The sequence below is a fragment of the Psychrobacter sp. DAB_AL62B genome (assembly GCF_028895345.1).
Classification (GTDB): Bacteria; Pseudomonadota; Gammaproteobacteria; order Pseudomonadales; family Moraxellaceae; genus Psychrobacter.
Genome location: NZ_SAXC01000004.1, coordinates 57672 through 115342 on the forward strand (window position 1 = coordinate 57672; position 57671 = coordinate 115342).

General features: G+C 40.5%; 49 protein-coding genes. 6 read left to right on the forward strand and 43 right to left on the reverse strand.

The genetic code is table 11. The annotated features are described in order from the left end of the window. Window positions 1–188: 188 nt before the first annotated feature. The 4 genes from EPB74_RS07465 to EPB74_RS07480 all read right to left on the reverse strand — a co-directional run bounded on the left by EPB74_RS07465 (window position 189) and on the right by EPB74_RS07480 (window position 5076). Entirely contained in the window at window positions 189–827 is a 639-nt protein-coding gene (locus EPB74_RS07465; RefSeq protein ID WP_079691152.1) for a peroxiredoxin, read from the reverse strand. A 303-nt stretch (window positions 828–1130) separates the two neighbouring features. Beyond that, window positions 1131–2396, reverse strand: a complete 1266-nt coding sequence (locus EPB74_RS07470; protein ID WP_274903627.1) for a TerD family protein — start codon at window positions 2394–2396, stop codon at window positions 1131–1133. 27 nt (window positions 2397–2423) lie between these two features. Beyond that, window positions 2424–3194, reverse strand: a complete 771-nt coding sequence (locus tag EPB74_RS07475; RefSeq protein ID WP_274903628.1) for a phospholipase D family protein — start codon at window positions 3192–3194, stop codon at window positions 2424–2426. A gap of 142 nt (window positions 3195–3336) precedes the next feature. Further along, window positions 3337–5076, reverse strand: a complete 1740-nt coding sequence (locus tag EPB74_RS07480; RefSeq protein ID WP_274903629.1) for a glutamine--tRNA ligase/YqeY domain fusion protein — start codon at window positions 5074–5076, stop codon at window positions 3337–3339. Window positions 5077–5463: 387 nt separating this feature from the next. Between EPB74_RS07480 and EPB74_RS07485 the strand changes: the two genes are divergently transcribed. Both EPB74_RS07485 and EPB74_RS07490 read left to right on the forward strand, forming a co-directional pair. After that, the gene (locus tag EPB74_RS07485) at window positions 5464–5979 is read left to right on the forward strand and encodes a peptidylprolyl isomerase (RefSeq protein WP_079693025.1); all 516 of its coding nucleotides are present in this window, start codon (window positions 5464–5466) and stop codon (window positions 5977–5979) included. A 35-nt stretch (window positions 5980–6014) separates the two neighbouring features. After that, on the forward strand, window positions 6015–6863 hold the full coding sequence (locus EPB74_RS07490) for a UDP-2,3-diacylglucosamine diphosphatase (RefSeq protein ID WP_274903630.1): 849 nt from the start codon (window positions 6015–6017) through the stop codon (window positions 6861–6863). Between the two features lie 129 nt (window positions 6864–6992). Here the strand turns inward: EPB74_RS07490 and EPB74_RS07495 are convergent, their stop codons facing one another. From EPB74_RS07495 to surE, 3 genes are all read right to left on the reverse strand, one after another. Further along, the gene (locus EPB74_RS07495; RefSeq protein WP_274903631.1) at window positions 6993–8297 is read right to left on the reverse strand and encodes a lytic murein transglycosylase; all 1305 of its coding nucleotides are present in this window, start codon (window positions 8295–8297) and stop codon (window positions 6993–6995) included. Window positions 8298–8351: 54 nt separating this feature from the next. Further along, complete coding sequence (locus tag EPB74_RS07500; RefSeq protein ID WP_079691147.1) at window positions 8352–9164, reverse strand: LysM peptidoglycan-binding domain-containing M23 family metallopeptidase; 813 nt, start codon at window positions 9162–9164, stop codon at window positions 8352–8354. A gap of 187 nt (window positions 9165–9351) precedes the next feature. Next, window positions 9352–10164, reverse strand: a complete 813-nt coding sequence (gene surE / locus EPB74_RS07505; protein ID WP_274903632.1) for a 5'/3'-nucleotidase SurE — start codon at window positions 10162–10164, stop codon at window positions 9352–9354. Window positions 10165–10769: 605 nt separating this feature from the next. Between surE and EPB74_RS07510 the strand changes: the two genes are divergently transcribed. Beyond that, window positions 10770–11114 (forward strand): MCR_0457 family protein, encoded by a 345-nt coding sequence (locus EPB74_RS07510; RefSeq protein ID WP_227516735.1) that lies wholly within the window; start codon window positions 10770–10772, stop codon window positions 11112–11114. 566 nt (window positions 11115–11680) lie between these two features. Beyond that, entirely contained in the window at window positions 11681–12847 is a 1167-nt protein-coding gene (locus tag EPB74_RS07515; RefSeq protein ID WP_079691144.1) for a D-alanyl-D-alanine carboxypeptidase family protein, read from the forward strand. A 129-nt stretch (window positions 12848–12976) separates the two neighbouring features. On the opposite strand, the gene EPB74_RS07520 is transcribed toward EPB74_RS07515, so the two are convergent. From EPB74_RS07520 to EPB74_RS07580, 13 genes are all read right to left on the reverse strand, one after another. Next, window positions 12977–14941: a sensor histidine kinase gene (locus EPB74_RS07520; protein ID WP_274903633.1), complete on the reverse strand. Its 1965-nt coding sequence runs from the start codon at window positions 14939–14941 to the stop codon at window positions 12977–12979. Window positions 14942–15148: 207 nt separating this feature from the next. Beyond that, complete coding sequence (gene der, locus EPB74_RS07525; protein ID WP_079691142.1) at window positions 15149–16570, reverse strand: ribosome biogenesis GTPase Der; 1422 nt, start codon at window positions 16568–16570, stop codon at window positions 15149–15151. 390 nt (window positions 16571–16960) lie between these two features. Beyond that, window positions 16961–18169, reverse strand: coding sequence for an outer membrane protein assembly factor BamB (gene bamB / locus EPB74_RS07530; protein WP_079691141.1), 1209 nt, complete (start codon window positions 18167–18169; stop codon window positions 16961–16963). A gap of 187 nt (window positions 18170–18356) precedes the next feature. Beyond that, the gene (locus EPB74_RS07535) at window positions 18357–19151 is read right to left on the reverse strand and encodes a YfgM family protein (RefSeq protein WP_274903634.1); all 795 of its coding nucleotides are present in this window, start codon (window positions 19149–19151) and stop codon (window positions 18357–18359) included. 129 nt (window positions 19152–19280) lie between these two features. Further along, the gene (gene hisS / locus EPB74_RS07540) at window positions 19281–20594 is read right to left on the reverse strand and encodes a histidine--tRNA ligase (protein WP_274903635.1); all 1314 of its coding nucleotides are present in this window, start codon (window positions 20592–20594) and stop codon (window positions 19281–19283) included. Between the two features lie 122 nt (window positions 20595–20716). After that, window positions 20717–21832, reverse strand: a complete 1116-nt coding sequence (ispG, locus tag EPB74_RS07545) for a flavodoxin-dependent (E)-4-hydroxy-3-methylbut-2-enyl-diphosphate synthase (RefSeq protein ID WP_079691138.1) — start codon at window positions 21830–21832, stop codon at window positions 20717–20719. 170 nt (window positions 21833–22002) lie between these two features. Beyond that, window positions 22003–22821, reverse strand: coding sequence for a helix-turn-helix domain-containing protein (locus tag EPB74_RS07550; RefSeq protein WP_274903636.1), 819 nt, complete (start codon window positions 22819–22821; stop codon window positions 22003–22005). Then, window positions 22818–23753, reverse strand: coding sequence for a type IV pilus biogenesis/stability protein PilW (gene pilW / locus EPB74_RS07555; protein ID WP_274903637.1), 936 nt, complete (start codon window positions 23751–23753; stop codon window positions 22818–22820). The genes EPB74_RS07550 and pilW overlap by 4 nt, the downstream gene beginning before the upstream one ends. 223 nt (window positions 23754–23976) lie before the next feature. After that, window positions 23977–25206: a 23S rRNA (adenine(2503)-C(2))-methyltransferase RlmN gene (rlmN, locus tag EPB74_RS07560; RefSeq protein ID WP_274903638.1), complete on the reverse strand. Its 1230-nt coding sequence runs from the start codon at window positions 25204–25206 to the stop codon at window positions 23977–23979. 318 nt (window positions 25207–25524) lie between these two features. Beyond that, a complete protein-coding gene (ndk, locus tag EPB74_RS07565) occupies window positions 25525–25956 on the reverse strand; it encodes a nucleoside-diphosphate kinase (protein WP_089555544.1) in 432 nt (143 codons plus the stop codon). Window positions 25957–26348: 392 nt separating this feature from the next. Further along, window positions 26349–26813 carry a lysozyme inhibitor LprI family protein gene (locus tag EPB74_RS07570; protein ID WP_274903639.1) on the reverse strand — a complete coding sequence of 155 codons (465 nt, stop codon included), beginning with the start codon at window positions 26811–26813 and terminating at the stop codon, window positions 26349–26351. 269 nt (window positions 26814–27082) lie between these two features. Further along, a complete protein-coding gene (locus EPB74_RS07575) occupies window positions 27083–28372 on the reverse strand; it encodes an adenylosuccinate synthase (protein ID WP_274903640.1) in 1290 nt (429 codons plus the stop codon). A 189-nt stretch (window positions 28373–28561) separates the two neighbouring features. Further along, on the reverse strand, window positions 28562–29869 hold the full coding sequence (locus EPB74_RS07580) for an ATP phosphoribosyltransferase regulatory subunit (RefSeq protein WP_274903641.1): 1308 nt from the start codon (window positions 29867–29869) through the stop codon (window positions 28562–28564). A 519-nt stretch (window positions 29870–30388) separates the two neighbouring features. Between EPB74_RS07580 and EPB74_RS07585 the strand changes: the two genes are divergently transcribed. Continuing rightward, the gene (locus tag EPB74_RS07585; RefSeq protein WP_274903642.1) at window positions 30389–30778 is read left to right on the forward strand and encodes a DUF2237 family protein; all 390 of its coding nucleotides are present in this window, start codon (window positions 30389–30391) and stop codon (window positions 30776–30778) included. A 63-nt stretch (window positions 30779–30841) separates the two neighbouring features. After that, the gene (corA, locus tag EPB74_RS07590; protein ID WP_079691130.1) at window positions 30842–32056 is read left to right on the forward strand and encodes a magnesium/cobalt transporter CorA; all 1215 of its coding nucleotides are present in this window, start codon (window positions 30842–30844) and stop codon (window positions 32054–32056) included. A gap of 255 nt (window positions 32057–32311) precedes the next feature. Here the strand turns inward: corA and EPB74_RS07595 are convergent, their stop codons facing one another. The 23 genes from EPB74_RS07595 to EPB74_RS07705 form a co-directional block, all read right to left on the reverse strand. Next, complete coding sequence (locus EPB74_RS07595; RefSeq protein ID WP_446740031.1) at window positions 32312–32797, reverse strand: phosphate-starvation-inducible protein PsiE; 486 nt, start codon at window positions 32795–32797, stop codon at window positions 32312–32314. A gap of 59 nt (window positions 32798–32856) precedes the next feature. Continuing rightward, window positions 32857–33753 (reverse strand): bifunctional methylenetetrahydrofolate dehydrogenase/methenyltetrahydrofolate cyclohydrolase FolD, encoded by an 897-nt coding sequence (folD, locus tag EPB74_RS07600; protein ID WP_274903646.1) that lies wholly within the window; start codon window positions 33751–33753, stop codon window positions 32857–32859. A 311-nt stretch (window positions 33754–34064) separates the two neighbouring features. Next, complete coding sequence (locus EPB74_RS07605; protein ID WP_274903647.1) at window positions 34065–34754, reverse strand: sugar transferase; 690 nt, start codon at window positions 34752–34754, stop codon at window positions 34065–34067. 186 nt (window positions 34755–34940) lie between these two features. Next, window positions 34941–36095, reverse strand: coding sequence for a glycosyltransferase family 4 protein (locus EPB74_RS07610; RefSeq protein WP_274903648.1), 1155 nt, complete (start codon window positions 36093–36095; stop codon window positions 34941–34943). A 200-nt stretch (window positions 36096–36295) separates the two neighbouring features. Next, complete coding sequence (locus EPB74_RS07615; protein WP_254423158.1) at window positions 36296–37279, reverse strand: hypothetical protein; 984 nt, start codon at window positions 37277–37279, stop codon at window positions 36296–36298. 412 nt (window positions 37280–37691) lie between these two features. Next, a complete protein-coding gene (gene asnB, locus EPB74_RS07620) occupies window positions 37692–39650 on the reverse strand; it encodes an asparagine synthase (glutamine-hydrolyzing) (protein ID WP_274903650.1) in 1959 nt (652 codons plus the stop codon). Between the two features lie 10 nt (window positions 39651–39660). Then, window positions 39661–40425, reverse strand: a complete 765-nt coding sequence (locus EPB74_RS07625) for a hypothetical protein (protein ID WP_274903652.1) — start codon at window positions 40423–40425, stop codon at window positions 39661–39663. Then, entirely contained in the window at window positions 40422–41105 is a 684-nt protein-coding gene (locus EPB74_RS07630; protein WP_274903653.1) for a haloacid dehalogenase-like hydrolase, read from the reverse strand. Before EPB74_RS07630 ends, EPB74_RS07625 begins: the two co-directional genes overlap by 4 nt. Next, on the reverse strand, window positions 41102–42334 hold the full coding sequence (locus tag EPB74_RS07635; protein ID WP_274903654.1) for a glycosyltransferase: 1233 nt from the start codon (window positions 42332–42334) through the stop codon (window positions 41102–41104). The genes EPB74_RS07630 and EPB74_RS07635 overlap by 4 nt, the downstream gene beginning before the upstream one ends. Window positions 42335–42410: 76 nt before the next feature. Further along, a complete protein-coding gene (locus EPB74_RS07640; protein ID WP_274903656.1) occupies window positions 42411–43364 on the reverse strand; it encodes a polysaccharide deacetylase family protein in 954 nt (317 codons plus the stop codon). 153 nt (window positions 43365–43517) lie between these two features. After that, on the reverse strand, window positions 43518–45389 hold the full coding sequence (gene asnB / locus EPB74_RS07645; RefSeq protein ID WP_274903658.1) for an asparagine synthase (glutamine-hydrolyzing): 1872 nt from the start codon (window positions 45387–45389) through the stop codon (window positions 43518–43520). Next, window positions 45389–46474 (reverse strand): glycosyltransferase, encoded by a 1086-nt coding sequence (locus EPB74_RS07650; protein ID WP_274903660.1) that lies wholly within the window; start codon window positions 46472–46474, stop codon window positions 45389–45391. The genes asnB (EPB74_RS07645) and EPB74_RS07650 overlap by 1 nt, the downstream gene beginning before the upstream one ends. A gap of 144 nt (window positions 46475–46618) precedes the next feature. Further along, on the reverse strand, window positions 46619–47518 hold the full coding sequence (locus EPB74_RS07655) for a glycosyltransferase family 52 (RefSeq protein WP_274903662.1): 900 nt from the start codon (window positions 47516–47518) through the stop codon (window positions 46619–46621). 183 nt (window positions 47519–47701) lie between these two features. Further along, window positions 47702–48763: a pseudaminic acid synthase gene (pseI, locus tag EPB74_RS07660; RefSeq protein WP_274903664.1), complete on the reverse strand. Its 1062-nt coding sequence runs from the start codon at window positions 48761–48763 to the stop codon at window positions 47702–47704. Next, on the reverse strand, window positions 48753–49400 hold the full coding sequence (locus EPB74_RS07665) for a formyltransferase family protein (RefSeq protein WP_274903665.1): 648 nt from the start codon (window positions 49398–49400) through the stop codon (window positions 48753–48755). The genes pseI and EPB74_RS07665 overlap by 11 nt, the downstream gene beginning before the upstream one ends. Before the next feature lie 16 nt (window positions 49401–49416). Beyond that, window positions 49417–50520, reverse strand: coding sequence for a UDP-2,4-diacetamido-2,4,6-trideoxy-beta-L-altropyranose hydrolase (pseG, locus tag EPB74_RS07670; protein WP_274903667.1), 1104 nt, complete (start codon window positions 50518–50520; stop codon window positions 49417–49419). Then, on the reverse strand, window positions 50517–51221 hold the full coding sequence (locus EPB74_RS07675) for an acylneuraminate cytidylyltransferase family protein (RefSeq protein ID WP_274903668.1): 705 nt from the start codon (window positions 51219–51221) through the stop codon (window positions 50517–50519). Before EPB74_RS07675 ends, pseG begins: the two co-directional genes overlap by 4 nt. Then, the gene (locus EPB74_RS07680) at window positions 51215–51970 is read right to left on the reverse strand and encodes an SDR family oxidoreductase (protein ID WP_274903669.1); all 756 of its coding nucleotides are present in this window, start codon (window positions 51968–51970) and stop codon (window positions 51215–51217) included. Before EPB74_RS07680 ends, EPB74_RS07675 begins: the two co-directional genes overlap by 7 nt. Beyond that, on the reverse strand, window positions 51967–52866 hold the full coding sequence (locus EPB74_RS07685) for a Gfo/Idh/MocA family oxidoreductase (protein ID WP_274903670.1): 900 nt from the start codon (window positions 52864–52866) through the stop codon (window positions 51967–51969). Before EPB74_RS07685 ends, EPB74_RS07680 begins: the two co-directional genes overlap by 4 nt. Then, window positions 52863–53747, reverse strand: a complete 885-nt coding sequence (locus EPB74_RS07690; protein WP_274903671.1) for an aldo/keto reductase — start codon at window positions 53745–53747, stop codon at window positions 52863–52865. The genes EPB74_RS07685 and EPB74_RS07690 overlap by 4 nt, the downstream gene beginning before the upstream one ends. Next, window positions 53744–54910 carry a UDP-4-amino-4,6-dideoxy-N-acetyl-beta-L-altrosamine transaminase gene (gene pseC, locus EPB74_RS07695; protein WP_274903672.1) on the reverse strand — a complete coding sequence of 389 codons (1167 nt, stop codon included), beginning with the start codon at window positions 54908–54910 and terminating at the stop codon, window positions 53744–53746. The genes EPB74_RS07690 and pseC overlap by 4 nt, the downstream gene beginning before the upstream one ends. After that, window positions 54911–55909: a UDP-N-acetylglucosamine 4,6-dehydratase (inverting) gene (gene pseB / locus EPB74_RS07700; protein ID WP_274903673.1), complete on the reverse strand. Its 999-nt coding sequence runs from the start codon at window positions 55907–55909 to the stop codon at window positions 54911–54913. A gap of 355 nt (window positions 55910–56264) precedes the next feature. Further along, window positions 56265–57602, reverse strand: a complete 1338-nt coding sequence (locus EPB74_RS07705; RefSeq protein WP_274903674.1) for a DUF4910 domain-containing protein — start codon at window positions 57600–57602, stop codon at window positions 56265–56267. Window positions 57603–57671: the final 69 nt, after the last annotated feature.

Sequence of the window (57671 nt, forward strand, 5' to 3'; positions counted from 1 at the left end):
TTGCACTATCGAGTACAGAAGATAACTATCGATACTCTATATATAAGTTATAGCTTACTCTCCTCATCATAGCAAAGCCTTATTCAGCTTGCCGCTCTGATACTAAACTAAATAGCAAAAAGCCCCACAGCGTGATGTTATGGGGCTTTCTTAATCATATTTTAATCAAAATCATGTAGTCAAGCTCATTATTTATTAGGTGCTGGCGTAGTACGTAGATACGGCTTGATTTCTGTATGACCTTTAGGATAATTTGCAGCGATATCTTCATTTTTGACACTTGGTGGAATGATCACGTCATCACCATCTTTCCAATCTACTGGCGTTGCGATGTTGTACTCATCAGACAGTTGAATAGCGTCAATCACGCGGATGATTTCATCGAAGTTACGACCACAGCTGGCTGGATACGTCAGAATTAAGCGCACTTTCTTCTTAGGGTCAATAATAAAGACACTTCTCACCGTCGCAGTGGTGCTTGCATTAGGGTGCAGCATGTCATAAAGATTTGCCACCTCTTTATTAGGGTCAGCGATGATTGGGAAGTTCAACTCAGTACCTTGAGTTTCACCGATGTCTTTTGCCCACGCATGGTGATCATCGATACCATCAACAGAGATACAAATTGGCTTCACGCCACGCTTTTGAAACTCGCCATTTAGTGCAGCAGCACGACCAAGCTCAGTGGTACATACTGGGGTAAAATCTGCTGGATGCGAGAAGAAAACCACCCAATTGTCACCTGCCCATTCGTAGAAATTGATATCACCATCAGTGGTGGTTGCATCAAAATTTGGTGCGGTATCGCCTAAACGTAAATGTGCCATGCTTGATTCCTTATTTATGGTTGTAATGAGCGCTATGATCTAAAAGTATCCATGCGCTCTATTATTATTGAACGTGCTCAGTCAATACTACACAATAACTCCAAGCACGTCAGCAAAAATCCTATTCTATCTTAGCAAACTGGTTATGAATGTCTTGTGATGGATTGTAATTCGGTTATTCCTTTTTGGCTTAAGAAGACTAAGTGTAATAATTAAGTAAGAAGTAAATAACTAGCTTATGTTATGACTATATTAACAGTCTACAGCATGGATCAATACATACACTTTAATCAGCAACTTATATTAGCTCAGCTTAAACATGGCTGCACCATCAATTTTTAACCCCACTTTATCCCCTTTCCATGTCAGCTTAGGTGTCGCTTCACTACCACGTTTGCTCGTCTCTCCTGAATGCTGCAAAGTAATACCATCCTCATCTATAATTGCGATACCGATCACATAGGTATAAACAAAACTGCTTTTCGCTTTGGGAGATGCCTTAATATTAAAAACACATTCTATCACTTGATCCTGATACTTCATGCGCATTTTAGGCTGTAGTGAGGCAATAGAAACCGCACCGTTTGATACCGCAGAATAGACGGAGAACACCAGTGCAACTTTACCACCATAATGCTTAGCAATGTCAGGATTGACCAAAACCGTCTCTTTCCCAGGCTCATTGATACTGGCAACCTTTATATCACCCTGATGTTGTAGGTAAGGCATGGCCGTTAAACTACCAATCTGCTCTGGCGCATGAATATAGCTCATCTCTTTGCCGTTCTGCGCGAGTATGCCAACGCGTAAATCCAAATCATCATTATTAGCACTGGCATCGCCGTTGTCTGTCCATATGGCTTCCACTACTAGGTGATCGTTACCACCTTTAGTAAGATTGATTCGATGTTCGCTACCCGGTTTATCAAGCGTTACTTTTTTTAGATTAAAAGGTTGAGATTTTGATGGACTAATTGGATTATGGTCAAAGCTATTCTGTGCTTGAGTCACTTTATTTTCTTCTAGCGATTTGTCTGCTGCCTCATCGTCAGCCACTTCACCGCCAAAATGAGTGACCAAAGCACTCAAACCACCATTAAAACCTTGGCCAATGGCATTAATACGCCAGACTTCATTTTTACGATAAACTTGTAATAGCATAATGGCGCGCTCACTATCAAATGCACTGCCGTCAAATGTATAGGTTGCGAGTATCTGTTCTGCTTGCTCCAACATGACATGACTAGTGCCAAGCTCTCGCATGGTCGATTGACCATCGATTGTTGCCGTCAATACCAAATAATCTACGGAATCCGGTAACTTACTGAGATCAATATCAAAGCGCTGCTGACTCGCGGTTAATTGCCAACTGATAGCACCACAAGGCGTTTTTGGCTGATTATAAAATACCATATAATCATCGCTTACCAGCTTTTGCTGTCCATCTAGCCCAAAGCACGCAACATCTATCACGGTAGCGCCTGCTGTTAGCTCTGCAATCAAGGTAAACTGCTGCGCAATACCAATATCCGTGAACTTGGCTTTTTGCCCCGCGATCATATTTAACATTATTATTATCCCAGTGATGACTTAATATCAATTTATACAATGATTAAACGACCATTCCTGAATCCCACAGACAAAACTCACCAATTTACCTCGTTTACTGGTACCACCTGCGGCACGCCCAGCGTCTGTTAATAGCAACTCCCCTTCTTGCTCTTGCAAATATCCCGCTGCCAGTAATTTATCATTTAATTCCTGCGTCTTAAAGCCCAGTTCTTTAGCAAGCTTCGCCGTCGTTAGCTTAGAATAATTAGGCGTTGCTGCCTCTGTAGGATTAGCAGCGTTACTTACAGGATTAGTTTGAGAGGGAGAATTAGACTGAGTCTTGCTATCAGCATTACTATCAGAGTCGGTTACTTTTTCAAGTGACATTCTGACTTCATCACTGATACGAATAATGCGTTGGGCTTCCTCATAAGTGTCGGCATAGAGCTTAGCATCTTCATTACGATAAATCAGCACGCCCATTTCATTATTATTCACTTGGCTAAATTCATAAAGGTTTAAACTGGTAATGATACATTCATTTTCGTTCAGGTAGCACTTCGCATGGAGATTTTTGCAAAAGCTGGTACGAATAAAGGTTAGATTTTTAAGCCAGTTGATTTCTTCTGGGTGCAAATCATTTTTACCGTAAACGATACGGATATCAATTTTAAGACGATTACGGTCTTCTAACAGCTCTTTAATACGCTCATTAAGCTTTAAATAGGGGCTAATAATAATCAGCCTATCAGACGCATTTTTAATCAGTTCTTCTAAATGATAAGTAGTACCGCTACTGTTCAAAAATTTTGCCATGATTGCACCCTCAAATCTTACGATTAAAATATACTTATTCATAAAAAAGCCCATCCCTAGCGTACTAGAAATGGGCAAGCTTGCAAACCACTATTGTTCAGTAATAGCTTAAATAAACATTAGCGCCGACAATTTTTATCAATTAAGCGGGTTTGTAGCTGTCACGTAGGCTAACAATTTGGTTAAAGACTGGCTTATCACTGCTGTGATCTTCACTATCAGAGATAAAATAGCCTTCTCGCTCAAACTGAAAACGCGTGCCAGCTTCAGCATTAGCAAGCGAAGGCTCAACCACAGCATTCAGCTCAGTCAATGAGTTGGGATTTAGCGCTTGATGGACGTCAGCGACGCTACTTGGGTCTTCAGCGCTAAATAACTGCTCATACATGCGTACCGTCGCTGGCACGCCTTGGCTGGCTGATACCCAATGAATGACGCCTTTAACTTTACGACCTTCAGGGTTGTTGCCAAGTGTCGCAGAATCAATTGTTGCTTTTAGCTCAACAACATTACCAGCGTCATCTAAAATATGCTCAGTCACTGCCAATACATAGGTATTACGCAGACGAATCTCATTTTTTTCTGGTGATAAACGCTTATAACCTGCTGGCGGCTCAATTTCGTAATCGTCTTGGTCGATATACAAGGTTTCAGTGAAAGGAATCTCACGCTCGCCCATATCGACATTCGGATGGTTTGGCTGTGTCAGCCATAGCGTTTGAGTGGCATCATCAAAACGCGCATGAACGCTATCTGCCTTTTCAGTCTCCCAACTGCTAACGGCATCTGTAAAGTTGGTAATCGTCACTTTTAATGGCTTAAGTACTGCCATGCCACGCGCCGTCGTCGTCTCTAGTGACTGACGAATACTAAACTCTAATAAACGAAAGTCAACGACGCTATCTACTTTGGTCACACCTACGCGCTCACAAAAATCGCGTAAGCCTTCTGGCGTATAACCACGGCGACGCATGCCAGCAATCGTCGGCATACGCGGATCATCCCAACCGCTGACGATATCTTCATCAACCAGCTGCTTTAATTTGCGCTTACTGGTCATGGTATGGTCAACATTTAGACGCGAGAACTCATACTGATGCGGCGGTTGCTCAAAGCCAACTTTTTCTACTGCCCAATCATAAAATGGACGATGGTCTTCAAACTCTAACGTACACAATGAATGGGTAATTCCTTCGAGCGCATCAGAGAGCGGATGGGCAAAATCATACATAGGATAAATGCACCATTTATCACCCGTTTGATGATGCGCTTGATGCATAACGCGGTAGATAACTGGGTCGCGCATGTTCATGTTTGGGCTTGCCATATCAATCTTGGCGCGCAATATCGCTTTACCCTCAGCGTATTTACCATTTTTCATATCATCAAAAAGCTGTAGGTTTTCTTCAACACTGGCATCACGATGTGGTGACGCTGTGCCTGCTTCATTGAATGAACCACGACTCTCTTTAATCTGTTCAGGCGATTGCAAATCCACATAAGCATCGCCTTGTTTGATAAGCTGAATCGCCCAAGCATGCAGTTGGTCGAAATACCCTGACGCATGGTACGCTTCTCCTGCCCACTCAAAGCCCAACCATTTCACATCATTTTTGATATTATCAATATAATCTTGCTTTTCTGCCGTTGGGTTGGTGTCATCAAAGCGCAGGTTACAAATACCACCAAACTCTTCAGCCACACCAAAGTTTAAGCAGATAGATTTGACATGACCCAAATGCAAGTAGCCGTTTGGCTCAGGCGGAAAACGCGTGACAATTTGCTGGTATTTTTGTGCGCTGACATCTTCACGAATCATATTACGAATAAAATCATTCTTTTGTTCGTCTTTTTGTACAGGGTTGTTTGAGTGCTCACTCATCGGGCATTGCTCCTAACGCAAATGGTCAATTCATGCGGCGTGCCATCACGCCTCACGGAAAATTCAAAGTATTTAATCGGATAAAACAATATCGCAAAACAAGCCTCAGCCATTAAATTTAAGCTGGCTTACAAAAACTTGGATCATAGAAAATTGAGTCATAAAAATAGTGGCTTATAAACGCCAAGTTATGATGGCTTTTTGTCAAAATCGTTTAGAAATGGGTAAAGTTGCGTTATTCTATCAGCTTTTGCAAAGGCATTAACAGCCTGATACATGACACAGGATAAAAAAGCCGTTAGACTAGCCATAACTTTTTATCCACCAACTTTTTATCCACCACTTAACAGCGTCATTTTAGGCGCTGCAATCAAGAAGGAATATCCCATGGTAGACATGCCACCAGTAGTAGAACTTGACACCAGTATGGGTGCAATCACCATCGAACTCAACGAAGAAAAAGCACCAAAAACCGTTGAAAACTTTTTAAACTATGTAAAATCCGGTCATTATGACAGCACGATTTTCCATCGCATCATTGATGGCTTTATGATTCAAGGCGGCGGAATGGATGCTGACATGAATGAAAAAGCAACCAATAAGCCAGTAGAAAACGAAGCTGACAACGGTCTGAAAAATGACGCTGGTACGATTGCGATGGCACGTACACAAGATCCGCATTCAGCGACTAGCCAGTTCTTTGTAAACGTAAAAGACAATGACTTCTTAAACCATTCTGGCAAAAACATGCAAGGTTGGGGCTATACTGTATTTGGTAAAGTGACAAGCGGTATGGACGTGATCGAAAAAATGAAAGGCGTTCCAACCGGTCGTTTTGGTATGCATGCAGATGTACCAACAGAACCAGTTATTATCAAATCAGCGACTATTATTTCTGAATAATCGTTACTCACTGTAAGTGATGAGGATAAAGATAAATGCAAAGTTTTAATCATTTAATAACGACCCGCCCTCATGAGGTACGGCAAGTTTTGATTAGCGATTTGCATTTATCGCCTGAAGAGCCTGCCTTAGTGCAGGCTTTTTTGGCGCTGCTCGATGATTGCCTTGCCTTGCCTGCGCTCAAGCGTCTATTTATCTTAGGCGACTGGTTTGAAGTCTGGCTTGGTGACGATGTTTATCTGTCACTATCAGAAGATGAGCGGAAGAAACATTGGCTCACACCGCTTATTGTTAAGTTGAAAAAACTACGTGTCGCTGGCTGCGAGATTTTAGTCATGCATGGCAATCGTGATTTTTTGTTGGGTCAACCGTTTTGCAATCTATTCGGTGGCGAGCTTATTTATGAGCCGTACACTTTGGCTGTTGGACAGCTGACTTATCGCTTAGAACATGGTGATGCCTTATGTACTGATGATAAAAAATATCAGTTTTTTCGCAAAATCATGCGTCATAGTATAACGCAGTGGTATTTGCTCAATAAGTCGTTAGAAAAACGCTTGGCTATCGCCGATAACATGCGGCAAAAAAGTCAGCAGAATAACGCCAATAAAGCGGCACATATCATGGATGTTAATGAAGCAGCAGTGAACAAAGCTATTTATCACTTTGACGCCCTGCTACATGGTCACACCCATCGTCCTGAAATCCACCAAAGTAATGAGGGTAAAACTCGCTATGTCCTTGGTGATTGGCGATTACTCGATAACGAAACACGCCAACCCAAAGCGAGCGCTGTTATTGGTGCGATTACAGCAAACGTAGATGAAGATATTGTTGCTGATAGTGCAGAGTTTGAATTGTTTGAATTTAACATTACTGTTTAAACTGCTACCGTCATTCTCATATAATAAAAAACTCCGTTATAGAACGGAGTTTTTTTATGCATTAGTATCGTTATTTTTAAACAACCACCGCAAATAGCGATTGTCCAAAAATAGTGACTTTACTCTATCTCACCATGACGCCAGCGAAGATGCGCTACGCTGGGTGATAAAGCCATCTGGCGTCTGACCGTTGTCTGCTTGCCAGCGTTGGAACGCATTGCGAGTATTGGTACCTACGATACCGTCTGTGCCCTTTGTATCATAGCCTGAACTGGTCAAACGCTGCTGTAAATTGCGTACTTGAGACGTCGATAATGGACGCTCATAGCGCGGCCATGACTTTTGCAAGCCACCTTGTCCGACAAGCGCTTTACCTAATAAGCTGACCCCAAGCGCGTAGCTTGATGAATTGTTATAAACTTTGATCACATCAAAATTTGGACTGAGTAGTAGTACTGGACCGTCTTTACCCGCTGGTAACCATAGCTCCATTTGAGTATTACCATCTAAGGACACGTCGGCTATCGTATCGACACCCATCGCCGCCCATCTAGCAGCAGTTTGCTTGGTACCAACGGTCGAATAATCAAATGACGATGGAATAGTTGCTTCATAAAAAGGTGCCAAACCACGTACCCAACCTGAATTGCTCAGATAATTGGCAGTAGACGCCAAAGCATCACCCGTTGCCCATGGGTTACGATGTCCATTACCATCACCATCAACCCCATGCTTAAGCCACGTATCAGGGATAAACTGAGTCTGCCCCATGCCACCTGCCCAAGAGCCATCAAGCTGTGACCAAGACACATCACCACGCTGCAATAGCGTCGCTAATGATAATAACTGAGTTTCAGCAAACTCTTGGCGGCGACCATCATAAGCAAGGCTCGCAAGTGAGCTTGGTATACTGCTATTGCCAGTCACCACGCCATATGACGATTCCATGCCCCAAATCGCAGCGATTATTTCTGCATTGACACCATACTGTGATTCTAACTGCGATAGAAATGACCGTTGCTCAGCAAATTTACGCTTACCAGTACTTACGCGCCCATCTGATACGGCAGAATCCACATATTCCCATGGCATTTTAGAAAACTCTGGCTGTCCTGAGTCAAGCGAGATGACTTGCTGATTTAAATAAGCAGAATCGAGCAGACGGCGAACCGTCGAAGCATCATGACCTGATGAAATAGCCCGCATAGAGAAATCAGATTTCCAATCAGAAAAGCTATTATAGCTTGGCTTTGCGACTGGCTTTGGTTTAATGACCGGCACTGGGGTCGGCTTCACTTGAATGGTTTGGGTTTGAGTAATTTGAACATTACCTTGACGAACAGGCTTGTTAGGCTGCTGCATCGCCTGCTGACTCGTACACCCGACCATGACCAAGGCTGGAAAAAAAGCAAGGTATTGTTTTTTTAATAACATAAGAGATCTCAAGTATGAATAAGTAAAATAGCCAAGCAACTAGAAAAATTAAATCTAACGCCCTAGTACCGCACGAGGATCGATAGGATTGCCATTTAAGCGCACTTGAAATTCTAAGCCCACTTGATTGGTTTGACCACTGCTACCCATATTTGCAATACGCTGACCTCGTTGAACACTATCGCCTTCTTTGACGAGCAACTGGCTGTTATGAGCGTAGGCAGTGATATAGTTATCGCTATGACGAATCATAATGAGCTCGCCGTATTCTGGTAGACCATTACCGGAGTAAAGCACCGTACCTGATTGACTGGCAAGTACCGGATCGCCCGCTGTGCCAGCGAACCACATACCCATCGTGCCAGCTGCCGCATCAAAGTTACGGGTTATTTGGTTGCGAGTTGGATATTCATAACCAGAGGTTGCATTAGCGGTTACTTCATAGACGGGGTTCTGTGAATAATTGGGTGCGCTCGTCACTGGCGGCGTGTAGGTTGGTTGTGCAGGCGCAGAGGTATTGTTTGAAGCATTGTAGCGATTATTATTGGTAGCACGTACCGGCTCACCTTGCCATAACTTGAGCCATTGACCACTATAAATTGTATATTTACTGTCTAAACCATTGAGCGCCCCGATTTGACGGTAACTGATACGATAGCGCTCGGCGATTTGACTGACTGTATCGCCGCGCTGTACGCGATGATAGTTAGGGACACCTTGGCCATTGGTAATAATTTTAGGTCCAGCTTGGTTAGCCGATTGGTAAGTAGGCTTCGTTGCACAGCCCACCATCGTTAATGTGGCTACCGTTATAGTGCCAACCAATGCCACTGTTGCAAAACGCGATCCAGCAATAAGCTTATTCATACAAGATTTCCTATTCTTTATGTTACTCACAAACCCCTTGTGTTACTCACAAGCATTTTGCTAACTTTTATACCATTTAGTTTTTGGCAAATACCATCATAACTAACTCGATAGTAACTATTTTCTCTCATCTTTTGCGACTAATAATTCAAACTATTTTTTATGCATGACCTGCATACAAGATAACTTATGAAATTAGTGCGGAGAGGCTATCCAGTGTGTCTGTTGGCGTATGATGTAATCGTACTGGTGATAGACTAATATAACCTGCGGCAACCGCTTGCTCATCCGTCAGGTTTATTGCAGATGATTGAACGTCTTCATTTTCTGCTGCCAGCTCATTCTGACGCTTGCGTAGAGATAACCAGTATGCATCTCGTCCGCGTGGGTCGACCATATTGTGGACAGGACGTGCAATCTGACTGTGAGCCAAAGCCGTTATTTTGCGACCTTTAATATCATCGGCACTACCAACATCAGGAATATTAACGTTTAATACGTGATAGGGCAAATTTTTGCAAGCATCTAATATGGGTGTGTCTATTAATAATTTAACAATCTCATCTGCTGCCATCTGATAATGACTGGCATGCTCTTGGCCTTCACCTTTTACCCCGCCGCCTACTAAGGACGTCGCGATAGCTGGTATGCCAAAAAGCTGCGCAGTCAATGCCGCCCCAAAGGTACCAGAAAATAAAACATCCTGACCGAGGTTGGCACCTGAATTAATACCGGTAATTACGCAGTCGAAGCGTGTATGGCGATATAACTCATGTAACGCCAGATAAATACAATCAGCAGGCGTGCCATTAACGGCAATAAAACCAGAGTTTAATTGATGAGTATATAAAGGCGTTGTGATACTCAATGCGCTCGCGCAGCCACTTTGCTCGTTATTTGGCGCAACCACCATAACTTCTCCAATACTGGATAATGCCTGATATAGTGCCAGCAAGCCTGGAGCATGAACCCCATCATCATTACTAATTAAAAAATTCATTTTTGCTCAATATACTTATAAATGACCGTCTGTCTACTTATCTGCTTTATTATCGTAAAATTGCTATAATCAACGACTCTATTGGCTTTTTATGTTGGCTGGTTTTTTATACTTTTGCTTAAGCCTAGCCACCATACTCGTTTAAATGTTTGCTCAAATATCTAATAGGTACGACTATATTTTGGGCGATTATACCCTATTAGTCCATAGACACGAACCCAGTCTTTATACAGAATTTGCTTGATAGTCGGTTTTATTGCTGCCTTTATCATTAAAAATACCGTCATTTTTTGGCGTAAAAATCTCTGATGAGGTTACAGTAGGCAACAACCCACAACAATATTAACTTATACTTTTATGTTGACGTAACTTAGCCATTTATACTACTGATATGTTGCTGTAGACCCTGTTTGGCTCACAATATATCTACACATAAAGCAATATTTTATGTGACTTTTGTTTTTTTACCCATTAACATAGCATCATTAAATAAAGATAAGCGAGTGTAATACTGAATGAATAATCAATCGATATTATCTATAGTTTCTGTAATAGCAAAGACTGCCTCAAAAGTTGGGCTCGCTGGACTGATAACGTCTGTTGCTATGCTGTCTCAAGCGACCAATGCCGCCACTAATACTGCGACAACCATACCTCTAGATCTATCTGGCATTAATATCACTAAGCACGAAATTGCGGTGATGCAAGTGCTATCAGAGATATGCCCATCGATGCTAAATGGTAAGCAAAAACAGCGCTTTTATAAATCTTATAACGTGCAGCTCCACGAGTTGATGCCATCGTTAGAAGATCCAAAAGCTGCTATTCAATACCTGTCTACACAGCAGGATTACCGCCAGATATTACAAGGTATCCGTAGTTGGACGATGGGGTTCTCTAAGCAAGAAAATAAAGCCTTATGCGAAGATTTAGCAGATGCTGAATATTAGTAGTAACATCTTATGAATAAGCTACTTTAACTAACTGATGCTAAATAGATAAAAACCGTAATAATTAACGACAATAACTCAACGGCACTATCTATCTATTCATAAACTCTATGTTGAAATACTGGATCAGCCTTGTGGAAAAGTCTCTTTGTAAGCTTAGTCATTGAGGTCACTTGCTAAAAAAGCTTGCTGCCATCCCGTTAACATAACGGGATGGCAGCAAGCTTTTTTGTGGTGAGTAAAAAAATATTCGTTAATATTAATATATATACGCTTTAAGTATATAAGTGCTTTATAAACTCATTTCTTTATAAGCCCATATTTTATAAACATAAATTCTCTGTTTTTAATCGCGTCCTATTTTATTATATTTATCGTTTCCCCATCGGTCGGCATTTTGCTAAGATAAGGCGTTAATTTTATGTCCGTTGCTTAGTCTCCTCTGCTCTCAAAAAAATCCATGGTTTAACTTGAGATTTAACATAGTCTGCCAAAGATTGTGTAAAGATATGGTGTTAGGTATAAGCGACAGATACATTTGGTTTTATGATGCGGTGTAACAATCTATGACAGTAAAGCATGTGAAAAAACAGCTGGTGCAGCTGGTAATGGGTGTCAGTATTTCTATGAGTGCAATGATGGCGAACGCAGCCATACAACCACCAGAGATGGAAAATACGGCCTATGTATTAATGGATTATAATACTGGTGAAATATTGGCACAAAAAAACGCCAATCAAGCACTCCCGCCAGCGTCCTTGACTAAAATGATGACCAGTTACATCATTGAGCAGCGCTTAGCATCAGGCGACCTCAAAGAAGATGAACAAGTACTGATGAGTCCAAATGCTTGGTGCCGCGGTAGTAGCAGCCAATCTTGCATGTATGTACCGGTGAATAAAACCGCTAGTGTCATCGATATGCTGCGCGGTATTATCATTCAATCAGGCAACGATGCATCAAAAGCGATGGCTGAACATATCGCAGGTAGCGAAGCTTCATTTGCTATTTTGATGAATGAGCAAGCGCAAAAGCTTGGTATGGAAAATACCCATTTTGTTAACGCGACCGGTATGCCTGATGAAGGTCACCAAGCCTCGGCTTTAGATTTGGCAAAACTGTCACGCGCTATCATAAAAAACAGCGGCGACTACTATGGTCTTTATGCTGAAAAAGAGTTTACCTACAATGGTATCACTCAAGGTAACCGTAATGCCCTACTCGCGACCGACCCTACGGTTGATGGTCTAAAGACAGGACATACCGATGCTGCTGGCTATTGCTTGGCGGCTTCTAGTAATCGTGATGGTATGCGCCTCATTTCTGTCATCATGGGTACAGACAGTCAGCAGGCACGTGCTGATCAGTCACGTGAATTACTTAATTGGGGTTTTGGTCATTTCACAACCGTTACCAAAGCACCTGCTGGGCAGTTTGTCAGCAAAGTACCGGTATGGTTTGGGGAGTCAGATGAAATAGAAGTTGCCACTGGTGATAACTTGCAAATTCTGACCAGTAAAACGCAAAAGAACAAAATCACTACTGTGGTCGATATTCCTGAAAGCTTAGAAGCCCCTATCAAGAAAGGTCAAGAAATTGGCAAAATGATGGCGGTCATTGATGGCAAAGCAGTCGCATCGGTGCCTATTATTGCCACTAGCGATATTGAGCAATCAGGTTTTATGAGCCGTATATGGCAACGTTTTACTCGTTGGGCGCAAAACTTGTTTTAACCCTTCATTTAAAATATAGCCTCTAAACAATAGCGCTTATATCAGTAATTTTAATATTAAAAAAGACGCCTTTATATTGGGCGTCTTTTTATATCTACTTTTATATCCGTTTTTATATCTATTTTATGATCATGCTAGCCAGCTTTTTAATAAATCACTCAGTGCTTTATCTTTATAAGTGGCAATCTCACAATAATCTATACCCGCTGCTTTTAATCCAAACTCAAAACTGTCCAAATATCGTGCCTGCTGCTGTGGATACCAAAACACTAATAACGCACGATAATCGGTCTCAGACGCACGAACACGCCTAGCTAATGACTCCGCTGTTCTTGGGAATACATCTTCTGCAAACATGAGCATGTCGACTTTTTTTGTCATCATCTCATCAATAACAAGCTGTTCATGGTGATAGCAGATGACAGACGCGCCCAAACGTTCTAATTCATCCGCTAGTGACCCTTTCTCATGATAATAGTAATATACCACTGTCAATCCACTCAGCAGCAGCTGCTGTCGAGGTTGACGTTGGTTAGACAGGGGAATGGTAAGCGTAAAGTCCGTACCCACACCTAGCGCACTGTCAACTTCAATACTGGCACTCATTAGCTGAGCCATCTGTTTAACCACTGGCAGACCTATGCCCGACCCTTCATACTGACGAGTTTGCGACGAATCTACCTGAAAGAATGGGTTGAAAATATCCTCTATAAAATTACTATCAATACCAATACCGCTATCTTTGACGTTAATCTGCCAGCGATTACTGTTATCAAAGTGGGTCAATTGCGACGTAATAGTCACTTGTCCTATAGGGGTAAACTTAATCGCATTGTTGACGAGTATCGCTAATATCTGCTGTATTTTTTCGACATCGCCCTCAAGGGTATAATCTATATGATGGATATGGCTGATTAATTCTAAGCCTTTTTGTTTGGCAGCAGGCTCAAAATCCGCCAAAAGGTCAGCGATGAGTTGCAGCGGGTTAAATTCACGCGACTGCAGACTGACTTGACCTTTTTGTATCTGATTCAACTGAATAATTTGATCCAGTGTCAAGACCAATTTGTCACTACCACTTCGAATAATATCGACCGCGTCTTTTTGCTCATGGCTTAAGTGCTCATCATCCAATAGCTGCAAACCACCGACAATTGCATTCAATGAGGTTTTTAGCTCATGGGTAATCATACTTTGAAAATTGTGCAGCTGCACATCAAGCGATAAGTCTTTGTGATGCAATTGTTGCTCAAAAACGGCAAGCGCCTGATAGTCTTGCTTTGCTACTTGTAAACGATTGAACAGAGTAATAAACGCCTGCTTAATCTGCACCAATTCTTGAAAGCTAAAACGCTGATGAATCATGGGCAATTGCTCAAGTTCTGGATTTTTTATCACGATATCGCACACTTCAGTGAGAGCCGCAATATCTTTGGATGGCCAGTTAAGCTTGCGCAGAATAAACAACGCCCAAATAATAGCCATCGCTGTAATTATGAGCCAAAGCAATAGATTGTTTTTAACCCAATTTGCACGCAGCGTTGCTACATCTACAGTAATATTAATATGGCCAATCAAGGCATTGTCAGTCGTTGACTCATCAGAAGCGTTAGAAGCGTTAGAGACAAGCGTATTGTGCGGCAAGCTTATAGCGGGTCGCTCACTGGTACTTGTTTGATTGGTATTGGTATTATCAATATCTATAGATGAGGCAACCTTATTGGTATGATCACCGACTACTGGATAATTGAAGCTGACAGTATTGGCAAATAAAGCATTTTTCCAATCATTTCTTAATTGACTGTCATCAACAATAGGCTGAGAGGTAGTATAAAATAAGATACTTTTAACACCCAGCTCACCTTCCAACAAAAAACGTACTTGCTCATTAACCACGTCGTTCGAATTTGCCGTCGAAGCACTAATGCTCAGTAAGGTAGCGAGCTGCTGAATATGCTGACGCGTCTCTTTATAATGCTGCACGAAGCCATATACAAAAGATAATAACAGACCTGCCAATACAGCCAAAATCATGGTCTGCATGATAGACTGCCAAATGAGCATAGGAAGCGTTTGAGACGGCCGGTTGTTCATATCACTCAACTGAGTTAAGACAACTTTCGATTATATTACCGCTATTTTAAAAGCGTGATAAGTGAAACATGAGATTTTAATACAAATTTTTGATACGAGGTGTTAATACGGCTTTGTCATGACAACTAAGACAGTCATCATAACAAAGCCGTATAGAACGTACTTTATCTGCTAGAAGAGTATAAAGACGATGGTAGTTTGGTAAAATTAACGCGGCTTTTTATCTTTAGTGGTAAATTTCTGCGCCCGATTGCGTTCACGTTGACGCAGCTGCTGTGCTTTAGCTTTGGTTGGCGTGTCGCTTTTATTAGCGTATGGATTGTCATTTTGTTTAAAGATAACATTGAGCGGTGTACCTTCAAGCTTAAACACCTGACGGAATTGGTTTTCAAGGTAGCGCTGATAGCTCTTCGGTAGTGATGCGGTTTGGTTACCATGAATGACAATTACTGGTGGATTATGACCACCAATATGCGCATAGCGTAGCTTGATACGGCGACCGGCAACCGTTGGTGGTGGGTTGGCGGTGACCGCGTCTTGTAAAATTTGCGTCAAGCGATTGGTTGAGACCTCAAACATTGACGATTGATAAGCGCGCAAAATAGAAGGATATAAATTACCCACATTCGTACCGTGCAAAGCCGATATCTGATGCACTTTTACATACGGGATAAAGTTAAAACGGCGATCCATTTCTATCTTAATATAGTTTTTTTGATCAGCAGTTAGACCATCCCACTTGTTAATCGCCACGACTAAAGCGCGACCCGCATCAAGCGCATAGCCAATCATATGCAGATCTTGATCGACGATACCTTCTTGCGCATCAATAACAATAACCGTTACGTTTGAGTCTTCAATCGCTTGCAGCGTTTTGATAACAGAAAACTTTTCTACCTTATCATCAATCTTGCCACGGCGACGTACACCAGCCGTATCAATTAATACATAATCTTTGCCATCGCGTTTATAAGGGATATAAATACTGTCACGGGTAGTGCCAGGCATATCAAAAACTACTACGCGGTCTTCACCCAATAAACGGTTAACGAGGGTCGATTTACCGACGTTTGGACGACCGATAATAGCAAGCTTTAAACCTCTCGGCTCCACCATGTTTTCTTGATCAGGCATATCAGCTGTCAGAATCTCTAACAGGTTGCCCACACCGCGACCGTGACTGGCTGCCATCGGATATGGTTCGCCCAAACCCAATGCATAAAATTCAGCAGGCGCCGAGTCATGCACGCCATCGACTTTATTGGCAACCACATAGACAGGCTTACCAAGGGTATGCAAAAACTTACCAATCTCGGCATCGGCACCAATCATACCTGCGCGCGCATCAACCACAAAAACAATAATATCGGCTTCATGAATGGCCGTATACGACTGCTCAGACATATAATCATCGATATCGCCTCTGCCATCGTCCGCTTCACCGATACCACCGGTATCTACGACGATAAATGCTTTACCTTCATATTCGGCATCACCATATTGACGGTCACGAGTCAGCCCTGATAAATCGGCAACTAATGCTTGACGACTTTTAGTGAACTGGTTAAATAAGGTGGATTTACCGACGTTTGGACGACCAATTAAGGCGACCACAGGCTTGATACTCATGGGTTACTCTCAGTGAAGGGCACAATGACGGACCATACGGTTATTCTTATAAAATAGTAGCGAATAGCTGCACGTGACCGTAAATTTAAATGAATAATAAAAAATAAAATGATAGCGAAAAACAATAATTGGTTATTTTACGATTACTAGTTATGCTGGTTAAATCATATCTAGGTATTATTTATAAGGATTGGGTATAGCTATTATATATAGATAACGCCGATAATGCACCGGTCGCATAGAGTACGCGAAAGCCCCTATTTAAACAAGCCATTTCACAAGGCACGAAACGCTGACAAAGCAGCGTTTTTTCTTAACCTAATTATCAGCCTGCCTATTTAATGAGTGATAGGAAAAAACACTCATTAAATAGACAGAAACTCATAAGAATTAGCGTGCCAACTGCCAAATAGCCACTTGCCCTGAAGTACTTTGGGTCATCAAGCGGCTACCTTGTACTTGCAAATTGGTCAACGCCCCTTTGGTTTGTACACGGCTGACGATCTTGCCACTGGCTGGGTCAAATAAATGCACCACCCCATCAAAATCACCTACTGCGATATAGTTGCCAATCATCACAGGATTGGTTAAGTGACGATAAGCCAACTCTTCGCTTTCCCACAAAACCTCACCGTTACTGCGGTTGTAAGCAACAACTTTACCATCTAAGCTAGTGGCAATAACTTGCTGGTTGTTTACTGCAAGCGCTTTTAAGCTGGCAAGCTCATTGACGAACATGACTTGCCGTGAGGCTAAATCGATGCCTAATAACTGACCACTATAACTGATGGCAAATAATTGATTGTTATCTACCGTCGGCGTTCCATCGACATCGCTCATGCGCTCAACTTCACTGCTGCCTGTACCAACACCAACGCGTCTTGACCATAATGGCAAACCATTATCCGCCGTAACCGCATGTAAACGTCCATCAGCCGTGGCCAACAATGCAGTCTTAGCATCTAATAAAGTCGGCGCTGCACTACCGCGCACACTAATAGCAGGCACTTGAGTAGCAAACTGCCAGACTGATTGACCAGTCTGTAGCGATAAGCCATGTAAAAAGCCATCATTAGCCGATAGGATAACGCGATTATTGGTAATGAGCGCTGCCGTCAACACTGAACCGGTTAATTGTTGCTGCCAGCGTTTTGCGCCAGTTGCACTGTCAAATGCCATTATTTGACCGCCACGGGTACTAATAATAGCCGTTTGGCTCAATGCATCTAGTGCGACACCGCCTGTGATTTGGTCGCCGACATCTACTGACCATAAACGCTGACCCGCCTGATCAAAACCTATCAAGTCACCACCGCGTGATGCCGTGACGATTTGCGAGTTAGCATAGCCAACTTGTAAATCAAGGGGATCTTTTTTGCTGACTTTTTTATTGCCGACGTCCGTACTAAAAACAGGCTGCAACACACTAATCGGTTGCGCAATTTGCACCAATTTTACGGGGTCATTAACGACTGGCTTAATACCTCGGTTACAGCCAACGACCGCAGTTGCCATCACTGCAATTACTGCTACGTGCATGACCGTCGACCTCATGGTCTTGGCTTTTATAGTTTTGTTAGAGCGAATAGCTAGGGTCATTATAAGGTCTCACTACAAATAAATTAATCATTAATAAATAAGCGATCAGCAAGCACGTGGTGAATAATAATACCGTACTTTGAATGAGTACTGATTATTCATATTATTCTACTAGCTTACTGCGCTACTTCGTTTGTAGAACAGTTTGAAGTATTGCTATATTGGTTAACAGATTCGAGCTGAGCAATTATGCGCCAGCGCCTGTAGCATCCTCTGTCGAGTCTTCAATCACTAACGGTTGCGTTGTTGCAGTAGACTCTTGGATAAGACCGGTTTGTTCTTCGATAGGCTCAGGTACGATACCCAGACTTTCCATTTTCAACGCTAATACTGCACGTGTTTCTTTACGATTACGTAACAATTCCCAAGCATTATTGTAAGATTTGATCGCTGAGTCTTTATTGTCTTGTGCCAAGTAAATATCACCTAGCAATTCTTGTTGGCTGGCTTCAAACGAGCTTGGCATATCATTATTGGCTTCGGTTAATGCTGCCTTTGCATCCCCTGCTGCCAACAGTGTTGTCGCATAGCGCAGACGAGTGATTGCTTCTAAGCCTGGATCACCTAAATCAATGGCTAAGGCTTTTTTAAAGGTTTCACTAGCAGCAGCAAAATCATCACTATCGACTTGCTGACGTGCTTTAATCATCAGTGCCTGCCAAGCATAGACAGATTGACCATGTGTGTTCACCAAAGCATCAATATCTTTATTTAGCTGGGTACGGCTCTCAGCCAATGACGCTTGTGCTTCAGCTTCTAGATCTGGGTTTTGCGCTGCTAAGCTGACTTCTTCATTCAAACGCTGAATATCAGCATAACGATCCGCCGCAACCGTATCTACTCGCGCATGATTGTTCTGCCAATAAGTCCAGCCAAAATAGGCGGCTAATGCTAGCAAAATCGCAGTGACGATATAGCTGCCATATTGCTTTAACGCTTGCATTGAGTTGTCTGCATTCGGCGAATTAGGGGTCAGAGCCATATACTTTTACCTGATAAAATTTATATTAAATTGCTAAAGCTAAGCGCATTGGCATATAAGAACAATACCATTAACGACAATGCCATGTTAACTCAAATAATTAGCTAACCAGTTTAATGCGAGCAAAGATTAATGGCGAGCAAAATTCTCTTTATTCGACAACCACTCTTGCGCGGCCGTGCGTTGTTCACCGGTCTGCATATCTTTGATGCTGATCGTTTTATCATCAAGCTCTTGCTGGGCGATAATAACGGTCAATGCAGCGCCTGATTTATCGGCCTTTTTCATTTGTGCTTTCAGGCTGGTAGCACTTGCCATTTTTACTCGCAAATCTGGACGGCTATAACGCAAGTCTTGAGCATAACCAATACCGGCACTATAAACCTCCGGATGGGCAACCACAAAGATATCGCAAGCTGGCAGATCAGCTATTGGGGCGACGGCTTCAATCAGCAACAATAAACGCTCAAGCCCCATTGCAAAACCAACCGCTGGTTCAGATTTTACCGGCTTGCTATTCTCTTTATTATTCTCTTTGCTATCACGCGTATCCATAGACTTTAGCTGTCCGACCAGGCCATCATAGCGACCACCGGCACATACGGTCGCTTGACTACCAAGCTTGTCAGTTACCCACTCAAACACCGTTTTATTATAATAATCAAGACCGCGCACTAAGTGCGGATTGATCTCAAAATTGATGCCAAGTTCAGTTAAATAGGTTTGAACTTGCTCAAAATGCGCCACACTTTCCGCGCCCAAAAAGTCAGCAAGCTTTGGTGCATCTACTAATAGCGCTTGGGTACTGGCTTCTTTACTATCTAGAATACGTAGCGGATTGGTCGTCAAACGACGTTTGCTATCGTCATCGAGCTGCTCTTGCTTATCAGTCAAATAAGTCACCAGTGCTTCGCGATAAGCGTGACGCTCATCAATCTCACCCAAGCTATTTAACTGTAAACGCATCTCGTCTTTTAGACCCAATGCTTGCCACATCAGATGCGTCATCGCAATCAACTCTGCATCCGCATCCGGTAACGCACTACCAAAACTCTCGACACCCAGTTGATGAAACTGACGATAACGGCCTTTTTGCGGACGCTCATAACGGAACATCGGACCAATATACCAAAGCTTAGGTGTATCACCACGTAAAAGATTATGCTCGATGACTGCTCGTACCGCCCCTGCCGTCCCTTCAGGACGTAACGCTAATGGCGTTGGCGGATCAGACTTATCAGTAAAGCTATACATCTCTTTTTCGACAATATCAGTTGCGCCACCAATCGCACGGGCAAATAAATCGGTTTGCTCAACGATAGGCAGGCGAATATGCTCATAACCGTACCTGCCCAGCACGTCAGCCAATATCGACTCTAAGTGCAGCCATTTTGCAGACTGTGCAGGCAAAATATCATTAAACCCTTTAATAGCTTTAATCATGGTACGGTCGTGTCCTTAAAATTTTTAACAAGTATCTTTATTATTTTTTACTCATTATTGAGCGTTATTTTAATGGCTAACTTGCACTTGAATGATTTGTACTTATAAACCAAAACTGTCAATTATCTTACGCGAATGATTTCATTTTCACGTTTTTTTGCCAAGTCTTCTGCATGGGCACGCACCATGCTTTCTATCTCATCGACTAAGTTATCCGTATCAATCAGATGGCTTTTTTCGCCCATACGGTATACCAGCGACTTTGGTGCCGCACCAACAATACCGATATCGGCTTCTTTAGCTTCGCCCGGACCGTTCACTTTACAGCCAATCACTGACAAATTCATTGGCTCACGAATGTCTTCTAAACGTGATTCTAACGCCGTCATTACTCTAATCACATCAAACTCTTGACGTGAGCAGCTTGGGCAAGCAATAAAGTTAACGCCATTAGAGCGAATATTCAGCGACTTTAAGATATCAAAGCCGATTTTGATTTCTTCTTCCGGCTCTGCGGCCAATGAGATACGAATAGTATCACCGATACCGTCTAATAATAAACCACCAAGAGCGATGGCAGATTTGACTGCACCGGTACGATAGACACCGGCTTCGGTCACGCCTAAATGTAGCGGATTATCAATCTGTGCAGATATAAGGCGATAAGCATCCAAGGTCAAAAATACATTACTGGCTTTGACGGACACTTTATATTGATCAAAATTGAGACGCTCTAATATATCGATATGACGCATCGCTGACTCAAGCATCGCCGCGCCGGTTGGCTCAGTATATTTGCGCTGAATATCTTTTTCTAAAGAGCCGGCGTTAACGCCAATACGAATGGGGATATTATAATGCTTAGCACAGGCAACCACTTCGCGTACTTTGGCATCGCTACCGATGTTACCAGGATTGATACGTAAACAATCGGCACCGGCTTCAGCAACCGCTAAAGCAATTTTATGGTCAAAATGCACATCGGCAATTAAAGGTACGCTGACCAACTTACGAATTTCACCAAACGCTCTTACCGTATCCATCGTCGGGGTCGAAACCCGCATTAAATCCGCCCCTGCTTCTACGCAGCGCTCAATCTGTGCAACGGTTGCTGCCACATCACAAGTGTCGGTATTGGTCATGCTTTGCACACTAATCGGTGCATCGCCACCGATCGCAACATCACCGACATATATTTTCTTGGTAAGACGACGGTTAATAGGCGCTGACGTTGACATAAACAAACCCTTTCATTGGAACGAGAAGAACGGAAAATAAACGTAATTATAATCGTTTTAAAACAGCCATTCTTAGATAGTTGCTTTTAAACAGTTGCTTATAAAATTCACAGTAACTTAAAAACTGGTCACTTAAGAACTCATCACTTAAAAACTAACCGCTTAATACCTTAAGGGGCTAACTCAAAGCTGGCTTGACTACCAGTCGCATAGCTATTTAAAGCGATCGATTTTTGATTAAGCATTAAGCTGACATTATTGATATTATCAATCTGCACATTAAATGGTGGCATGCCTGAAAGTTGATAATCACCAGCCGCCTGAGAACCATTTATCAAGCTACTACCAGAGGCATCTGTGATACTAACGACAGCGGCATCCGTCAGCTTAACATCTAAAGTAGCAGGCGCTGTACTTGGATCGCCACCTAGATTTAGCGCCGAACCCGAAGCACCAACGCCTGTGGCATCCGTATTAATGGCCGCCCCTTGCGCTTGTTCTACCGCTGATATATCCTCGCCTGTCGATACTGGCTGTTCAGTGTTTTCTTTGCTCGCATTACTCACCATACGAAATAAAAAAATCGCTAAAATAATGACTCCGATGACCGCGATGATAAGTAACGGATTAAAGCGAATACGGTTATGCGTATCACGTTGCAAAGTACCCATAGGACGCAGTGGCGACTGAATATTACTAGGCGAACGCGACTTTAGCTCATTAGGGTAAGCGGCATCAAAGCTACTCGCTATTCTGACTGGGTCTAGACCCAAAAATTTGGCATAGTTAATCGCAAAACCACGGGCAAATGCTGCTTGTGGTAGCACAGCAAAATCTTCATTTTCTAATGCTTGCAAATGACGTTTTAAAATAAATAACTCAGCGGCCGCGTCCTCTAAGCTTACTTGCTTAGTTTTACGGGCTTGCTGCAACATGGCACCAAATGATCCCTGAGCGTTAGATTGAGTGTTTGATGATGGGTTGGTCATTTCCATGGTGCCTCTGGATTATTAAGCCAAGTCTTAAGTTGTTTTGCTTCATCGCTTAGCGGATAAGCGGATAAAAGTTGCTGTGCCAATTGCTGGCGCGTTGCTATGTTATTCTGCGCGGCGGCAAGTTTGATGCCTTGTAAGAGTAAACGTGGACTAATAACAACCCCCTTCACCAATATCAATGTCTCATCATAAAGCCTTTGTGCTTGCTGCACACGTTGCTGCTCGAGTAATAAATCAACCAACTCAATGTGAGCAATAATACTATTACGATTGCCCTCTAAGGCACGCAAAAAAGCTTTGGCCGCGGCTGGGTGATCGTTTAGCTGAAGGTAAGTACGACCTAAATTCTCTAACGCACCAATACGACCTTCATAGCCTAGCGCGGCGCCTGCAATCTCAAGCTGTGCTGCCGCCTCTTTGTAGCGCTTCATCTGCGACAAATAAACGCCATAATTATTATTTGCTTGATAAAACTCTTTATCAAAGGCAATGGCTTTTTTAAAGTACTGATCGGCTTTTTCAAGATTAAGGCGGCTGCCCTCTTGCTGCATCAAAACGCCCATCATATCATAGGCTGGCGCATAACGGCTATCGGCAGCCAAGGCTTTTTCGAGTTGACGCTGTGCTGCATCAAGCTCGTTTTTGCGAATATATTGTGCAGCAAGTGTCGTCCGAACGCGAGCAATTTCTTGCTGATCTAAATTACGATCATCATTCGGTCGCGTTGAAGTTTGATAAGGGGTGCCATTTAATAAATCATTGGTCGGTGTGCTTTGGCAGCCGGACATTAGCAGAGCACTCAGCGCACCTGCAAGCAAGACACACTGCCTATTATTAGCATGAAAGACTGTAGAGCCTAAGCGCTTTATCGCAGGAGAAAAAGAAGGTTGATATTTGAACTGATAAGAATTCTTAGAAGTCATCATGGTTACCATCATAAAACTGTGATTCAATGCGTTCGATCATCGAGGCATCAGTTTAATAGATTTAACCCACTTAAGTACAATTTAGTTGCTAATTAGCGGTTATTAATCACTATGGCTACATTTCTGTTACTATCAAGACGGAAAAATGATAGTTAAAGCGTGCTAAAAACGGTCAGTAGGCTTCTTTAAATTGTGCTTGAGCCCTTAGAATTAAATCTGTGTGCTAAATGTTTTCACGGTCTTTGATACTTTGCTGCCAAGCAGCTGAACGACGTGTTCTATCAGCTACTTGTCCAACCAATTGTCCACAAGCGGCATCAATATCATCGCCGCGCGTTTGACGAATGGTACAGACAAAACCTGCGTCACTTAATATATTGCTAAAGGCATGAATGCGATTATTGCTCGACTTATCATAGTCTGCATGTGGGAACGGATTAAACGGTATTAAGTTAATCTTACTTGGTAAGTCGCCTAACAAGGTTACCAATTGTTTAGCATGCTCATTACTGTCGTTGACCCCATCTAGCATCACGTACTCAATAGTAACGTGCTTTTTATGGCGCGGGTTTACGTCAAAAACGTAATTTCTCGCGGCCGCCATCAGCTGCTCTAGCGGATATTTTTTATTTATCGGTACCAATTCATTACGTAGCTCGTCGTTTGGTGCATGCAACGAGATGGCTAGCGCCACATCAAGCTCTTGTGCGAGCTCATACATCTTAGGAACCACACCTGACGTTGATAGTGTTACACGGCGCTTTGACAAACCGTACGCATGATCACTGAGCATCAACTCCATCGAACTGACAACGGGACGATAGTTCAATAACGGCTCGCCCATACCCATCATCACCACATTGGTGACGTTATTTTCCCATAAGCTATGATCAACGCCTTCTAAACTGTCGTTTTCATCAGTCATATAAGAAGCATTAGCAACCCACAATTGACCAAGAATTTCGGCTGCCGTTAAGTCACGCTCAAAGCCCTGCTTACCGGTACTACAAAAGCTACAATCAAGCGCACAGCCCACTTGCGATGAGATACACAAAGTCTTACGGCCATTCAGTTTGCTATCATCTGCTGGAATCAATACCGTCTCAACCAATGAGCCACCAGTGACTTCAAATACCCACTTACGCGTACCATCATCACTATATTGGCGATGAATGACTTTTGGCGGGATGACGCAGGCATTGGCTGACAGTTTATCGCGCAATGACTTGCTTAGATTGGTCATCTGTTCAAAATCGGTCACACCTTGCTGATAAATCCATCTGATAACTTGCGTCGAGCGAAACGGCTTTTCACCGATACTCTTAAAGTAATCTGCCAATTGCGCTTGGGTCATACCTAATAGATTGGTTTTCGCCTGCGTCTCATCTACCAATTTGATGCTTTTAGCAGTCTTGGCTGGGACATGTTGGACAGGAGTTTGAACAGTCGACATAATAAATAACCTTTTTGCATTTACTATTATAAGCGATGCAATTATTGAGATGGGCGTTGCTAGGCATACCCAATATATGAATGCATGAGCAATCCGTTATGAGTGCATTTTTTATCAGAAACCGATAACAACATACTGATAAGGGATTGATAACGCTAAGTAAAACCAATAATGAGGGAGAATAATTAAAATTTCAATAGATAGTCAGACTATTATAATAGCTAAAACGGCTTATACCAAAAGATATAAGCCGTTTCGCTACGCTAATTATTAATCAGCGCTATTGTTTATAATAGCCGCTGCTAATAAAAACTGGTATTAACGTGTACGTGCACACACTTCATCTTCATTGAAGAAGTAGCTGATTTCACGTGCCGCTGACTCAGCTGAATCAGAACCATGAACCGCGTTTTCATCGATGCTGCTAGCGAAATCAGCACGGATAGTGCCTTTGTCAGCGTCTTTTGGGTTAGTAGCGCCCATGATTTCGCGATGCTTAGCGATAGCATTTTCGCCTTCTAATACTGATACCAATACTGGACCTGACATCATGAAAGATTTTAAGTCATTGTAAAATGGTCGTTCAGCATGCTCAGCGTAAAAACCGCCTGCTTTTTCGTCATCTAATTGTTGCATTTTAGCAGCAACGATTTTTAGACCGGCTTGTTCAAAACGCTCATAAATAGCGCCGATATGGTTGCCGCCAACAGCGTCAGGTTTGATGATAGATAAAGTGCGTTCGATAGCCATGATGAGCTCCTAATAAATGATAAGTTAGATAATAAATACGTTATTTTATCTTTGATCGCCGTGCTGATACCTCTCATTTACGTATACCAATGCGGCATACATAACTCTCAGCGCGTGATTGTTGCCTATTATAATGATTGAGGCTATAAATGATAGGATTAATTTATGACCGTAGCTTGCATAACGGTAAATTTAGCACTTATTAATCGTTGATACGCTTCTATTTATAGACTATAACCTTTTCCATGTACGGGCATAAAACTTAGCAAAAATTGTTTATGAGCCTTATTAGAAAAAACCCCTAATATATAGCGTTAGGGGTTTTGATCAAATATGAATTTCAAGAAAGCCTAATCGCTAACCATTAGCTTTATAATACAACTGCTCTATCGCTACTCTCCCAAACGACTGTCACGACAACTGCCAGCGGCACATTCACGCACACGCTCATTTAAGAAGTTCACACGCTCCGTGGTTGTTCGAGTAGCACAGTTCATGTTGACATAAAAACCATCTTCATCATTATAACTACATCGATCATTGCGCTCACGCATCCAAGCAAGTTGTCCACGCTTTAACGTGGTTTTTTGTTTGGCATTTAAGCGTTTAGTTAGCTTTTCATATGAGTTATTAAGCTCTTTATCTGCTTCTAGATATACTTTGGTTAAGCAATATAAGCCGTCAAAGTCATTAATGGGTTTATCACAGTTTTGTGCACCCCAAGATAGCGTGGGTAACATAAAGGCAGCGGAAGCTAGCAGTATCAATGATAAATTACGAATAAACTGCTGGATAACATTAGTGGATTCATGGGTATTTTTTTTAGTAGCTCTCTTGGCTATAATATTGATTGTCATATTGTTTCTCCCTTATCGTTTGGACGTTGGTAAAATTCCTTTTAACCGCATAGTACTTCTTAAAAGACACATAATAGCTTTCAAGAAAAATAGCACTATTAAGCTTTATCTTAGCCTTTTTAGTGCCGTTTATCTTCATTTAATATAATTAAAAAATTAATAATATTTTATAGCGATTTATCAAAAAACTGACATAAAAAATCCCAATGCTGAGCACTGGGATTTTTTATTTAACTACAACAAGCTATTTTAGCGATGTCGTAAACAAATTATGCATCATACGGATCGCGTAGGACGATAGTCTCTTCGCGGTCAGGACCGGTTGAGATAATATCGATAGGACAATCAATCAAAGCTTCGATACGTTTGATGTATTTTTTGGCGTTTTCTGGTAAGTCGTCATAGTTGGTGATACCAACTGTTGACTCGCTCCAGCCTTCAAGCGTCTCGTACTGTGGCGTTACTGATTCGTAGAACTCAGCATCATGCGCACCAGCGCATTCAGTTTCTGGTAAATCGTAACCAACACCAATAAGCAGCTCTTCTAAACCGTCTAAGACGTCAAGCTTGGTCAAGCAAATACCGGTTAGTGAGTTTAATACTACTGCACGACGTAGAGCGGCGGCGTCAAACCAACCACAGCGACGCGCACGACCAGTTGTTGCACCGAATTCATGACCAACTTTGGCTAAATGCGCACCAACATCATCAAACAACTCTGTTGGGAATGGACCGCTACCGACACGCGTGGTATAAGCTTTAGTGATACCTAAGACATAATCAAGATATAACGGACCAATACCAGTACCAGTTGATACACCACCAGCAGTCACGCTTGAGCTGGTCACAAACGGATAAGTACCGTGGTCGATATCAAGTAGCGTACCTTGTGCGCCTTCAAACATTAAGTTCTTACCAGCACGACGCAATTGGTCGAGCTCTTCGGTCACATCCGTAACCATGCCTCTGATTGCTTCTTTCCACTCTTTACAAAGCTTAAGCGTCTCATCAAAATCAATCGCTTCAACTTTATAATATTGAGTCAGTTGAAAGTTATGATATTCGATTAAGTTATGCAGCTTTTCTTCTAAATCGTCACGGAATAAGTCCGCAAGTTTGATCGCACGGCGCGCAACTTTGTCCTCATAAGCAGGCCCAATACCGCGACCAGTGGTACCGATTTTACCGCTACCGCGCTTGGCTTCACGAGCTTGGTCGAGTGCCACATGATATGGCATGATAAGTGGGCAGTTAGGTGAAATGCGTAGACGCTCACGAACCGGCACGCCATTATCTTCTAGACCTTTCATCTCTTTTAGCAAGGCATCTGGTGCGAGCACTACGCCATTACCGATAAAGCAAGTCACGCCTTCACGTAAGATACCTGATGGAATCAAATGTAAGACGGTGGTTTTGCCATCGACAACTAATGTATGACCAGCGTTATGACCGCCTTGAAAGCGTGCAACTGCTGAAGCTTTTTCAGTAAGCAAATCAACGATTTTACCCTTACCTTCATCGCCCCATTGGCTACCTAAAACTACGACATTCTTACCCATGATTAATCCTTACCTTTATGTATTGAGGTGTGTGCAATAATAGTTTAAAAATAACATATCAAAACTAAAGTAATGCTAAAAAATGATACTTTTTCAGCTGTATGTTTCTTGGCGACTTAATAACTGAATGATTTTTATTTAAATAGCTTCCAGATCTAAATAGCTTCTAGATTCAAACAACTTCTAAGCTTAAACCGCTTCTAGCTGCCATTGACTAGCTATAAAGCTTAAACGATGTGTCAACCCCACTGGCATATCTTCTGCACTTAATGGCATAGTGACGCGATAGCCTTGTTGACGCAAGCTTATCACTTGTTGTAATAGCAGCTGCATCTGTTCGTGGTCCAAACTACTTAATGCATTGTAGTCGACCAGCACGACGGTTGGCGCTTCAAGCTGAGTATGAGCAAGCAAACGGCTAACATCCATACTAAAGCCTGTGGCTTCACGCGGCTGATTACTGGCCAATTGATTGCCGCTTTTCATTCCATCGAAACGCCCGCCACGTACCAGCGGCTGGGTCTCGCTATTGATATAGCCATTGAACACAATGCCGGTATGATAGTGATAGCCTGACAGCTCTGTGACATCGATGCTCACAGGACACTGCCACTGTTCTTGCAAATGTGTTTTTAGACATTGTAACTCATCGATAGCGGTTACAATTTCGATATCTTGCTGAGCGTTATCTGACAACTTCGCTAATAAGTTTACAATATCATGACCAAAGCGTGCTAAGGCATAAAAGTCATTACCCATCGGCAATGCTTGGCAAAGCTGTTTAAGCTCAGGTAGATTTTTATTGGCATAAAGATGCATCAATTGCTCAGTGTCACTATCAGACAATTCTGCTAATTCCGCTAAACGCTTAAATATGGCTACATGACCTAAATCGACGTGCAGTGCAGCACTCATATCCAAGCTATTGATCATACTAAACAATACATCTATCAGCTCAATATCGGCAGTCAGTGACGCACAGCCAAATATCTCAGCGCCTAATTGTAACGGTGTACGTGAGCCAAAAAGTCCTGACGGCAAAGTATGAATCACATCGCCTGCGTAGCAATAACGTGCGATACCGTCGCCACCATGATGCGCATCAATACGCAAAATCTGCGGCGTAATATCAGCGCGTATGCCCATTAAGCGACCGGTTAGTTGATCGATAATCTTAAAGGTTTGACGTTTTAAATCCTCTGAAGCACCGCTTAATAACGATTCGGTAAACTCAATCATTGGCGGACAAACTAATTGATAACCATGCGTGATAAGCTGCTGTGTCAATTGATACCTAAGTACTTCTTGCTTATGCGCATCTTCAAACAGCACATCAACCACCCCGTCAGGCAGCAACCAGCTATTAGCAACTTCGCTAGCAAAGCTACTTAGATAGGGTAAGCGATTAGATACAGCGTTATTATCAGCAGGCTGAGTAGCCGCTTGCTTTGTAGGGTTTGACAGGGCAGGTTTTGCAGAATCAGAACTGGCAGACACAATAAATCCTTGTTTGGCGTATCGCTTACCAAAAAACGCGGTACTGATGCGGTACTTAAAGGTTATATTTACAATTGCAGGGATGATAGGCGTTTTTTATTTTTAACGCGCAACATCACTGACCCAATTATTTATAAGCAAACTAGGTAACCGCAAAAAGGTGAGTAATTAGTATAAGTTAGGATGATAAGATGTCTATCTTTATGTGCTCAAAAATTATGATAAATAATCAAGGCACTTTATGCTTTAGTTTAGCATAGCAGCCAAGCTTCGCCTAGTGACAATTAACCACAATCGTCATCTAATTCACTTTCGGATTCTATAAAAACGTTACTCAGGTAATCGATTTATCTCAGTGTAGTCCATATGCTTTAAAAGAAAATACAGTGCTGTTGAGATAAATTTCTATTTTAGGATCAACCTTTTTTTAGGACTAAGATATTGCAGTGTATGTGGTTGAATAACGCCTTCGAAGTCGACTCATGTTACACTAGCATATATTTTTATCTCGGAAGCCTTATGTCATCTGATTATCATCCAAATCCAGCCATCAATCAAACCAATGTCCTCGGCACTGCCCTAGCCAGCTGTTGTTTTGACCCGCTTACCGGCTATTATCGCAATGGCTTTTGTCATACCGGCAACCATGATGTCGGTCAACATACGGTTTGCGCCAAGATGACCAGTGAATTTTTAAACTTTTCAGCCAGTCATGGCAACGATCTTATCACGCCCCTACCTGAATATGGTTTTGCAGGCTTACAACCTGGTGATTACTGGTGTGTCTGTGCGCTACGTTGGGTTGAAGCATTAGACTTGGATATGGCTCCGCAGATAAAGCTTGAAGCCTGTCACGAGAGCTTGCTAGACCTCGTCGATATTGATACGTTAAAACGCTTTGCGCTGTAATTTACATCAGTTGCATAAGCTATTTTTTATATTTATTTCTCTACTTAGGCTAAAGGAGAGGGTATGAACCAAGATGACGACTTGATTGTCAAAACAACAACGCGTATCACACCTGAGTCTAATGTCCGTCTTATTGACGCCACTATCAGAGATGAGCATGCCTATTTAGACAATTATGACAGCTATATCTACGGCGATGCGGATGCGACGGTCGAAGACACCATTGAGACAATGACCGTCTATGATCCAGACTCTGAGCGCTATGAAGATATTGAGCCGTTAAGTGCGAATGAAGTGGTCAATTGTTATGCTTATTCACGTAAAACTGGTGAGCAGCTAAACAAAATAGCGCTCAGGGATGTCAGTCGGGCCTTGAGCAATAGCGGTCAGTTTATTTGGCTGGGTCTTTATGAGCCTAGCCTACAAACGATTTCTGAGGTAAAGGAAGCTTTTGATTTACACGAGCTCTCAATCGAAGATGCCTTTGCTGATCATCAACGCGCCAAAGTTGAAAGCTATGATAATGATACGATATTTGTGGTATTGCGTACCGCTAAGCTTGAAGGCAATGTCATACGCTACGGTACCACAGCGATATTTATGGGTAAGAACTATCTGATTACGATTCGTAATGGTCCTTCGAATTCCTATGCGCCGGTACGCGAGCACTGTAATCGCCGCCCTGAAAAACTACGTATGGGGCCTATTTTTGTCTTGCACGCTGTGATTGACTTTATCGTCGATAATTATATGCCCGTAACCGACCGCTTAGGTAGCTATCTACGTGAGCAAGAGCGTAATATTTTTACTTACGAATTTAATAAAGAAACGCTTAGAAATTTGTATGAATTAAAATCACAGTTGGTACATATGCGTGCGGTTATTTTACCCGTGCAAGATATCTGTAGCTTCTTTATTAATCATCAAAAAAGCGATCTAGTCTCACCATTTTCGCACGCTGCAAAACCTTACTTTCGTGACGTCAATGACCATTTATTACATTCTTTAGATGCCATCAACGGGCTTAACGAGATGCTGAGCGTGGTAATGAATACCTATCTGGCTATGGTTAATATGGGACAGAACGAAGTGGTTCGCAAACTTGCCGCTTGGGCAGGTATTTTAGCAGTACCGACAGCAATTGCCGGCATCTATGGGATGAACTTTGACTTTATGCCCGAGCTACATTGGCAATATTCTTACCTTGTCATCATGCTGGTTATCGGCTCGCTATGTAGTTATCTATACTTTAACTTTAAGCGCTTAGGCTGGTTATAAGTTAAAGTCAGCCCTAAATAAAGTAAGTACAAATATTATAACGCGCTACTGGTATAAATTTTCCTTGCTTGCTGTGCCTGCTCAGACAGAGGCGGCGCAAAACCTATCTCAGTAGCACCGTATTTTTTTATAGTGGATCGACTATAACGCATAAAACAAAAAAAGAGTTACCCATTGGGCAACCCTTTTTTGAGTAAATGATTTATATCTACCCAGCACTTTATATGATGTTAATAAAAACAATCATTCAAGATACTACTTACTATCTACGCTAGGCAGATGATGCTCAGTACTGGGAACTTGATGGTCGTCCAGATAATCTTCTGGTCGCCCAAACATTTTAGCTGTCCACGTTAGTATGACAATGGAAGCGCTGAGTACCATAATGGCAAAAGAAATCGTTGCCAATAACCAAAGATGAAAGTTATCCGACACGGCTTGTACATCGACCACTAAATGTCGTGACAAGGCTGTAATAGCGATAAATATTAAAAACTGTACCGGCAAACGATGGGTTTTAAAATAAATACCAATCATCGCCAGCAGCTCAAGATAAATAAAGAGTAATAAGATATCTTTTAAATCTGCCGAGCCTTTTTGAAAAATTACAAAGAACTCTTTGCCCGCTGTCCAAACCACCACCACACTGATTAAGAATAAAATAATATAGTGGCAGATATCGACAAACTCTCTACCGATATATTGTAGACGTTCATGCATGCCCATATTTGGTTTCAGTATATTGGCATCTTTTGCTCTACTAATTTCCTGCTCAGACCGCTGCTCTGATAGTAGTTTCATCAGCTGCTTACGCTACCGTCTAAACCAGCTGATTTTTCAGCAGCATCGACTGTTTGGCGGATAAGGGTATTGATGGTCATTGGACCGACGCCGCCTGGTACCGGCGTATAAGCACTGGCGATATTTTCTACGCCTTGCAATTCGATATCACCAACGCCGCCATTATCGGTTGGATGGAAGCCTGCATCGATAACCACAGCACCTGCTTTAATCCAATCAGCTTTAATCAACTCAGGTACGCCAACTGCGCCAACAACGATATCGGCACGTTTAATATGAGACTCTAAATCTTGCGTTCTTGAATGGCAAATAGTCACCGTACAGTTAGCATTCAATAGCATCATTGCCATTGGTTTGCCCAAGATGGCACTGCGTCCTACGACCACGGCTTCTTTACCTGACAGCTCGATATTATGATGTTCTAGTAAATGCATGATACCTTGCGGGGTACATGAGCCATAAGCGGACTGCTGCATCGCCATGCGACCAAAGCCAAGACAGGTCACCCCATCGACGTCTTTTGCCAAGTCAATCTGCTCAAAGCAAGCACGCTCATCGATGTGCGCAGGTACTGGATGTTGCAGCAAAATACCATGGACGTCTGGATTGCTATTAAGCTCGTCTATCTTAGCCATAAGCTCTTCAGTAGTCGTCACACTTGGCATCTCAACCCGTATAGAATCCATACCAACACGTTTACAAGCATTGCCTTTCATCCGTACATAAGTCGCAGAAGCAGGATCGCCACCGACCAATATCGTCGCTAGGCTTGGGGTACGTCCAGTTTTATCCTTGATGGCATCTACGCGTGTGCGTAGTTGCTGTTCTATTTGTTTAGCAAGGGCTTTACCGTCCAAAACGGTGGCGGACTCTTGGCCAGTAGACGCAATAGACATATGAACTCCAATCGAGGGTGCGATAAAAAAAGTAAAGACAGCGCCGCAAATACTTACCTGCCTGTCTTATACTTGATCAATTCTTTTTGATCGTCAATTAAGGGTGTTATTGTACCTGTACAGGCTAAAAAATCCTAGCGCCCTGTTAAATGGTAATAACTAAAAAGCAATAATATGAGCATAAAAAAAGTCAGTCTATCAAATAATGATAGACTGATTTATAAATTTTGAAAGCTGATGTTTTTTTAGGGTTTACAGGCAAAAAATGAACTACCCACTATTTTTAAAGCGATGAGTAGTTCATTATCAAACTAAATATTGGTATCACGCTCTGAAAAGTGTCTATTAAGACATCGACAGCTTAACAGGCTTCTTCTAACTCTAGCGTTGATAACTTTATAACTTTGTTGCCTATTACCCGTAAATCGACTCATTGTAGCTTCTCCTTCTGCACAAATACCGTGCATAGTAATAACTAGCCTCACTGTTTTAAGTAATATTTGAACATCTAACCACATCGATCGATTATCAACATACCAAATATCAAGCTTGAAACGTTTTTCCCAACTGATGCTATTACGACCATTGATTTGAGCGTAACCAGTGACGCCTGGTTGAACTAAGTGCCTCCGAAACTGCTCAGTATTATATAGTGGCAGATATTCCATAAGCTGAGGACGCGGACCTACTATACTCATTTCTCCTTTAAGCACATTCCATAGCTGAGGTAGTTCATCGAGACTACTGGCCCGAAGTTGCTTACCAAAATCTGTAAGACGAGCCTCATCAGGCAAAAGATTACCTTCAGAATCTTTATCATCGCTCATTGTCCGAAATTTAATAATCTCAAATGTCTTTCCGTCAAGGCCAGACCGAGATTGACGAAATAACACTGGGGCTCCAAAGTTCTTCCTCACTTTGTATGCCACCAAAATATAAATAGGCAACAGTAAAAATAAGGCTATTAGAGCAATAGTGACATCGAATACTCTCTTAAGCATTTTTAAATCTCCTATGTAAAGCAGTTCACGATATACCCAGACCCGTAATACACTTATATATGCTTTATTATAAATATATAAATTCTTATAAACGAATATATAAGACAAAGTAGTTGCTAAGATAAAAATAATTAGACTTTGTATTTCTTAAAATGTTACTTCTTAAGTTCGTTTAGATATCAAAACTTACTCTAAGCCCATCTCCGCTATCATATGAGCGTTTACCTTTCTAACGTCATACTTATCTACCGCAATACCTCTAGAAGCCAATCCCATTTGTTCATAAAGATTGGGATGCTCTATGAACTGACGCATGGCATCTATTAACTCATTAACGGCTTGGACGGGAACTAGATAACCATTTATACCATTGGTCACCGGCTCCCTACACCCAGGAGCATCCGTCGTAATAATAGCTCGTCCCATTGACATGGCCTCTAACACAGAGCGTGATGTGCCCTCGCGATAAGACGGCAATACATAGACTGAACTGGACGCTATGGCAGGGCGAACATCTTTAAGCTGACCCCAATAGATGATGTCGCCATCTGCTATCCATTGATCTAATTGTGCTTGTTCAATGGCTGCTGGGTTTTCATCTATCGAGCCTACTAGATGAAATTCGGCATCAGAATATTCTCTCTTTATCTGTTTGGATGCTTCGACATATTCCACTATACCTTTATCTTTGAGCAGTCTAGCAATCAACAAAAAGGAAGGCTTGACGCCACCTGACTCATTCCTAGGTAATGGAAATACATTGAAGTCATTTAAATCCACCCCTGAGCCGTTCACCACTACTGTGGGAATGATTGGCTGAACTATATTTAGTTTTTTTAATAAATTTAAGTCATCGTTATTTTGAAAAAATACCTTAGAAGACTTTGCTAATGCTTGTTGGTAAAGCGCATGTACAAATTTTTGAAAAATGCTACGCTTGTTGGTTTCTTCTACTTGCTGAAAGGTATAACCTAATCCTGATATCAACACAAAACGATAGGGCACTCTGGCCAGCCATGCTGCTAATGTTCCATACACCACAGGCTTTACAGTGTAAGAGAGTACATATTCTGGTTTAATTCTATTTAATATCCGATAACTATGAAAAAAAGTTTTTATATCTTTAATTGGGTTAGTTCCGGTTCTTTGCATAGCAATCTGATGGACATGATATCCACGATCTATAAGCTCATTATGGTCTGCAGTATATTTCTCTAAATCAGGAGAAACGACGTGTATCTCATATCCTAATTGAGCAATGGACTCCAAAAGCTTGCCTCTGAAATTCAATACATGAGGCAAATAATTAGAAAATATTAGAAACCTTTTTCTCTTAGGCATAATTTTTCAGCTTAGTTATTTAAATCGTATAAAAAGAATAGCCATGAATATCATTATTAATACTGAAAACTAAAATTCGACTCAAATTATATTTATATATTCGCATATATGAATATACTATAGGTAATTTTCATACTAATTACAATAGGAAGACATAAATAATTTATATTTATACCTTTGAGAGAGGTGGTGAAGGATTTTTACTGATTGATTTTAGGAAGTGGGTTCTTATTTGGAAGTTTTTTATTAGGAAATAATGTGCGAATTTCGCAGTCAGCACATACGAACAGTACATATATAATAAAGAATGGATATCTATAACGAACAGCTGTTCCATAGTTAAATACAACTAAGCCATATACAGACATGGATAACGCCATAAATAATAACCAAAAAGCAAGCTTGTCAGGACTTTTCATCCAAGCTTTACGTGTTATCAGAAATAAAATAGCAAGTACAAATAAATTCTCAAATGACTGAATCAAAGGTAAGAGGCCGCTCGCTTCCCATATAAATGGTTTAGACAAGAAGTAAACACCCGACGTCAAACCTTCAACAACAAACTCTCCTGCGCCAGAAATAAGCATGATTTCTTCAGCTTTTCCTCCATCTTCTACAAACATAGCCGCCCTAAAATGATTAATTTGAGGGATAGCTATTGGAGCAGAAATAAGCAATCCAGCTAGACTAATCAGGCTTATAATTACTGCTTTTGCTAACCCCATACCCTTTTTGGCCACATTGAAAATAAAATACATTAGAACAATAGGACCTAAAATAAAAAAGTTCTGGAATTTAATTAAGTATAAAGGAATAATAAATAAAATGCTTTTAAGGATCTTAGACTCACGGGCATAAACAACAGTTAGCACCATAAAAAATAGAATTAGAGTTTCACGCAAGCTTAGAGCTGTGTATAGAGCCATGCTTGGAAACAACAGATAAAACCATATTGATACTTTTGTAAAAATATTTTTGACATACAAAACGAAGAACAAAACGATATAGAGAAAAGTATTATAGAATCCTAGACTAATAGGAGAAACTGGAGATGGAAATGGTAACAGTGCAAGCATAGCACTGGCTTGAAAGACATTATCACCACCTGTGAATGCTTCAATCAAACCCAGTTCTCCAGATCTTATCGCATTCACGCCCTCCCAGTACCTAAACTGATCGCCCATATATGAAGTACTAAACAATACGTCATTTAGAATGAAAGGAAGCAAACAGTGTAAAGCAAGGACTACTTGATAATTGGAGGGAACCTTAAACTTGTATCCGACAGTAACAATTAGCAACCAGCATATCAGCAGACTAGGTAACTCAAAAAGTCTGATACCTAAAAATCCATACGTATAAATCCAACTTAGGTCTGACATTAGTTTGTCTCTATATTTTTAATAAAAAATTAAAATTACATGTCTGTTTTGGCTACTATTAAGGGACTGTTGTGATTAGCATATTGGGCATTATTCTAATTTAACCTACTGGCTTTGTACGGCTATGTCTTAAAAGGTGTCATGCTGATTGTAGTCTAATAATTGCATACATTCAAAAAAATAAATATAATCATAATTTTGCTGTCCATATAAATCATTGGGTCTCAAGCCAGGCTTGGAACATTAATATATTCCATAGTTGATCTTGATGATTATATTTGCCACTCAGGTGTTCTGTCCACATCATACGTATGGGTGCGGGATAAAAATAACCTTGCTGTAGTAACAGCTTTTCATCTAATAATGCTTCAGCCCAATCCCGTAATGAACCACGCAACCAATCGTGTAAAGGTAGGCTAAACCCCATTTTAGGCCGTTCAATCAATTGGCGAGGGACATGACGAAATAGTACCTGCTTCAGCAACCACTTACCTTCCCCATTACGTATTTTGTAATCCAATGGCATTTTCCAGGCTAATTCAACAATACGATGATCTAGCATCGGCACTCGCGTTTCTAGACTATTAGCCATAGCAGCGCGATCAACCTTTACCAAAATATCATCAGCCATATAAGTCTGTGCGTCCATAGCCATCATCGCATGTTGAAAACTATCTGTTTTCGGCCAACAATTTATGTCGCTTATCAAAGTACTAGGTTCTTTTGCACCTATGACTAACTTCTCAGGCTGCTGCCAATGACTGGTCAATGACTGGTAAAAGTCCTGTTCACTATCAATATTTAGCACACCTGCTAGCTTGTGAGCCTTATCACCAGGAGCGCTCAACCGAAATCTTTTAGGGAGAATAGGATTAAGCGTTGTGAACATAGCATCCCAGCTCTTGGGTGCTAAAGCAGTCAGTGTCGTCGACGCCAATCTTCTCATTGATCTAGGCAATTTACGATTTTTATTCCAAACTTGCTGAGCCATGAGGTAGCGATTATAGCCTCCAAATAGCTCATCACCCCCATCACCACTTATGGCCACCGTCACATGCTGACTTGCTAACTGACTGACTAAAAAGGTCGGGATTTGTGAGCTATCTGAAAATGGCTCACAGTATATAGACGATAATTTCGGTATCACTGATAAAGCATCTTTAGGGGTTATATAAAACTCAGTATGTTCAGTACCAATGTGCTTGGCCACAGCCTTTGCATGCGTTGCCTCGTTATATCCTTCATCCTCAAAACCAATAGTAAAAGTCTTAATTGGCTGCTCGCTTTGTGCTTGCATTAATGCAACTACTGTACTGCTATCTATACCACCGCTTAAAAAAGCACCAAGTGGAACGTCTGATTGCATTTGACTGCCGATACTCTCCACAAGTGCTGATTCTAAAATATCAACTGCTTGCTCTGGACTGCCAGTAAAAGGATCTTCTAGCCCTGTTTCAGCTACAGTATTAAAGCTCCAGTAGGCCTTGGGTACCGCTATTTTAGCTGTTTCCAATTCTGCTAAAGGCAATTGTAACCAATAACCAGGTCGCAACTTTTTAATGCCTTGATAAATACTATAAGGAGCAGGAATGCAGTTGTGACGCAACAGTAAAGTGATTGAATCACGATCAATATCTGCTTTGAACATAGGGTGTGCTTTCAAAGCCTTTAATTCAGAACCAAAGAATAAACTATCGTCTTGCCAACCCCAATATAAAGGTTTTTCACCCATCCTATCCTTAGCTAGAGTCAGTAGTTTTGTTTGCTTATCCCATAGAGCAATGGCAAACATACCTACCATAGCTTGTAGTGTTTTCTCTATACCCCAAGCCACGAAACAAGCGAGCATGGTCTCTGTATCTGAATGCCCTCTCCATTCGAGTAAGAAGCCTTCTTGATTAAGCTGTTGACGTAGTTGCAGATGGTTATATATCTCACCATTAAATACAAGCACATATCGTCCACACACAGAATGCATGGGCTGTGCGCCTGCAGGCGACAGCTCTAGAATGGCTAAACGCCGATGACCAAGCGCTAAGCCAATAGTTTCATCCAGCCAACTATCGCTAGCATCTGGACCTCTATGATAAAGAGTATCATTCATCTGAGCGATACAACCACGCATGTCTATATTACTTGATGAGTTTTGGCGAAAACCAACAATACCACACATTAAATACTCCTTAGTCTAGATGACCGTGACGTAACCAACTGCTACCGGCAGCTGCTAAAGCGATAATAGAATAAACAGCACAAAGCAGAACAAAACCACGAGCTTCATCGTAAGGAGCTAATGCTAAAACTCCAGTCAAAGGCATTAAAAAAAATACCAGTCTAAAACGAATTCTTTGACGACCAGGCATCTTTAGCAAGCCTTTACTATCAAGATAACCAAAAAGACGGAAAGCTGCATAACTGATACTTGCTGCTAGGGCGATACCCATTCTATAACGATCTTCTACCACAAATATGACTGGTGCCATAAATCGAAACCAGGCTAACCAAAGAAAGGTTGCCACCTTGAACTCACGATCAACAAAAATATTATGAAGAGCAAAGACGATGGATAAAGCTAAAAAGAAACTCCACCATGCCAATACCTCTTGCATATTTAGTAGAACAGTTAATGCTATAAAAGCCATTATTCGAAAAGCAATCCACGTGAAAACCCACATACTAGGCGCATTTTGAGGACCGCGTCGACGACCATCTTTCTCTTTACGTGCCGCGAATAAGTCATTTACAAGATAGCCGATCTCATACAAACTGATAAATGCAAAATATACTAGGATAGCCTGTATCAAAGCTTGAAACGGTGGTAAATTACCAAGAGCCATAACAAGTATTGCCGCACTTAGCCACTCAAATAGAGCATGAAAAACCCAACTTCCATTACGCAGACGAGTATTATAGAAGTAACTAAATGGCAATATATATAACATATTCATTGGTTTAGCCTTATATAAGTAGCGGTTAATCCTGCCCAGCGCTCCTTATGTGACGCTTTATGCAGAACCACATAAGCTCTCTTTGCACCACTTAGTAACTCTTGATCTGTAATATTGTCACTGATAGCATCATAAAAGCTGCTACTCAGGTCATTACCAATAAGATCACTTAATGCTTGTAACTTTAATCCAGTTAAGTCACTTTTATAACGACCTGTTAAAACACCGTCACTACTCTCAAGCTCACTAGCAACAAACCTTACACCCAGCTGCTTTGCCAGTGCCGAAACGATGGGTTGTAAACTGGCAGAAGCCAATATTATGTGTTTGTCTTTTATCGCAGGTGTAATGACACTCCAAACAGCAGGGATTTTTCTATTATCCAATAACCACTGTGCATAAAATTCTGCATTTAATTCGAGAGAGCTGACTGTATCGTCTTTCATCATTCTGACGAGTAGGTGCTTTAAAACATGTTTACCAGTGAGACGTTCAATCACTGCTACTCCTAATCGAAACGGACTACGATGTGCGGTCAAAGCACGAAACATTGGCAAACGCCATTGACGTTCAGGCTGCTGAGAAAAATGCACTCTGAGCAGGCCTAATGTTGTATCGTCATAAACCAATGTGCCACAAACATCTGTAATAAATAACCTAGCAGCTGAATCATCGGTCATAGTGAATGCTCCAGCTGCTCGTAAACCTTTTTATAACTTAACTCTGCAACATGAAGATCCAATTCGGCTTTAGCTCGCGCGCGTAGATTGTGTCCTCCCATCTTCTTAAGACTATCAAGTGAGGATACGATATCAGATAGGCTATCAGGCTCATCCAGATTTATAACTGCCCCGGCTTTTAGCCTAGCAGTCATAGTATCTATGTCACCAATTCCAGCATTACTAACTACCGGCACCCCTACCGCCAGCGCTTCTGCCATTTTAGTAGGTGAGCTCGCTATTTTTGAATAAGCAGGCTTAATGAAACTAAGCATTAAGTCAGAGCAGCCTATGTAAGAAGGCACTTGGTCACGGGTGGCTTCATGGACATGTATACGCGTACGCAAATGTGACAAGCCAAGAGCACTTATTAATGACTCATGCTCTGCTCGCCAATCTTTAGTAATCAATAAAAAGTGTACATCTTCTCGCTCAGTAGCTGCTTGGCCGAATAGTTGTAGCATTTCGTCTAACATATACCAAGTCCCCAAAGAGCCTAGGTATGAGAGTACAAAAGCATTTTCAGGTAATCCTAGCTCCTTACGAGTAAGAATACGCTGCTCAGCGGTAGGCAAGCTAAAATGCTCAAAGTCTGCACAGCAAGGAATCACTGAAATGGGAGCAGACATATCTGGGGATAACTTATACAGTTCAGGTACTACTCGTTCTGTGAGAGCCACAATATGACTAGCGTTCAAAAGAAGGCTGCGTTCTACACGCTTATAAAGTTTAAATATTGAAGCGTCAATACTGTTATCTAGCTTCCAAATATCACCATCGACTCTTTCGTTGACCCAAAGGCCGCGCATATCAAACAAGACCTTTACTCCTGTAAGCTTACGCAGTAATGCTCCAACCTGCATGGCTTGATAGCTTCGGCAATGGATCACTCCAAAACGATGTTTAAGCTGCAAATATAGAGCAACTTCATACATGCGAGACAAATCCCAAAGCTTGCCTAACCTACCGAAACGCGTAGTGAAAGACAAAGGTGTCCATCCTATGCCAGAACTAGCCAACTCTGCTTTTAATAACTCACCACCAGCCTTAAAACGTTCAGGTTTTTCATAGCTTAAGATATATAAAGGACGAGGATGCTGACGGATACTATATAAATACGGTAGTATTTGGCTACCACCTAAAGGATCTAGCAAGCCATCATAAGAGATAAACAATACTGAGTTATTCATAGATACTCCGGCATATTTTTGAGGTATATATAAAGCTAGGCATACTATATTAATAAACACATAAAATTAATAATTTTCATATCAACAGAGCCCTTCTACCAAATGATTTATATTTCGCCTCATTCATACTACTTACATCAAATGTAAACCTATGGAAAATACCGCTAGTAGCATTGCTATACTTATTACCTACCAATAAAACATTTTGGAAACCGTATTTTTTAGCAAGAACTATCTGCTCAGCTAAGGCACTACCATTTGGAAAACAATAAATATTACAATCAAGAAACAGGCTTTCTAAAAAATACTCCTTACATTTTTTTAAATCAGTTAAAAAATACTCCTCACTCTGATTTTCCATTGATAAATGCTCAAAGGAGTGAGCACCAATTTCATGTATCGAAGATAACTGCATGACATCTTTTTTAGTCATTACTGAAGCACAAAGAAATTCTGGATAGTTTAATAAAAATTCCAGTAACTCAGCTCTGCAAGATATAAATTCAACTTCAGGAAGATACTTAATAATAAAAGATGCTTTTGTACCTAATTTATATCGGTCAATGATAGTAGCATCTATTTCTAAAGGTATTTTTTTTAGAAGTTCAGTAGGTGCCTTTCCAATAAAGTCCTGCAGCAAAACATTTATAGGTGGTAAACCCGTTTCTATGCAGTAAGGAATTACATTTTGATTGACTCGAACATTATATTTTTCTAATATAGGTACTGCATAATCTATAAAATCCTTGTAACCATCATCAAATGATAATATTAACTTAGGCTTGTTTGTTTTTATTTCTTCAAAATCACTAAATAAACAAATATGGAATTCTTTTGTTAAATAACTTATTACTTTATCAAAAAATATCGGGGATATTGCCTTATACGCACTACCCGTATCAGGTGACACTCTATGCAAGTTAAGAACGGTTATTATATTATTTTTAACCAATATCTCTTTCCTAGACTCTAATCTAGTCCGTTTTGCCAATATAGAAAATATAATTTTTTTAAATAATTCATTTCCCATAAACCTACCCTCTTTTATTTTTTATAAAAAATCTATAATTGTTGCGTATAATTTTAAAAAACTGGTTATTAAAATCAGATTAGGTCATATAATAATTATACGAAAATAAAATATCTATACCTATATCTTAATAGTTATTACTTAATACAAAAGCTATCTACTACATTTATTAGAATCTATATTTTCTGAGAACCACATTTGAAACATTAATAAAACCCAAACTTTGTTATCATCGTTTTTTTCTGCATAAAATAATTCTAATAGCTTGGATACATAATTATAATTAAAAATATTATATTCTTTGATCAAATCTTCACTTAAGTATTGATCTAAAAGATACTTAAGATCTTCACGGAGCCAGTAATTTATTGGTATACCAAAACCTTGTTTCTTCCTAAGAAACAAGTCCTTAGGAATATAACGACCTAGAATATTTTTTAATATTTCTTTGTCTTTTTTATACGAAATTGGTAAACTCGCAGCAAACTCAATTATTTTATTATCAAGCAAAGGTTCTCGCCCTTCCAAAGAAGCACTCATTGTTGATCTATCAATTTTAACCATTAAATCATCAGGTAAATAACCTTTAAAGTCTGAAATCATCATTTTTTCTAAATTCGATGTAGTAGCAGGTGTATCTTTGGAAAAATAATAATCTGCTTGTATTAAATTTTTAATCTCATCCTTTGAAAAAACAGAATTTGTAACTTTAAAGCTATTGACAATATCATCATGGTCTAGCATATTTTTAAACTTTATAAACTTTTTATATAATTTTTTATTAACTTTATTTTGCATAAAAGTAGGGACAGGAAGTACATTAGATAACTTTTTTAATTTTTTTCTAAATGGAACTTTAGATAGAAGCTGAAACCTTTTTTCCATCAGTGCATAGCTTGGGTACCCACAAAATAATTCGTCACCACCATCGCCAGAGAGCACAACCGATACCTGTTTTTTTGCAAGCTCAGAAACCAAGACAGTTGGTATAGCTGAACTATCTGCAAATGGCTCATCAAATATCTTTGATAACTTTTTTATAGTTGCTAAGACATCTTCTTTTTTGCAAATAAGTTCAGTATGATTTGTACCTAGATATTCTGCAATATCTTTAGCATAGTTAGATTCATCGAATCTTTTATCTTCAAACCCAATAGTAAAAGTATTTATAGGTATCTTGCTATTTTTTTGGACAATAGCTGCTACTAAAGAGCTATCTATTCCACCACTAAGAAAAACACCTACAGGAACATCTGCTATCATTCGTAAGTTGAAGGCTTCTGTTATAATAGATTCTAGCTCATCTACAACATTATCTGTCGCAACCTGATTCTCATAAAAATCATTAATATTCCAGTAGCACTCTTTTACCAAATTTTTTGAGGCAATATCATATTTTAAATAATGTCCAGGAAGAAGCTTTTGGACATTTTTAAATATGGTTTTTGGAGCGTGAATATAACCAAACTGCAAATAAGAAGATACAGCTTCGAAATCTATATCTTTATTGAAATCAGGATAATTCAGAAGAGGCTTTAATTCACTTGAAAATATTAATGCATCATCTGTTAAAGAATAATATAGAGGTTTTACACCTGCACGATCGCGGAAGATTTTAATCTCTTGTTGTTTGGCATTGTAAATTGCAAATGCAAACATACCTCTAAACTTATCTACGCAATGTGTTCCCCATAAATGATATGATTTTAAAATTACTTCCGTGTCAGTATTGGAGTCAAATGAGTAACCATTTAATATTAGTTCCTGTCGTATATCCTTGAAATTGTAAACCTCTCCGTTGTATATAATAGCTAGGTGTTCGTAGAGCATAGGCTGATGACCATTAGAACTGATGTCTATTATTGAAAGCCTTCTATGACCTAGAAATATAGAGCATGAATCTAAAGAAAAAACCTCTAAACCCTCATCATCTGGGCCACGGTGTTTCAAGCTATCTAACATCTCCTTAAATAAGCTCGTATTTATATTCTTTTTATAATCAACAACTCCTAATAATCCACACATTATTTAAAAGCCTCGATATATTGTTTCGCAATTTTATCCACTGAAAAATCAGCCGCACGACTCTTTAAAGCATTTTCATCATGTTTATCATTAATAGATTTACACATAGCTTGAGCTAAAGCGCTAACATCACCAACTGGTACTAATATTCCATATTTTCCATTTTCAAGAATTTCTTTTGGTCCTGACTGACAGTCGGTAGAAACAACTGGGGTACCAACACTCATTGCTTCAATCAATACGTTACCAAAGCCTTCGCAGTTAGATGAAAGAACTAATAAGTCAGATGAGGCCAACCATGCAGAAGGTTTTCTACTAAAGCCTGCAAAGCTAACTCGATCAGCTATCTCTAACTTTATGGCTAAAGCTTTTAAATCAGTTAATAAATCTCCTTGTCCCAATATCGTTAGATAAGCATCTTCTTTTTTAAGAAGAAGGGAAAATGCTTCTAGCAGCGATGGATAATCTTTTTCTTTTTTTAAAGCACCAACAGCGATTATTTTTTTACCACTATGACTTTTCCAATTTCTATAGCCCTCCTCTTCTGTACAAAGATCTGTATTAATTTCTACAGGATTAGATATAACTGTAATACTTCTACGTTTTAGCCCACCTAGTCCACACAAATCGTCAGCTACACCATCAGATACTGCAACTATCGCATTAGCAAAAGGATAAACTAAGCTTAAACTATATTTAAAAAACCAGCGCATTGATCTTTTTTGCATCAAAGGAGCTTGAGAAAATGTTGTATGATCTGAGACTACAACAGAGCCAGATAGTTTCGCTGATTTAAATGCTACAACTGCCAATAACGTCAAAGGCCACATTGATACTAATACTACATCTGGCTTTTCACTTTTAAAATATTTTAATAAGGGCTTAAACACATAACGTATGCGATCTGCTTTCAAGTCTACAACTCGAATTTGGCTGTTTAACTCTGATAAGAATTCTCCCTGTGCCTTGCTTAGAACCATATCAACATTAAAACCCTGTTGTATAAATTCATTAGCTAGTAAAAGAGCTACCTTTTCTGCACCGCCACACCGAAGGTCTGGTAAAAAAAACGCAATTTTTTTCATTATTATTTAGCCTTTTTTAAGCAGATTATTGTCTAAAAATCTTGTTATATACTTTTCTTTGTACTCATAGAAACACTTTCTATAACTCGTATAATTTCACATATTAAAACAGCCTATCAAAAACCACCTATTTAATACTATTAATCAAACTTCAGAAAGCAAATCAATAAACCTAATATGCTCATTGCTTTGTAAGGAATAAGAGACTGTTGTATCAATATGGTATACTATTAATTCATTATTATTAGTACTTTGTATATACTTTAGTACTGCTTCCGCAGGACTATGCAATTTAACTACTTTAGAATGCTCTAACCAATTCTCTTCACGCGGATGCATTATATACAACCCTATATCATCAATGATTTTCATTATATTTTTTTTAAGCTTTACTTGCTGTTTAATACTGAAATCCTGAAACGCGGTTCCTAATAAAATAGCATCCGTGCGCGCTGGCAATTTATCTAAGTCTCTATTGTCTAAAAGTTCACTCCAATCCCAATCAAGATTGACTACTCTATCTTTTTCTACAATATTATCTAAATCAGGGAAAACGGTATAATGACGCTTGGTTCTATCTCTTAAATACTTAGCTCCTCCACTAGGGAAAACAATTTTAGAAATAAATCCTCTAATTCCTTTCCTAGTAAGAGCTGTCTCATTAAAATACGCTGAAGACTTAATCAAATTATATGAACCATCGTCGAATGTATTAATCTCTAAACTAGGAAAAAATCTATTTGAAAGCGCGAAAGGATAGCTATCAATTACCGCTAAAAAAACTTTACCGTTAGTTATAAATGCCATTAACTGTGTCAAAAAAAACTTTATAAAATTGACCGAAACTTTACTACTGCAAAATACATTTATAGTAAAAAAGGCATTCTCCCTGATTCTTTTGTAAGTAGTATAATATTCAGAGTCATCTTCATATTTATTATCAAGATAACAAAATACTAAGATATATTTACTTATATTTTCTACATTTATTATTTTTTCAACAATTAAAGACTGTAGTCTAGTTCTTACGATAAACACATCCATCTTATACACTCCAAAATATTTAATCGTTCGACCGTCTTAAATATAAATATCTTATTACAACCTATTAAAATGTTAATTATTAGTTATTTTTTCGAACGTCATGAAAATTATTTCAAATTCAAAAAAATATGAATATATATACTCATAAACCATATAAAGAAACATTAATTATTTTCATGGTCTTTATTCAAAAAACCCTTCTACAGTATCGCTAGTAATAGCAGTGTTGGCATTAACGTTTCGTATTACCTTTTTACCTATAATATTAGCTAGATATTTTGGCGCTAAGCCAAACCCAGGGCGCACACTGCGTACAGCCTCTCCAGTGATAGTATCGCCTTCCTCCATATCTTGTATAAAATACAATGAGCGCCGAAATTTGACGTTGGTTTTTTCACTGGCTTTTCGACTATAATCCACCTGTCCTAACGCTTGCCAAGCGGTCTTGGTATCACGACATAAGGCAGCTAAATCTGCAGGCTCTAGCGAAAAGCTATCATCAGGTCCGCCACCATTACGATCAAGGGTAAAGTGCTTCTCTATAATAGAGGCTCCAAGGGCAACACTAGTGACCGCTGTAGTGTTATCAAGAGTATGATCTGACAAACCTGTTACTAGCCCAAAGCGCTCTATCATATCTGGAATAGTACGCAGGTTGTAATCGGCAGCTGGCGCAGGGTAACCACTGACACAGTGCAAAATAGCAAGCTCTCTACATCCACCTACACGTGCAGCATCTATAGCTTCTTCTATCTCTTCGGCACTGGCCATACCGGTAGATATAATCATTGGCTTGCCAGTGCTAGCAACGTACTTAATCAATGCTAAGTCAACTGCTTCAAAAGAAGCTATTTTGTATGCAGGGGCCCCTAAATCCTCTAGTAGATCTACGGCAGTGCTGTCAAAAGGAGAGCTGAATATCGTAATACCTAGTTGACGAGCATAATCGAACAGCGGCTTATGCCAGTCCCAAGGTGTATGAGCCCACTCGTACAAATCATATAAAGTACGTCCAGCCCATAAACCATCTGAAATTTGAAAATCCGGCAAGTCTGACTTTAAAGTAATCGTATCAGGCCTGTACGTTTGCATTTTAATGGCGTCAGCACCGGCGCGTTTGGCCTCTTCTATAATACGCAGAGCTACATCAAGTTGGCCGTTATGGTTTGCCGACATCTCAGCAATGATATAAGGGGCTCGATTACGACCTATGATGCGACCATCAATATGAATATTATTTGTCATTTTCCTTCTCCAAAATAATCTTATATTTCTCTCCATGCATCTCTATATAAGCAGGAAATCGATCAGGATCGCTGACTCGAATTTTATCAAACTGACTCTCAATACTTTTAGAGGGATCAATTACACTATCATCTGGTGTCCGCCTTGAATAATACGTCGGTTTTATATTTGGGTCTTGTGGCTTAGGTGAAACACTCTTGAAGTTGCTAATAGCAAAATCAATTAACTCCAACTCTTTTTTAAATATTTGGTGATTAATTTCATCCCATAGCGCATGTTTGGGCACTTGAAAATTTAATTTTTTCCATATTTTGCCGCTATCGACTTTATTACTAGCTTCTAACAGTGTTAAAGTCAGTTCCTCTTTTCCTTCTAAAATGCTCCATATATGAGGGCTCCAACCCCTACCTTTAGGTAAGTCACTGGCATGCAGTACTAGGCAGCTAATATAAGCCATACGATCTTGATTATTTATAATCTCTGTACAAGAAACTAAAAATAATACATCTCCTCCAGACAGATCCTTTTTCTGACGCACTAGCTCTATCTCATGTTTGCTATCGTTTTTTTTTATCCATGCATATAGATAGTCGTTGACAGGGTGTCTAGGATTACTACATAAGAAGCTGATTTTCATAGCATTTCCTTTAGAGCTATTGGAGTAAAATCTTAGATAGCCGTGTTGCTCCTAGCCCATCAGTAACTGCGCTAGCAGCCTTGCTCATCCCTCTCATCTTAGGTGCGACTGACTCTAATGGCTCAGCCTCCAACATAGCTATATCGAATGTCAGTGCCGCCCCCACACCTTCTAATACGTTAGCAATAACCTGTTGGTTATCCGCTAAAACCAGCATGATAGTTGGCAGTCCCAAGCAGCACCTCTCCCATGAGGTCGACCCTGCGGCGCCGATAGCCAAATCACTATTGGCCATTAGCTCAGCCATATTATCTACCCCTACCTTTACTACCGTACGCCACCGCATTATCGCGGCTTGTTGTTCTACTGCCTCAATCCATGGTGATGTCGAACCCATAACGATGGTAATTGAACAGTGATCAGGTAGAGATTTAGTTTGCAGTACTTTCAGGATTTTGGTTGTAATATTACCCTTATCAACTCCACCTAAATTAATCAAAATACTTGCCAATTTATTATGCTGACGCTGCTCTAAGCTGTAGCTTCGCCACTCTGCAAATTCAGGCCTGAGTAACGCATATATAGATCCGCATAGTAATTCACAATCTTCATTAACATAGGCAGCATAGTCTTGCAGATCACGACCAAAGTTTTGATCAAGTAAGACGTCGCAACTATGCTTCCGATCTGCCAGATCATCGATCACCATTAGCTTTTTGCAATAAGGTTGCAGTCTTTTTTCCCAATTCTCATCTAAGGCATAGTGATCAACAATCAACCAATCAGGTTGTAACGCTTTTACTATCGATCGGCTTAGCTCAGCATCTCTACATTGTGTACTAGCCAGCCAATCAGCGTGAGCAAGTGCAGTCTTATTGTTTGTTTCAATATACAAGTCATTTTCTAAAGGAAGTGGATACACTTTATGTCCATGCTTCTGAATTTCCTTAATCAAATTCCCGTGGTGTCTACGGCATATAAAAACACATTCAGCTCCTTGTTGAGCCATTTCATTAGCTAAAGTCAAACAACGCATGACATGACCGGTTCCTATTTGAATAGAAGCGTCACAACGAAACACAATTTTGCAGCTTGGTTCTTTTATAGTGAGTGGTTTCATGGTGAGCACTTACTGGCTACGACTAATGCATTGGCAATTTCTAAATCCTCATAGTCGTCTATGTCCATGGCGCTTTTTAATGATATTGGCTCAAATGTGTAATCTGGTGAATAGAACGTCTGGTGAGCCAACAGCGCTTTCACTGTAGATATCCAAATAGCTCCCGTTGGACAATAAAGCTTAGGCAAGTCTTGCGAGCGCTGAGTCAACGTTTCAGAAAAAACTTGAGTGGGTCTACCCTCATCATTAATCGTTGCCGCCCACCACGGGTTCATCCATCCATATTCAAAGCAGCTAATTTGAGCCGTGCGCTTCTTTGCTTCAAATGTAGAAACTAGCGACTGGATATCCGCACTAGTTCGTAATGGACAATTAGCCATCAATTGGACCACCACGTTGTAATCTTCTTGCCAATACTCCATAGCCTGCTGTAAAGCAAATGTTGTAGCCTCGCTTACGGTAGAATAATCATCAGCAAAGCTTTTGCGTAGAAAAGGCACTTCCGCACCAAATTTTTTTGATATTTCTAATATCGCTGAATCATCAGTAGAGACCAAGATGCGATCAAACAACTTTGATTCTTTAGCAGCTTTGATCGTCCATGCAATCATCGGCTGACCATTAAAATCGGTTATGTTTTTTTTCGGGATTCGCTTCGAACCGCCGCGAGCAGGAATAATGGCAATTCTACGTTTCACCATAATGTCCACCCGCCATCAGCCTGAATGGTTTGACCATTGATGGCTTTACAGTTTTCTGAAACTAGAAAATCTAGAGGTCCTATGAGCTCAGACTCAGATAACATACGACCACTTGGCGCAAGCTGTGCGTATCTGTCTTCAAAGCTATCATCAACACGCCCGCTGACACCGCCATAGGCAATACAATTAACCCTTATGTCAAATTCGGCAAAGCGTACCGCCAACTCCTTTGTTAGATGTATCAATGCTGCTTTAGCAACCCCGTATTGAATAGGCGACTGTCTTGGATAATCTTCGTATAAAGCTGGATTGGCAGCGACGATACCGTATTGAGAGCCTATATTAGTAATGGTGCTTAGCTCGTTTGGCTGAATATTGAACAGCCGCATTGATAGCTCATAGGGTACGACGACATCCATCAAATACTCAGCTAAAAAGTCTTCACGGCTGGTCTGACCTAATGAGTCTGTCTGCAAAAATAACAAGCTACGCGCATTGTTTACCAAGTGATTCACGGTATAGCCGGTATCTTGAATGTGCTTAACGATCTCTTGTACCGCTTGCGGTTGAGTAAAATCCACTATTAGCGGCATCAAACAACAGTCGCCAGCTATCTCTTCCATTAAACTATTGGCATTGTCTTGACAGGTCGTCGTAAATAATACCCGCCAGCCTTTATTGGCAAAATGCTTAACAAACTGCCTGCCAAACTTACCTGTACCACCAGTAATCAAGATCGTCTCTGTCATTGGCAACCTCTTTCAAGCAGTTGCACCACTGTTGTATTAAATGCTCTATCTGACATTACCTTCTTGTCTGAGATGCCTTGTATAAAAGCTTGCAAAGCTGCTTTAAAAGCTGAGAATGAATCTGTAAATGTAAAGTCCTTCCAACCACTCGTACCAAATACTCTAATCGAGATTGAGGTTTGCACATCACCAAGCGCAAAAAAGTTAGTCTGTATGCCACTGCTCCAACAAACCTTTAGGCTACCTGAGCTGTCATGTCTATTAGTAGCAGGAGCAGTCATTTCGACTGGCTCATCACCCTCAGAGAGCATGTTTAGCACAGGCTCAATAATATGAATAGCATATTTAGACCATGATTTTGGGGTAAACGCGGTGATCTGTTTGATAGCTCCCAGACTTTGCTTATCCGCCGTAGTCAGGGCTAACTGCTTGCTATATCTGAGCGCTGAACAGGTAAAAATCTGACCTGAATATTGTTCTAATGCATATAACCTATCTAAATCATTAATTGATAGTGCAATGGGTTTGTCTATATAAATAGGGATGCCTTGACGTAAGAATGGTTCGGCATACTGCAAATGATTATAGGCATCATCACGCGCCAACAGAACGGCATCTACTTGCCCAATCATATCTGTGTAACAAGTCACAACGTGCTCGATTTTTGCGGCTTTGGCAATGTGCCGAGAAAGTGCTATATCTTGCGTCCAAATAGCAGTAACTCTTGCCTCTTTGATTTGACTCGCAGGCCATTGTTGCTGCTCTAAATAACGTGGTATGACAGGATAGCCACATTTTTCCATTTCCACCGAATCATAACCATTAAAGATAGCGCTCCATGAATAAGGATGCCCATTACCTTCAGATGAGCCGATTACTCCCAATTTTAATGTCATAGCTGCCACCTCGACGGATTAATCAAACCTTCATCTACTGATTGCAAGAAGTCAGGAATGTCAGTGATAGGAGTATCAATTGCAGCAATTATTTGTTTCAGCTGCCAAATATCATCTACTCCGACTATGATTTTATCGATATCACTATGTTGGTTAAGATAGCTTAAGCAGGCCTGCAAAGGAGAGAGGCTTTGTTGATTTAACCACTGATGGTACTGTTTAATTAATGGCACCCATGGAGTAAAGTATACTGGGGTTTTTTCGCTTGGCATCAATAAAAGACCTTGTAAGAAAGCCGACCTAACATGAATGGCTACGCCTGCTTTTTTTAGCTGTTTAAGCATTCCTGTATTCTCCATACGCCGATCTAATATATTCATAGGTGCTTGAATTACATCAAAATCGAATCTTTTGATTAGCTCGGATAATTCATCAGGACCATAAACAGAAACCCCAATTTGTTCCACCATGCCCTGCTCTTTGAGTTTTAATATCGACTTATATATTTTCTCTCCGTTTGTCTCTAGCAGCTGGGCTGGCCTATGTAATAACAAGTCGTTCAATTTGTCAGTTTTTAAACGCTTTAATGAAGACATTGTTTGTTCTAGCACCCATTCTTCTACGTTTAGACAATTGGATGGCACTGCCGGTAACTTACTTACTATTTCGAATTTCGCAAGGTTGTGCAGACCTAAGACTTGTTCACTGTCACCATAATCAATAGCTGTATCGAGCATCGTTATGTTAAATGCGCTGGCTATTTTAAGTAATTGCTCAACCATGTCGCCTGGTACTTTATCTGCCATATTGGCTAGACCATATTTCAGTCCGAATTGAGCGGTTCCTAAAGCCAACTTCTGACCCTGCCCCATGATATTCATGACCTTATGCATAATAAGGTTTGTAATGTCGCGCAGACGGTATTTTGCTGCTCATCAGTCATTGCTGGAAACATAGGAATACTGATTGCTTCTTTATAATACTTTTCCGCTTCAGGGAATTGACCAGACTCAAACCCCTGCTTTTGATAATAGGGCTGCATATGTACAGGGATATAATGCAGATTAACTAGAATCCCTGCAGCGCGCAGCGCGTTAAATGCGTCAAGATGGGTGGTGTTAATTTGTTCTAATTGCAGACGAATGACGTATAAATGCCTAGCTGAATAACTGTCGGGGTGTTGCCAGGGCAAGGTAATTGGTAGGTTTTGAAGTAGCTCGTCATAGCGAGACGCTAGCTCATGACGCTTAATAACAAACTCTTCTAACCGCTGCATTTGTGATAGCCCAAGAGCGGCTTGCAACTCTGTCATTCGATAGTTAAAGCCCAATGCAATTTGCTGATAATACCAAGGACCATCCATAATCTGCGTCATCAGCCCATCATCACGAGTAATACCATGACTGCGCAGTAGCAACATTTTTTCTGCTAGATCTGCCCTATTGGTCACGGCAGCGCCACCTTCAGCACTGGTGACTATCTTGACCGGATGAAAACTAAATATAGTGATGTCGCTATAGCGGCTATTACCGATGGGTACATCTTGATATTTACCACCGATAGCATGTGAGGCATCTTCAATAATCTTAAAACCATACTTTTTAGCCAACTCATGGATCGCTTGCATATCACACGACTGACCACTGAAATGCACAGGGATCACTATTTTGGGTAGCTTTCCTACCTTTTCCGCTGCAATAAGCTTTTTCTCTAATTGTTTCGCGCAAAGATTATAAGTGCGAGGATCGATATCAACAAAATCAACTTTGGCACCGCAATACAGAGCACAATTTGCTGAAGCGACAAAAGTATTTGGTGTTGTCCAAAGCCAATCGTCTTTGCCTAACCCTAAAGCCAAACAAGCGATATGTAATGCCGATGTGGCACTATTAACAGCAACAGCATACTTGGCATCACACGCATCTATAATGGCCTGTTCAAATGCAGGAACTTGAGGGCCCTGGGTCAAAAAATCTGATTTAAGGACCTCAACAACAGCATTAATATCTTGCTGATTGATGTCTTGGCGGCTATAGGGAATCATTTAGACGCTCCCTATTTTTTCGCAGTTTATCTCCAGCCAATCTTGTAGATCGTCGTCAGACATCCACTCTGAATTGCTGTCACTGGCATAAACAAAACCTTGAGGTACTTTCTTGCCACTTTTGATTCGTTTTGGACATGCTGCCCAGTTATTTATCATCGGCAAAATTTTGAAATGCTCAGGATACTCATAGGTATAACAAGCGTCTTCGCTACTGATCATTTGTTCATGCAGCTTCTCACCTGGACGAATACCTATAATTTCCTGCTTGGCTTCTGGGGCAAGCACTCTGGCTAGATCTGTCATCTTAATAGAAGGTATTTTTTTGACGTAAATCTCGCCACCAATCATATCCTCGAATGCATGCCAAACTAACTTAACGCCATCTTCTAATGAAATCATAAAACGGGTCATACGCTCGTCTGTAATCGGTAGCACACCTTTATCTTTAATAGACATGAAAAAAGGAATCACTGAGCCACGAGAACCCATGACATTACCATAACGTACAACTGAAAACTTAGTGCCATGCTCTCCAGAATAAGCGTTACCAGCTACGAACAATTTATCGGAAGCAAGTTTAGTAGCACCATAAAGATTGATCGGGCTACTGGCTTTATCAGTAGATAGCGCAACCACACCTTTAACCCCTTTATCAATACAGGCATCAATTAAGTTCATTGCACCATTGATATTGGTTTTTACGCATTCAAAGGGATTGTATTCAGCGGTAGGCACAATTTTAGTAGCAGCAGCATGGACAACATAATCAACTCCGTCTAATGCACGATATAAGCGCTCTTTATCACGGACATTGCCGATGAAGAAGCGCACTCTATCATCACCGACGAATTTTTTCGCCATATCCCACTGCTTCATCTCATCACGTGAAAAGATGATAATTTTTTTAGGGTTATATTTCTCTAAGGTCATTGGTAAGAAGGTATTACCAAATGAACCTGTACCGCCAGTGATGAGAATAGTGCTATCAGTCAACATGTAAAATCCCTCTACCAGTTGCAAGGCTACCAAATATTGTTCGATCATTTATTCTGTAATAAACTTAACAAAACTATAACACACATTAATATGTAAAATAAAGAATATATATATTTATTAATATTGATATTTGAATGTATAACTAGCAACAATGAATTAAACGTAAAATAAATAATAAAAATTAGTCATCAAAAAAAGAGCTTTGGCCTAAACATATGATTATTCATATATTTAAGCCAAAGCTCTTTATTGGTTAGAAGAAATTACAGTTACCTACAGTCAAAATAATTTAGAAAAAATATAGGTTATAGTGTCCGATGTGGAAAAGTAAGCAGATTAGTAATTAAGATAAAGGTCAAATTAGCAATTTTGAATAGCCATAACTATCATCATGATCTGAAACCAAGTCAACACTTATAAGTAAATCTTCAGCTTTCAGCTTATTTATAGTATCTTGCAACGCCCATAATGGGGCATTTATTTTTTCTGCTATTTCTATATTTGTACTTACTCCATCACAGTAAGCCAGAAAATTCATCATATTTTTGACAACTAAGCTACTGTCTTTGGTACCGATTGTGGGATGTAAACCTCTCTTGCCAAGCTGTGGTTCACATAAAAAGTTTGTTGCAAGTATTTCATTAGCCTCAAGACATTCAATCGACTTTTTTAACACTTCATAACTACCAAGCAGACCAGTAGCAGTGACCAGCTTCAAGTCATCTAAAGAAGTGTGGTACTCTGGATAGCATCCATACTTTGTTCTCATGATCGAGCATACAGGCAGATCTATACCCTTGCTACAGTACTGTCTTTCATCACTTCCTCTGTCTAAAAAAGAATAACTGACAAACTCTGGATGAGTGTGGATTAAAACATGTTTTGCCACTTGGTCTGCTAACGTGTCACCGGTTTTGGAAGGCAAATATGAGTAAGCCCTATCATCACCTACACAGGTAATATTAAACCCAGCAATAATGTTTTGTTTCATCGCTTCATGATGACGACTGAGGTATGTGATTGAGCCAATAGTTTCAGGGATGATAATAATACGATAAGTATATTTTCTAAATGGCAAGCTTAAAAGCCACTTTGCCAAAAATACCGTTACCACTGGTCCTGATAGCTCATTGTTTGCCATTGAGGGATGACACAAATAACTTGATAAAAAGACCTCCTCCTCCGTTTCACCTGGAATGATCAACTCCCCGTAGGTTAAGCTTCCTTCCTGTAAATCACTGTCTATATATACGCTATAATTGCCGGGTTTGAGCGTGTTCCTCTCTTGTTGAGTGATACAAAAACCCCATCTTTCTTGATAGTATGAGGTTATATACGGTATAGCATTCGGTTGCTCTGGCAATGAGTAAAGATGCTTCTGCAATTCTTCAAGCGATATTTCTTGATTTACGGGTATAGAGTAGCTAACGGCATGAAGGTTAGAAACTTGAAAGTCACATATCTTTTTGCCATCAGGAGTAATAATATAAGCGTCTCTAATATTCCACTCTTTTGGGACTTCCCAATCAAAGCATTCGGTACCAGTTGCTACCTCAAACACATTCAAATCATTCAATTGCATATCATTTTTTAGTATCTTTAAGGATTCTCGAAAGCCTGCGCCAGTTATGCTACGACATATCGGAAAAAGCTTTTCACAAAGCTTATGCATTTCTATACCAATATTTTTCATTACTTAGTTCTCCTTTAGCCTAATTAAGAATATCCCTTATTTTATCCGACCTTAATACCGCTGAAATGA

Bases quoted from the DNA above. Each gene is read 5' to 3' on its own strand.
- EPB74_RS07665 (WP_274903665.1), bottom strand. From the start codon at position 49,400: ATGAAAATCAGCTTCTTATGTAGTAATCCTAGACACCCTGTCAACGAC.
- EPB74_RS07675 (WP_274903668.1), bottom strand. From the start codon at position 51,221: ATGGTGAAACGTAGAATTGCCATTATTCCTGCTCGCGGCGGTTCGAAG.
- EPB74_RS07705 (WP_274903674.1), bottom strand. From the start codon at position 57,602: ATGAAAAATATTGGTATAGAAATGCATAAGCTTTGTGAAAAGCTTTTT.
- EPB74_RS07635 (WP_274903654.1), bottom strand. From the start codon at position 42,334: ATGAATAACTCAGTATTGTTTATCTCTTATGATGGCTTGCTAGATCCT.
- pseG (WP_274903667.1), bottom strand. From the start codon at position 50,520: ATGAAACCACTCACTATAAAAGAACCAAGCTGCAAAATTGTGTTTCGT.
- EPB74_RS07685 (WP_274903670.1), bottom strand. From the start codon at position 52,866: ATGACATTAAAATTGGGAGTAATCGGCTCATCTGAAGGTAATGGGCAT.
- EPB74_RS07650 (WP_274903660.1), bottom strand. From the start codon at position 46,474: ATGAAAAAAATTGCGTTTTTTTTACCAGACCTTCGGTGTGGCGGTGCA.
- EPB74_RS07520 (WP_274903633.1), bottom strand. From the start codon at position 14,941: ATGAACAACCGGCCGTCTCAAACGCTTCCTATGCTCATTTGGCAGTCT.
- pseI (WP_274903664.1), bottom strand. From the start codon at position 48,763: ATGACAAATAATATTCATATTGATGGTCGCATCATAGGTCGTAATCGA.
- EPB74_RS07625 (WP_274903652.1), bottom strand. From the start codon at position 40,425: ATGAATATGTTATATATATTGCCATTTAGTTACTTCTATAATACTCGT.
- EPB74_RS07475 (WP_274903628.1), bottom strand. From the start codon at position 3,194: ATGGCAAAATTTTTGAACAGTAGCGGTACTACTTATCATTTAGAAGAA.
- EPB74_RS07480 (WP_274903629.1), bottom strand. From the start codon at position 5,076: ATGAGTGAGCACTCAAACAACCCTGTACAAAAAGACGAACAAAAGAAT.
- EPB74_RS07690 (WP_274903671.1), bottom strand. From the start codon at position 53,747: ATGAATATCATGGGGCAGGGTCAGAAGTTGGCTTTAGGAACCGCTCAA.
- ndk (WP_089555544.1), bottom strand. From the start codon at position 25,956: ATGGCTATCGAACGCACTTTATCTATCATCAAACCTGACGCTGTTGGC.
- EPB74_RS07550 (WP_274903636.1), bottom strand. From the start codon at position 22,821: ATGACCAACCCATCATCAAACACTCAATCTAACGCTCAGGGATCATTT.
- EPB74_RS07615 (WP_254423158.1), bottom strand. From the start codon at position 37,279: ATGGGCGATCAGTTTAGGTACTGGGAGGGCGTGAATGCGATAAGATCT.
- corA (WP_079691130.1), top strand. From the start codon at position 30,842: ATGAACCAAGATGACGACTTGATTGTCAAAACAACAACGCGTATCACA.
- hisS (WP_274903635.1), bottom strand. From the start codon at position 20,594: ATGATTAAAGCTATTAAAGGGTTTAATGATATTTTGCCTGCACAGTCT.
- EPB74_RS07485 (WP_079693025.1), top strand. From the start codon at position 5,464: ATGGTAGACATGCCACCAGTAGTAGAACTTGACACCAGTATGGGTGCA.
- surE (WP_274903632.1), bottom strand. From the start codon at position 10,164: ATGAATTTTTTAATTAGTAATGATGATGGGGTTCATGCTCCAGGCTTG.
- EPB74_RS07535 (WP_274903634.1), bottom strand. From the start codon at position 19,151: ATGGCTCTGACCCCTAATTCGCCGAATGCAGACAACTCAATGCAAGCG.
- EPB74_RS07575 (WP_274903640.1), bottom strand. From the start codon at position 28,372: ATGGGTAAGAATGTCGTAGTTTTAGGTAGCCAATGGGGCGATGAAGGT.
- pilW (WP_274903637.1), bottom strand. From the start codon at position 23,753: ATGATGACTTCTAAGAATTCTTATCAGTTCAAATATCAACCTTCTTTT.
- EPB74_RS07490 (WP_274903630.1), top strand. From the start codon at position 6,015: ATGCAAAGTTTTAATCATTTAATAACGACCCGCCCTCATGAGGTACGG.
- der (WP_079691142.1), bottom strand. From the start codon at position 16,570: ATGAGTATCAAGCCTGTGGTCGCCTTAATTGGTCGTCCAAACGTCGGT.
- EPB74_RS07470 (WP_274903627.1), bottom strand. From the start codon at position 2,396: ATGTTAAATATGATCGCGGGGCAAAAAGCCAAGTTCACGGATATTGGT.
- EPB74_RS07570 (WP_274903639.1), bottom strand. From the start codon at position 26,813: ATGACAATCAATATTATAGCCAAGAGAGCTACTAAAAAAAATACCCAT.
- asnB (WP_274903650.1), bottom strand. From the start codon at position 39,650: ATGTGTGGTATTGTTGGTTTTCGCCAAAACTCATCAAGTAATATAGAC.
- EPB74_RS07495 (WP_274903631.1), bottom strand. From the start codon at position 8,297: ATGTTATTAAAAAAACAATACCTTGCTTTTTTTCCAGCCTTGGTCATG.
- ispG (WP_079691138.1), bottom strand. From the start codon at position 21,832: ATGTCAACGTCAGCGCCTATTAACCGTCGTCTTACCAAGAAAATATAT.
- pseB (WP_274903673.1), bottom strand. From the start codon at position 55,909: ATGTTGACTGATAGCACTATTCTCATCACTGGCGGTACAGGTTCATTT.
- EPB74_RS07605 (WP_274903647.1), bottom strand. From the start codon at position 34,754: ATGCTTAAGAGAGTATTCGATGTCACTATTGCTCTAATAGCCTTATTT.
- EPB74_RS07640 (WP_274903656.1), bottom strand. From the start codon at position 43,364: ATGGGAAATGAATTATTTAAAAAAATTATATTTTCTATATTGGCAAAA.
- EPB74_RS07655 (WP_274903662.1), bottom strand. From the start codon at position 47,518: ATGGATGTGTTTATCGTAAGAACTAGACTACAGTCTTTAATTGTTGAA.
- EPB74_RS07510 (WP_227516735.1), top strand. From the start codon at position 10,770: ATGCTGTCTCAAGCGACCAATGCCGCCACTAATACTGCGACAACCATA.
- EPB74_RS07585 (WP_274903642.1), top strand. From the start codon at position 30,389: ATGTCATCTGATTATCATCCAAATCCAGCCATCAATCAAACCAATGTC.
- rlmN (WP_274903638.1), bottom strand. From the start codon at position 25,206: ATGTCGACTGTTCAAACTCCTGTCCAACATGTCCCAGCCAAGACTGCT.
- bamB (WP_079691141.1), bottom strand. From the start codon at position 18,169: ATGACCCTAGCTATTCGCTCTAACAAAACTATAAAAGCCAAGACCATG.
- EPB74_RS07610 (WP_274903648.1), bottom strand. From the start codon at position 36,095: ATGCCTAAGAGAAAAAGGTTTCTAATATTTTCTAATTATTTGCCTCAT.
- EPB74_RS07680 (WP_274903669.1), bottom strand. From the start codon at position 51,970: ATGACAGAGACGATCTTGATTACTGGTGGTACAGGTAAGTTTGGCAGG.
- EPB74_RS07630 (WP_274903653.1), bottom strand. From the start codon at position 41,105: ATGACCGATGATTCAGCTGCTAGGTTATTTATTACAGATGTTTGTGGC.
- pseC (WP_274903672.1), bottom strand. From the start codon at position 54,910: ATGATTCCCTATAGCCGCCAAGACATCAATCAGCAAGATATTAATGCT.
- EPB74_RS07465 (WP_079691152.1), bottom strand. From the start codon at position 827: ATGGCACATTTACGTTTAGGCGATACCGCACCAAATTTTGATGCAACC.
- EPB74_RS07500 (WP_079691147.1), bottom strand. From the start codon at position 9,164: ATGAATAAGCTTATTGCTGGATCGCGTTTTGCAACAGTGGCATTGGTT.
- folD (WP_274903646.1), bottom strand. From the start codon at position 33,753: ATGTCTATTGCGTCTACTGGCCAAGAGTCCGCCACCGTTTTGGACGGT.
- asnB (WP_274903658.1), bottom strand. From the start codon at position 45,389: ATGTGTGGATTATTAGGAGTTGTTGATTATAAAAAGAATATAAATACG.
- EPB74_RS07515 (WP_079691144.1), top strand. From the start codon at position 11,681: ATGACAGTAAAGCATGTGAAAAAACAGCTGGTGCAGCTGGTAATGGGT.